At 58.7% G+C, this 56,580-nt stretch carries 53 protein-coding genes (2 of these 53 running past the window's edge); 20 read left to right on the top strand and 33 right to left on the bottom strand.

Annotated elements, in window-relative coordinates:
- The 4 genes from EK369_RS11680 to EK369_RS11665 all read left to right on the top strand — a co-directional run.
- Positions 1 to 540, top strand: the 3' portion of a protein-coding gene (locus tag EK369_RS11680) for a CobW family GTP-binding protein (RefSeq protein WP_127114413.1). Its footprint begins 390 nt before the window's first position; 540 of the gene's 930 nt are visible here — the last part of the coding sequence; the start codon falls outside the window, past its left edge; its stop codon occupies positions 538 to 540.
- A 199-nt stretch (positions 541 to 739) separates the two neighbouring features.
- Positions 740 to 1,444: an ABC transporter permease gene (locus EK369_RS11675; protein WP_127114412.1), complete on the top strand. Its 705-nt coding sequence runs from the start codon at positions 740 to 742 to the stop codon at positions 1,442 to 1,444.
- 5 nt (positions 1,445 to 1,449) lie between these two features.
- Complete coding sequence (locus tag EK369_RS11670) at positions 1,450 to 2,154, top strand: ATP-binding cassette domain-containing protein (protein WP_127114503.1); 705 nt, start codon at positions 1,450 to 1,452, stop codon at positions 2,152 to 2,154.
- Entirely contained in the window at positions 2,151 to 2,951 is an 801-nt protein-coding gene (locus EK369_RS11665) for an ABC transporter substrate-binding protein (RefSeq protein ID WP_127114411.1), read from the top strand. The genes EK369_RS11670 and EK369_RS11665 overlap by 4 nt, the downstream gene beginning before the upstream one ends.
- A 113-nt stretch (positions 2,952 to 3,064) precedes the next feature.
- Here EK369_RS11665 and dmdD read toward each other — a convergent pair whose 3' ends face one another.
- The 6 genes from dmdD to EK369_RS11635 form a co-directional block, all read right to left on the bottom strand.
- Positions 3,065 to 3,871 (bottom strand): methylthioacryloyl-CoA hydratase, encoded by an 807-nt coding sequence (gene dmdD / locus EK369_RS11660; protein ID WP_127114410.1) that lies wholly within the window; start codon positions 3,869 to 3,871, stop codon positions 3,065 to 3,067.
- 304 nt (positions 3,872 to 4,175) lie between these two features.
- Positions 4,176 to 4,994, bottom strand: a complete 819-nt coding sequence (locus EK369_RS11655; RefSeq protein WP_127114409.1) for a universal stress protein — start codon at positions 4,992 to 4,994, stop codon at positions 4,176 to 4,178.
- Between the two features lie 159 nt (positions 4,995 to 5,153).
- A complete protein-coding gene (locus EK369_RS11650; protein ID WP_127114408.1) occupies positions 5,154 to 6,101 on the bottom strand; it encodes a Gfo/Idh/MocA family oxidoreductase in 948 nt (315 codons plus the stop codon).
- A gap of 11 nt (positions 6,102 to 6,112) precedes the next feature.
- Entirely contained in the window at positions 6,113 to 6,964 is an 852-nt protein-coding gene (locus tag EK369_RS11645; protein WP_127114407.1) for a class III extradiol dioxygenase subunit beta, read from the bottom strand.
- On the bottom strand, positions 6,964 to 7,356 hold the full coding sequence (gene ligA, locus EK369_RS11640) for a protocatechuate 4,5-dioxygenase subunit alpha (RefSeq protein ID WP_127114406.1): 393 nt from the start codon (positions 7,354 to 7,356) through the stop codon (positions 6,964 to 6,966). Before ligA ends, EK369_RS11645 begins: the two co-directional genes overlap by 1 nt.
- A gap of 154 nt (positions 7,357 to 7,510) precedes the next feature.
- Positions 7,511 to 8,731: a LysR family transcriptional regulator gene (locus EK369_RS11635; RefSeq protein WP_127114405.1), complete on the bottom strand. Its 1,221-nt coding sequence runs from the start codon at positions 8,729 to 8,731 to the stop codon at positions 7,511 to 7,513.
- 163 nt (positions 8,732 to 8,894) lie between these two features.
- On the opposite strand from EK369_RS11635, the gene EK369_RS11630 reads away from it, so the two are divergent.
- The 6 genes from EK369_RS11630 to EK369_RS11605 all read left to right on the top strand — a co-directional run bounded on the left by EK369_RS11630 (position 8,895) and on the right by EK369_RS11605 (position 13,581).
- Positions 8,895 to 9,629, top strand: a complete 735-nt coding sequence (locus EK369_RS11630; protein WP_127114404.1) for a PIG-L deacetylase family protein — start codon at positions 8,895 to 8,897, stop codon at positions 9,627 to 9,629.
- The gene (locus EK369_RS11625) at positions 9,626 to 10,318 is read left to right on the top strand and encodes a 4-carboxy-4-hydroxy-2-oxoadipate aldolase/oxaloacetate decarboxylase (protein ID WP_127114403.1); all 693 of its coding nucleotides are present in this window, start codon (positions 9,626 to 9,628) and stop codon (positions 10,316 to 10,318) included. Before EK369_RS11630 ends, EK369_RS11625 begins: the two co-directional genes overlap by 4 nt.
- 96 nt (positions 10,319 to 10,414) lie before the next feature.
- Positions 10,415 to 11,461: a 4-oxalomesaconate tautomerase gene (locus tag EK369_RS11620; RefSeq protein ID WP_127114402.1), complete on the top strand. Its 1,047-nt coding sequence runs from the start codon at positions 10,415 to 10,417 to the stop codon at positions 11,459 to 11,461.
- The gene (locus EK369_RS11615) at positions 11,458 to 12,348 is read left to right on the top strand and encodes an amidohydrolase family protein (protein WP_206198079.1); all 891 of its coding nucleotides are present in this window, start codon (positions 11,458 to 11,460) and stop codon (positions 12,346 to 12,348) included. The genes EK369_RS11620 and EK369_RS11615 overlap by 4 nt, the downstream gene beginning before the upstream one ends.
- A gap of 15 nt (positions 12,349 to 12,363) precedes the next feature.
- A complete protein-coding gene (locus tag EK369_RS11610) occupies positions 12,364 to 12,723 on the top strand; it encodes a protocatechuate 4,5-dioxygenase subunit alpha (RefSeq protein WP_127114401.1) in 360 nt (119 codons plus the stop codon).
- A 12-nt stretch (positions 12,724 to 12,735) separates the two neighbouring features.
- The gene (locus EK369_RS11605; protein ID WP_127114400.1) at positions 12,736 to 13,581 is read left to right on the top strand and encodes a class III extradiol dioxygenase family protein; all 846 of its coding nucleotides are present in this window, start codon (positions 12,736 to 12,738) and stop codon (positions 13,579 to 13,581) included.
- Between the two features lie 51 nt (positions 13,582 to 13,632).
- Here the strand turns inward: EK369_RS11605 and EK369_RS11600 are convergent, their stop codons facing one another.
- The gene (locus EK369_RS11600; protein WP_127114399.1) at positions 13,633 to 14,475 is read right to left on the bottom strand and encodes a helix-turn-helix domain-containing protein; all 843 of its coding nucleotides are present in this window, start codon (positions 14,473 to 14,475) and stop codon (positions 13,633 to 13,635) included.
- A gap of 95 nt (positions 14,476 to 14,570) precedes the next feature.
- On the opposite strand from EK369_RS11600, the gene pobA reads away from it, so the two are divergent.
- Entirely contained in the window at positions 14,571 to 15,743 is a 1,173-nt protein-coding gene (pobA, locus tag EK369_RS11595) for a 4-hydroxybenzoate 3-monooxygenase (RefSeq protein WP_127114501.1), read from the top strand.
- A 55-nt stretch (positions 15,744 to 15,798) separates the two neighbouring features.
- Here pobA and EK369_RS11590 read toward each other — a convergent pair whose 3' ends face one another.
- The 12 genes from EK369_RS11590 to EK369_RS11535 form a co-directional block, all read right to left on the bottom strand.
- Complete coding sequence (locus EK369_RS11590; protein WP_127114398.1) at positions 15,799 to 16,788, bottom strand: aldo/keto reductase; 990 nt, start codon at positions 16,786 to 16,788, stop codon at positions 15,799 to 15,801.
- Between the two features lie 96 nt (positions 16,789 to 16,884).
- On the bottom strand, positions 16,885 to 17,892 hold the full coding sequence (gene pta, locus EK369_RS11585; protein ID WP_127114397.1) for a phosphate acetyltransferase: 1,008 nt from the start codon (positions 17,890 to 17,892) through the stop codon (positions 16,885 to 16,887).
- A gap of 286 nt (positions 17,893 to 18,178) precedes the next feature.
- Positions 18,179 to 19,549: a tryptophanase gene (locus tag EK369_RS11580; RefSeq protein WP_127114396.1), complete on the bottom strand. Its 1,371-nt coding sequence runs from the start codon at positions 19,547 to 19,549 to the stop codon at positions 18,179 to 18,181.
- 293 nt (positions 19,550 to 19,842) lie between these two features.
- Entirely contained in the window at positions 19,843 to 20,085 is a 243-nt protein-coding gene (locus tag EK369_RS11575) for a hypothetical protein (RefSeq protein WP_127114395.1), read from the bottom strand.
- A 190-nt stretch (positions 20,086 to 20,275) separates the two neighbouring features.
- A complete protein-coding gene (locus tag EK369_RS11570) occupies positions 20,276 to 21,049 on the bottom strand; it encodes a cyclase family protein (RefSeq protein ID WP_127114394.1) in 774 nt (257 codons plus the stop codon).
- Entirely contained in the window at positions 21,046 to 22,299 is a 1,254-nt protein-coding gene (locus EK369_RS11565) for an SDR family NAD(P)-dependent oxidoreductase (protein ID WP_127114393.1), read from the bottom strand. The genes EK369_RS11570 and EK369_RS11565 overlap by 4 nt, the downstream gene beginning before the upstream one ends.
- Positions 22,296 to 23,441, bottom strand: coding sequence for a thiolase family protein (locus EK369_RS11560; RefSeq protein WP_235871410.1), 1,146 nt, complete (start codon positions 23,439 to 23,441; stop codon positions 22,296 to 22,298). The genes EK369_RS11565 and EK369_RS11560 overlap by 4 nt, the downstream gene beginning before the upstream one ends.
- A 26-nt stretch (positions 23,442 to 23,467) precedes the next feature.
- Positions 23,468 to 25,093: an AMP-binding protein gene (locus EK369_RS11555; RefSeq protein WP_127114391.1), complete on the bottom strand. Its 1,626-nt coding sequence runs from the start codon at positions 25,091 to 25,093 to the stop codon at positions 23,468 to 23,470.
- Complete coding sequence (locus tag EK369_RS11550) at positions 25,090 to 25,569, bottom strand: aromatic-ring-hydroxylating dioxygenase subunit beta (RefSeq protein WP_127114390.1); 480 nt, start codon at positions 25,567 to 25,569, stop codon at positions 25,090 to 25,092. Before EK369_RS11550 ends, EK369_RS11555 begins: the two co-directional genes overlap by 4 nt.
- Positions 25,566 to 26,909, bottom strand: a complete 1,344-nt coding sequence (locus EK369_RS11545; RefSeq protein WP_127114389.1) for an aromatic ring-hydroxylating dioxygenase subunit alpha — start codon at positions 26,907 to 26,909, stop codon at positions 25,566 to 25,568. Before EK369_RS11545 ends, EK369_RS11550 begins: the two co-directional genes overlap by 4 nt.
- A gap of 10 nt (positions 26,910 to 26,919) precedes the next feature.
- Positions 26,920 to 27,867 (bottom strand): PDR/VanB family oxidoreductase, encoded by a 948-nt coding sequence (locus EK369_RS11540; protein WP_206198078.1) that lies wholly within the window; start codon positions 27,865 to 27,867, stop codon positions 26,920 to 26,922.
- Between the two features lie 156 nt (positions 27,868 to 28,023).
- Positions 28,024 to 28,491: a MarR family winged helix-turn-helix transcriptional regulator gene (locus EK369_RS11535; RefSeq protein ID WP_127114388.1), complete on the bottom strand. Its 468-nt coding sequence runs from the start codon at positions 28,489 to 28,491 to the stop codon at positions 28,024 to 28,026.
- Between the two features lie 190 nt (positions 28,492 to 28,681).
- On the opposite strand from EK369_RS11535, the gene EK369_RS11530 reads away from it, so the two are divergent.
- Both EK369_RS11530 and EK369_RS11525 read left to right on the top strand, forming a co-directional pair.
- Positions 28,682 to 29,185: a MarR family winged helix-turn-helix transcriptional regulator gene (locus EK369_RS11530; RefSeq protein WP_127114387.1), complete on the top strand. Its 504-nt coding sequence runs from the start codon at positions 28,682 to 28,684 to the stop codon at positions 29,183 to 29,185.
- A gap of 76 nt (positions 29,186 to 29,261) precedes the next feature.
- Positions 29,262 to 29,999 (top strand): SDR family NAD(P)-dependent oxidoreductase, encoded by a 738-nt coding sequence (locus EK369_RS11525; RefSeq protein WP_127114386.1) that lies wholly within the window; start codon positions 29,262 to 29,264, stop codon positions 29,997 to 29,999.
- Between the two features lie 41 nt (positions 30,000 to 30,040).
- Here the strand turns inward: EK369_RS11525 and EK369_RS11520 are convergent, their stop codons facing one another.
- The 5 genes from EK369_RS11520 to EK369_RS11500 all read right to left on the bottom strand — a co-directional run bounded on the left by EK369_RS11520 (position 30,041) and on the right by EK369_RS11500 (position 37,071).
- Entirely contained in the window at positions 30,041 to 31,534 is a 1,494-nt protein-coding gene (locus EK369_RS11520) for a sulfatase family protein (protein WP_127114385.1), read from the bottom strand.
- A gap of 131 nt (positions 31,535 to 31,665) precedes the next feature.
- On the bottom strand, positions 31,666 to 32,499 hold the full coding sequence (locus EK369_RS11515; RefSeq protein ID WP_127114384.1) for a 3-oxoadipate:acetyl-CoA acetyltransferase: 834 nt from the start codon (positions 32,497 to 32,499) through the stop codon (positions 31,666 to 31,668).
- Positions 32,500 to 32,639: 140 nt separating this feature from the next.
- Positions 32,640 to 33,674 carry an ACP S-malonyltransferase gene (locus tag EK369_RS11510; RefSeq protein WP_127114383.1) on the bottom strand — a complete coding sequence of 345 codons (1,035 nt, stop codon included), beginning with the start codon at positions 33,672 to 33,674 and terminating at the stop codon, positions 32,640 to 32,642.
- Entirely contained in the window at positions 33,671 to 35,854 is a 2,184-nt protein-coding gene (locus tag EK369_RS11505; RefSeq protein ID WP_127114382.1) for a dehydrogenase E1 component subunit alpha/beta, read from the bottom strand. Before EK369_RS11505 ends, EK369_RS11510 begins: the two co-directional genes overlap by 4 nt.
- Before the next feature lie 14 nt (positions 35,855 to 35,868).
- Positions 35,869 to 37,071 carry a pyridoxal phosphate-dependent aminotransferase gene (locus tag EK369_RS11500; protein ID WP_127114381.1) on the bottom strand — a complete coding sequence of 401 codons (1,203 nt, stop codon included), beginning with the start codon at positions 37,069 to 37,071 and terminating at the stop codon, positions 35,869 to 35,871.
- A gap of 135 nt (positions 37,072 to 37,206) precedes the next feature.
- On the opposite strand from EK369_RS11500, the gene EK369_RS11495 reads away from it, so the two are divergent.
- Positions 37,207 to 38,067: a LysR family transcriptional regulator gene (locus EK369_RS11495; protein WP_306461212.1), complete on the top strand. Its 861-nt coding sequence runs from the start codon at positions 37,207 to 37,209 to the stop codon at positions 38,065 to 38,067.
- Here the strand turns inward: EK369_RS11495 and EK369_RS11490 are convergent.
- On the bottom strand, positions 38,064 to 38,972 hold the full coding sequence (locus tag EK369_RS11490) for a LysR substrate-binding domain-containing protein (protein WP_127114380.1): 909 nt from the start codon (positions 38,970 to 38,972) through the stop codon (positions 38,064 to 38,066). The two genes, EK369_RS11495 and EK369_RS11490, sit on opposite strands and share 4 nt — an antisense overlap.
- A gap of 171 nt (positions 38,973 to 39,143) precedes the next feature.
- Between EK369_RS11490 and katG the strand changes: the two genes are divergently transcribed.
- Positions 39,144 to 41,348 carry a catalase/peroxidase HPI gene (katG, locus tag EK369_RS11485; RefSeq protein ID WP_127114379.1) on the top strand — a complete coding sequence of 735 codons (2,205 nt, stop codon included), beginning with the start codon at positions 39,144 to 39,146 and terminating at the stop codon, positions 41,346 to 41,348.
- 71 nt (positions 41,349 to 41,419) lie between these two features.
- On the opposite strand, the gene EK369_RS11480 is transcribed toward katG, so the two are convergent.
- The 3 genes from EK369_RS11480 to xylF form a co-directional block, all read right to left on the bottom strand.
- Entirely contained in the window at positions 41,420 to 42,181 is a 762-nt protein-coding gene (locus EK369_RS11480; protein ID WP_127114378.1) for an ATP-binding cassette domain-containing protein, read from the bottom strand.
- Between the two features lie 15 nt (positions 42,182 to 42,196).
- Positions 42,197 to 43,402, bottom strand: coding sequence for a sugar ABC transporter permease (locus EK369_RS11475; RefSeq protein ID WP_235871409.1), 1,206 nt, complete (start codon positions 43,400 to 43,402; stop codon positions 42,197 to 42,199).
- Between the two features lie 202 nt (positions 43,403 to 43,604).
- A complete protein-coding gene (xylF, locus tag EK369_RS11470) occupies positions 43,605 to 44,627 on the bottom strand; it encodes a D-xylose ABC transporter substrate-binding protein (RefSeq protein WP_127114376.1) in 1,023 nt (340 codons plus the stop codon).
- A gap of 201 nt (positions 44,628 to 44,828) precedes the next feature.
- Here xylF and EK369_RS11465 point away from each other — a divergent pair, with 201 nt between their 5' ends.
- Together EK369_RS11465 and EK369_RS11460 are read left to right on the top strand one after the other, a co-directional pair.
- Positions 44,829 to 46,022 carry an ROK family transcriptional regulator gene (locus EK369_RS11465; protein WP_127114375.1) on the top strand — a complete coding sequence of 398 codons (1,194 nt, stop codon included), beginning with the start codon at positions 44,829 to 44,831 and terminating at the stop codon, positions 46,020 to 46,022.
- A gap of 16 nt (positions 46,023 to 46,038) precedes the next feature.
- Positions 46,039 to 47,550, top strand: a complete 1,512-nt coding sequence (locus EK369_RS11460) for a CRTAC1 family protein (protein ID WP_235871408.1) — start codon at positions 46,039 to 46,041, stop codon at positions 47,548 to 47,550.
- Here the strand turns inward: EK369_RS11460 and EK369_RS11455 are convergent.
- The 5 genes from EK369_RS11455 to EK369_RS11435 form a co-directional block, all read right to left on the bottom strand.
- Complete coding sequence (locus EK369_RS11455) at positions 47,544 to 48,848, bottom strand: cytochrome-c peroxidase (protein ID WP_127114373.1); 1,305 nt, start codon at positions 48,846 to 48,848, stop codon at positions 47,544 to 47,546. The genes EK369_RS11460 and EK369_RS11455 overlap by 7 nt on opposite strands.
- Entirely contained in the window at positions 48,845 to 49,840 is a 996-nt protein-coding gene (locus tag EK369_RS11450) for an aldose epimerase family protein (RefSeq protein ID WP_164726969.1), read from the bottom strand. Before EK369_RS11450 ends, EK369_RS11455 begins: the two co-directional genes overlap by 4 nt.
- Complete coding sequence (gene xylA, locus EK369_RS11445) at positions 49,833 to 51,137, bottom strand: xylose isomerase (RefSeq protein ID WP_164726968.1); 1,305 nt, start codon at positions 51,135 to 51,137, stop codon at positions 49,833 to 49,835. The genes EK369_RS11450 and xylA overlap by 8 nt, the downstream gene beginning before the upstream one ends.
- Entirely contained in the window at positions 51,134 to 52,588 is a 1,455-nt protein-coding gene (xylB, locus tag EK369_RS11440; RefSeq protein ID WP_127114370.1) for a xylulokinase, read from the bottom strand. Before xylB ends, xylA begins: the two co-directional genes overlap by 4 nt.
- 190 nt (positions 52,589 to 52,778) lie before the next feature.
- Entirely contained in the window at positions 52,779 to 53,771 is a 993-nt protein-coding gene (locus EK369_RS11435; RefSeq protein ID WP_127114369.1) for a LacI family DNA-binding transcriptional regulator, read from the bottom strand.
- Positions 53,772 to 53,928: 157 nt separating this feature from the next.
- Between EK369_RS11435 and gap the strand changes: the two genes are divergently transcribed.
- The 3 genes in view from gap to edd are tightly spaced (at most 41 nt apart) and all read left to right on the top strand, a layout consistent with a single transcriptional unit that may run on beyond the window.
- Positions 53,929 to 54,960 carry a type I glyceraldehyde-3-phosphate dehydrogenase gene (gap, locus tag EK369_RS11430; protein ID WP_127114368.1) on the top strand — a complete coding sequence of 344 codons (1,032 nt, stop codon included), beginning with the start codon at positions 53,929 to 53,931 and terminating at the stop codon, positions 54,958 to 54,960.
- Between the two features lie 3 nt (positions 54,961 to 54,963).
- On the top strand, positions 54,964 to 56,415 hold the full coding sequence (zwf, locus tag EK369_RS11425) for a glucose-6-phosphate dehydrogenase (RefSeq protein ID WP_127114367.1): 1,452 nt from the start codon (positions 54,964 to 54,966) through the stop codon (positions 56,413 to 56,415).
- A gap of 41 nt (positions 56,416 to 56,456) precedes the next feature.
- A protein-coding gene (gene edd, locus EK369_RS11420; RefSeq protein ID WP_127114366.1) for a phosphogluconate dehydratase crosses the window boundary here: on the top strand, positions 56,457 to 56,580 show its start. 1,679 nt of this gene lie beyond the right edge of the window; the window shows 124 of its 1,803 coding nt (coding positions 1-124); the start codon lies at positions 56,457 to 56,459; its stop codon lies off the right edge, out of view.

The raw sequence follows: 56,580 nt of genomic DNA, 5'->3' as shown, positions 1-56,580 counted from the left end.
GCGCTGGCTGAAAACAGTGCGGATCTGGTGCAGAGCCAGATCGAGGCCGCGGACCTTATCGTGTTGACCAAGACCGATCTGGCGGATGCGGCAGAGGTTGCCAAGGTGCGCCGCGAGTGGCTTTTGCCGGATCAGCCGGTGTTCGAGGCCATCGACGGCAAGGTGCCGGCAGAGATATTGCTGGATGTGAACCGCGCAAACGAGGCGCGCGCCGTGATGCCCGCGCGCAATCCCGGCCTGAGGTTTACCAGTACAAACTGGTCCTCGGACACGGCGCGGCCCTATGCCCAATACAAGGCGTTGCTCAAGTCCTTGCCCACCTCGGTTTACCGGGCCAAGGGCGTGTTGTTTTGCAGCGATTACCCGGACGAGCGTATCGGCTTTCAAAAGGTTGGTGCGCGCATTGCCTTTGAAAAGCTGGGGCCGTGGCCCGGCCCGCAGCGCACGCAGATTGTCGGGATTGGCGAGGACGCGGGGTTTGATGCGGCGGGGTTTTGTGCCCTGCTGGAGGATGCCTCGCAGATGGGTGTCGAGGCTTGACGGGGGAAGCCGCTTGTAAGCGGCTTGCAAGCGATTTCGAAATCGCTTGGCCCCCTGTGGCGAGGGGCGGGTGCGTCTGAAAACGGCTGTCTTTGCCGCAAATCCCCGCAATCGTCCCGGCGAATGTCGTTTTTCTAACGGTATGGCGTGGTATGCCGTGTAGTCTGCGCCTTCGAACAACCAAGAAGGACGCGGCCGGATGGGAGATTTGTGGGACGGGTTGTCCCAGGCTTTTTTCCTGCTTGTGACGCTGGACGGCGATCTGGTGGAGATCACGCTGCGGTCGCTGCAGGTGACGCTGTCGGCGTTGGTGATCGCCTCGGTGATTGCGCTGCCTCTGGGCGCGCTTCTGGCGGTGCGGCGGTTCCGGCTGCGGCGGGTGACCATCGCGGTGCTGAACGCGCTGATGGGGTTGCCGCCGGTGGTTGTGGGGTTGATCGTTTACATCCTGCTCAGCCGCTCGGGGCCGTTCGGGGTGATGGGATTGCTGTTCACGCCCACCGCCATGATCATCGCGCAGGTGATCATCATCGTGCCGCTGATCGCGTCAATCGCGCATCAGGCGTTGCGCGAGTTGTGGACGGAGTATCATGACCTGCTGATCTCGATGAACACCACCCATGTGCAGCGCATGAAGGCACTGCTGTGGGATGGGCGGCGGGCGCTTTTGACGGCGTCATTGGCCGGGTTTGGGCGGGCGATTGGCGAGGTTGGCGCGATCATGATCGTGGGCGGCAATATCGACCATGCGACGCGGGTGCTGACCACGGCGATTGCGCTGGAGACCTCGAAGGGTGATTTTGCATTGGCTTTGGCGCTGGGGTTCATCCTGATCGGGCTGGCGATTGCGGTGAACTTTGCCATCCACTGGCTGACCCAGACAGAACGGGAGGGGCGCTGGTGAGCAGGATGTTTCCCCTGATCGTCGAAGGTGCCGTGACGCGGCGGCGTGGCAAGGTGCTGGTGGGGCCGGTGGATCTGCGGCTGGAAGCGCGCGGCGTTACGGTGGTGATCGGGCCAAACGGGGCGGGCAAGACCTCGCTCTTGCGGATGCTGCACGGGATTGCGCGGCTGAACGAGGGCAGGGTGCAATGGGCCTGTGACGAGGCCGAGGCGCGCGAGCGGCAGGCGTTTGTGTTCCAGACGCCGGTGATGCTGCGCCGGTCGGTGCGCGAAAATCTGACCTATCCGTTGCGGATCAGCGGTGTCGGGCGCAAGGCGGCAGAGGTTGCGGCCGAGGGCATGGCCGACAAGATCGGTCTGAGCGGGGCTTTGGGCCGCTCGGCGCTGGCGCTGTCGGGGGGCGAGCGGCAGAAACTGGCGTTGGGGCGAGCGCTGATCCGCGAGCCGGAGGTGTTGTTCCTGGATGAGCCCTGTGCGGCGCTGGACGGGCGGGCGATGCGCGAGGTCGAGGCCATTTTGCTGGCCGCCGCCGAGGGCGGCACGCGGCTGATCATGTCGACGCACAACATGGGACAGGCGCGGCGATTGGCCAGCGAGGTGGTGTTCCTGCTGGGTGGTCGTATTCACGAGCGCGGGGCCGCCGAGACGTTTTTTGACAACCCTGAAACCCCGCAGGCGCGTGCGTTTCTTCGAGGAGATATAGTGGAATGAAAACCCTGTGGGTGGCGTTTGCCGCGGTGATGTGGACCGTTCAGGTTCAGGCCGAAGAGATGAAGATGGCGGTGACGACGTCGTTTCACAACTCGGGGCTGTCGGATGTCCTGTTGCCCGCGATCAGGGACGATCTGGGGCTGGAGGTGCAGCTGTTGGTGGTCGGCACGGGTCAGGCGCTGCGGCTGGGCGCGGCGGGTGATGTGGACGCCATTCTGGTGCATTCGAAGACCGCCGAGGAAAAATTCCTGGCCGAGGGCAACGGCACCCATCGGCGCGAGATCATGTACAACGACTTTGTCTTTATCGGGCCAAAGTCTGACATCGCGGCCGTGGGCATTGCCACAAGTGCCAGCGATGCCTTGCAAAAGATTGCGGCCAGCGAGCAGACCTTTGTCAGCCGCGGGGATGACAGTGGCACACACAAGAAAGAGCTGAGCCTGTGGCGGGGTGCCGGGCTGAACGCCGAGACGTTTGGTGATTGGTACCGGGCGGTGGGCGCTGGCATGGGTGCGGCGCTGAACACGGCGGCGGGGATGAATGCCTATGTAATGTCCGACCGCGCAAGCTGGCTGAACTTTGGCAACAAAGGCGATCTGGCGCTGCTTTATGCGGGCGATCCGGTGCTGTTCAATCAATATGCCTATATCCCGGTGAACCCCGAGAAACACGGGCATGTACAGCACGATCTGGCGATGCAGCTGGAAGGCTGGCTGGTGTCTGACCGGGCGAAAGAGTTGATTGACGGCTATCAGATCAACGGCGAGACGCTGTTTGTGTTCAACGCGGTGCAGTGAGGGGTAAGCCGCTTTGAAGCGGCTTACTTAAGCGCCTTCGAAGGCGCTTGGTCCAAGCAAATTCGAATTTGCTTGTTTCAAAGGGTTTCGAAACCCTTTGATCGCTCTGAGCCTTACTCGTTCGGGCGCACGCGGGCGGCGGTCTTGTTGGCAAAGGCTTCCAGTCGCGCGCGGGCCTCGGGTTGGGTGTTGACGATGCCGCCGACAAAGGCCTCGGCATAGGCCGCGTCCATGCCGGACATGTTGTTCATGTGGCTGACGGCGGAGCAGATGGCAAAGTTGGTCAGCGGCAGGTTCTGCGCCACCTTGGCGGCCAGTTCCATCGCCTTGTCCATGCTGGAGCCTTCGACCCGGTATTGTGCGAGGCCGAGATCAACCGCCTCTTGCCCCTGATAGACACGGCCCGTGAGCACCATGTCGATCATGCGGTACTTGCCGATCATGTCAGAGACCCGAATGGTGGCGCCGCCGCCGGTGAAGATGCCACGCTGGCCTTCGGGCAGGGCGAAATAGGTGGTGTCGTCCATCACCCGGACATGGGCCGCGCTGGCGAGTTCCAGACCACCGCCCACCACGGCACCCTTGAGGGCTGCGATGATCGGCACCCCGCCATATTCCATCTTGTTGAACGCTTCGTGCCAGCGCAGGCAGACATGCATGAAGTCATCCGCGCTGCGGTCGGCTTTCCAGTGCTCGACCAGATCGAGGCCGGCGCAGAAGTGGTCGCCTTCTCCAGCCAGCACCACGGCCTTGACCCCGGCCAGACGCGCGCCGCTGAAAAAGCGGATCAGCTCTTCGATGGTGACGACGTCCAGCGCGTTACGCTTTTCCGGACGGTTCAGGGTCACGACATAGAGGCCGTTGTCATGCGCCGTCAGCGCGAGGCGGTCATAGGTGTCAGGGTTCACAACGTCGTTCATGGCCGGATCCTTTGGGCTGTCAACTTTTGGGGCGTTTCGGGGGGGCCGGGTGTTTTCACCGGGCAGAGGCGTCTTTTGTTCGCGGGCACACTGGCAGGATGCCGGGGCAAAGAAAAGCACGACGGGGCGTCGTTTTGGGCCATCGCGGCGCAGGATCGGGACAACCAGCCGAAATGAGGTGTCCTTCAGGGTGGTGCGGGGCAACCATTGCCTGAATTTCCAGCGACTGGCCGCGACGCGGGCCCAGGCGACCGGCCTTTGCCGGGTGAGGCGAAAGCCGGTCGTGTGTTTGTTGGTTTGCCTGTCAGTGCGACATGAACACGGGAACGGGCGAGTCCTTCATCACGTCGGTGGTGACGCCGCCGAACAGGTCATGGCTGAACTTGCTATGTTCGTATGCCCCCATCACGATCAGCTCGCCATTCAGCTCTTTCACGGTTTCCAGAACCGTGTGTCCCACGGATTTCTTGCGTGGGCGCACGGCAAGCTCGGCTGTGATGCCGTGCCGTTCGAGGTTCACCAACAGCCGGTCAATTCCTTCCGGGGCTCTGGAGCCAATCGACAGGATCGTGACCTTGGCCTTGTTTTCAAGGATCGACATGGCGTCGCCCAGGGCGCGCGCGGCCGAGCGTTTGCCGTCCCAGGCCACAACCGCGTGTTTGGCGAGGCCTTCGGTCTTGTAGGCGTTGGGCACGATCAGAACCGGACGCCCGCTGCGCAGGGCCAGTGTGTCAGGGTTGGCGGCGAGGTGGATGTCGCCTGCATCCGAGGTTTGCACCCCGGTCACGATCAGGTCATAGGCGCGCGCGAATTCGCTGAGCACGAGGTGGTTTTCATCTTCCAGTTCGACAAAATCCGACCGGTCGCGGAAGCCTTCGCGCTCGACCTCGAGATAGAAGCGTTCTTCCATCTTTTTGACCCGTTCGGCGTCAGCCTTTCTGATCTGGTCAAGCACGTCATAGGGGAGTTGGCCGCCAAATCGGGTTTGCAGGGTTGGCGCGGCGTGGGGGATCACTCCGGTGAGAAATCCGTCATGATACTTGGCGATCTTGATGGCGTAGCGCAGGCCGCTGAGGCGGGCCTCTTCACCACTGTAAGCGCAGAGGATGTTGCGGGTGGTCATGGGCGTCTCCGATGAGTCGAATGGTTAATTTGTTTCCTATCTACCGGATTGTGTTACAGAGTAAATTGATCTTGGACAAGTTTTGTAACATGAGGGGCCGCCCTGTCCGCATATGAAGGGCAATGCGCCCCGGATCAGCCCCGGGGCGCATTGCGGTGATCAGCTGCGGAAAGAGCGCTCGATCTTGTCCAGTGTCTCCATCGCGCCCAGCACGTCCGCCACGGCGCCATTGGGCTGGCGACCCTCCTGAATGGCCGAGATGAACTCGCGGTCGATCAGTTCGATGCCGTTGTTCGAGACGGCGACATCCGAGAGGTCGATCTGGTTCTCATTGCCGTCGTAGAGGTCATCGTAGCGGGCGATGTAGGTGCCATTGTCGCAGATGTAGCGGAAGAAGGTGCCCAAGGGACCGTCGTTGTTAAAGCTGAGCGACAGGGTGCAGATCGCGCCCGAAGGGACCTTCATGCCGATGGACATGTCCATGGCGATGCCGAGGTCCGGGTGATGCGGCCCTTGCAGGCCAAAGGCTTCGGAACAGGTTTCGCCGGTCTGGTACTGGAACAGGTCCACGGTGTGGCAGGCGTGGTGCCACAACAGGTGATCCGTCCACGAGCGCGGCTCGCCTTTGGCGTTCATGTTGGAGCGGCGGAAGAAGTAGGTCTGCACATCCATTTGCTGGACCTTCAGCTCACCGGCGGCGATCTTGTTGTGGATCCACTGGTGGCTGGGGTTAAAGCGGCGGACCTGACCGGCCATGGCGACCAGACCGGTTTCCTGCTGAACGCGGACGATTTCCTGGCTGTCGGCCAGCGTGTCGGCCATGGGAATTTCGACCAGCACGTGTTTGCCCGCCTTCATGCAGGCAATGGCCTGTTCGGCGTGCAATTGGGTGGGGGTCGACAGGATCACCGCGTCGACATCGTCGCGGGCAATACACTCGTCCAGCGTTGTGCCCGCATGACCCACGCCACGCTCGGCGGCGAAAGCTTCGATCTTGGCCTTGGTGGGGCCCATGACCGAGGTGACGGTGACGCCTTCGATCTGGGCGAGCGCGTCCATGTGTTTCATGCCAAAGGCGCCATAAGCACCCGCTACGCAAATCCGCATGATCTGTCCTCTTACTCGTGATTTTCCAAAATGAGATGTCCCACAGCCGTGTTGGAGGCCGGGACGTGATAGTGGCGGTGAACTTCGGTCACCTTTTCATCAAGCGCGCCGCGCATCACCAGCCACATGACCATTTCGATGCCTTCCGAACCGGTTTCGCGCAGGTATTCAAGATGCGTGATCTGGCTGGCGGCAACGGGGTTTTGCGAGACGTCGTCAAGGAATTGTTTGTCCCATTCGGCATTGATCAGACCGGCGCGTTCAGCCTGGAGCTGGTGGCTCATGCCGCCGGTGCCGAACACCATAACGTTAAGGTCTTCGGGATAGCTGTCGATGGCGCGGCGGATGGCTTTGCCCAGCTGATAGCAGCGATTGCCAGTGGGCGCGGGGTATTGCACCACGTTCACGGCCAGCGGGATCACCAGACAGGGCCATTCGTCGTCCTTGTCAACCTCGCCGAACATCACCGAAAGCGGCACTGTCAGCCCGTGGTCCACATCCATCTGGTTCATGATGGTGAGGTCGAATTCGTCCAGAATGACCGATTGCGCGATGTGGCTGGCAAGCTTCTGGTGACCTTTGACCACGGGCACGGGGCGTGGGCCCCAGCCTTCGTCAGCAGGGGTGAACTCGGCAGCACAGCCGAGTGCAAAAGTCGGAATGCAAGAGGCATCGAACGCCGTGCAGTGGTCGTTGTAGACGAGAAAGATCACGTCGGGTTTGTTGTCTTTCATCCATTGGCGGCTGAACTCAAAACCCTTGAACACGGGCTGCCAATAGGGCTGATCGGTGATCCCGGTGTCCATCGCCACGCCAATGGCGGGCACGTGAGAGACGGCGACGCCTGCGGTTACCTTGGCCATCACTTGTCCTCCCATTCGGATTTGGATCGGTTGCCCTCGATCGAGCGTCCGCCGTGCAGCATCATATCGCGGTATTCTTCGCGGCTGACGCCGGTCATCATTGCCGCGAGGTTCTGAAAGTTGATCCCATCAAAAGCGGCCAGCTTTGACGTGTAGTAGATGTTCCCACCCAGCTCGAGCAGGCGGTTCCAGGCGCGGTCGCGCACCGCCTGTTTCTGGTCTTCGGTCATGGCGAACTTGGCCATGTGGGCCTCGGGGTCGTCCTTCATCGCCTGACGGGACTCGGCCGAGCGCAGCGAAATGCAGAACTGGTTCAGCCAGTATCCCTGTCGCGACCGGTCCGCGTCGAAGACGAAGGTGCCGGGAATGTCTTCATAGTCTTTGTCAGTCATGTCTCTCTCTCCGGGGACCCAAGGACGCGCCGCCCTGCGGGCCGCTGTCTTTGAGGTCGCATCATTTGATGCCGGTCCAGTTCGCTAACTCTGGTGCAAGGCTATCGCGCCTGCGCGGCGAAAGGAAATTGAATGCAGGGGGTGCGTATAAGTTTTACGTATAGGGGGTGGTGCCTGATGTGCGGACAAGGTCCAGGAAGCGGGCCTGTGTGGGGGTGGGTATCCATCCCAGACGCGTGGTGATGCCAATGCTGCGCGCACTGTCCGGGAGGTCGATGTTCAGCGGTACCATCAGCCCCTGTTCCCGCTCGACGGCCATCTGGTGGCGCGACATGATGGTCACATATTCCCCGCGCGCCATCAGGCCCCGGATCAACACCAGCGACGAGGACACTACCCGCACCGGGGTGCTGTCACGCTCGCCTATGCGGACGGTTCGATAGAGGTAAGAGCCAGATGGCGTGGTCTTGGGCGGGGCGATCCAGGGGTATTGCAAGGCGTCGTCAAGGGTTGGGTTGGGCTGGCCAAGCAGCGGGTGACCCGGACCGACGACGATGGCGAGCGGGTCGTCAAACAGCACCTCTTGGACGACATCTTCGGTCGGGGCGGGGTCGCGCAGGGCGCCGATGAGAAAATCCAGTTCGCCATAGCGCAGGCTTTTCAGGAGTTCGAGGTAGGGGCCTTCGACGGTGTGCACCTGAACGCCGCTGTTGTCCTGCATGAGTCGGTGGATCGCGTGGGGCAGGAGAGAGGTGCGAGAGAGCGGCATGGAGCCGACCGAGATGCGGGTGCTGTCCTGCCCGCGCGACAGGGTGATCTCGTCATAGCCCTGTTGCAGTTCGGCGGCAGCGAGCTTGATGCCGCGGGCAAAGGTCTCGGCGGCCTGGGTCAGTTCAATGCCACGGCTGGAGTTGGAAAAGAACGCCACCCCGGCGAGCTTTTCCAGATCGCGGGCGGCCCGGTGTACGGAGGGTTGTGAAATGCCGACGCTGCGGGCGGCGAGGCTGAAGCTGCCGGTTTCCCAGACCGCGATCAGGGCGCGGAGCTGGCTGGCGGATACCCTGTGCACAAGGCCCGCCCCTTGGGCGCGGGACTTGCGCCCGCTGCTGCTGGACGCCAGTTTCGCCCCGGCGTCGAGATGGTCGAACATGCGGCGGACGCGGGTCAGGAAAGCCTGACCCGCAGAGGTGACGAACATGCCTTCGGGGCGGCGGTCAAACAGCGCGAGGTCCAGTTTGCGTTCAAGGCCGCTGATGGCTTGGGTCACGGCCGGCTGGCTCAGGTGTACCTCGGCTGCGGCGGCGCTGACGCTTTGGCGTTCGGCAACCTCCCTGAATGCCCTCAGGTGACGTAAATTGGGAAAATCCACTGTCATTTCAGTAGCTATACCATCGTGTTGTTCGGCATGATCTGCACCATCTATAGCGATATTTTATACGAAATCACAGCGTTTGAAATAGGAGACTCGGGGGGCGTGGGGCTAGACCCTTGAGCGAACAATAATTGCATGACCCCGATCCAACCGATGGAGTTTCTGAATGTCCGACAATAAATCCGCCCTAGTGATCAGCGCCCATGCGGCCGACTTTGTCTGGCGCTGTGGTGGAGCCATCGCGCTGCATCAGGAGCTGGGCTACAACGTCACCGTGGCCTGTCTGTCCTTTGGGGAACGCGGCGAAAGTGCCCGGCTGTGGAAAGAGGGCAAAAGCCTGCAGGAGGTCAAGGACATCCGTCGCGGCGAGGCTGAGAATGCGGCCAAGGCGCTGGGCGTGCACGACATCAAGTTCCTCGACATGGGGGATTATCCGCTGCGCTTCACGGAAGAGTACGAGACCCAGGTGGTGGATATCATCCGCGATGTGCAACCAAAGTTCATGTTCTCGCATTCGAAATGGGACCCCTATAACACCGACCACATGAAGACGACCGAGTTTGCCCTGACCTGTCGCATGATTGCGCAGGCCTGGGGACACAATCCGGGGCAAAAGGTGTTGGGCGCGCCGCAGATGTACCTGTTCGAGCCGCATCAGACCGAGCAGATGGGGTGGAAGCCGAATGTCTTTCTGGACATCACGCCGGTCTGGGAGAAGAAACGCGCGGCGATGGAGTGTAACGAGGGGCAGATCCACCTGTGGGATTTCTATACCCGCGTGGCCCAGCAGCGGGCGAACCACTTCAAGCGGAACTCGGGCGGCATGGCCGGGGGGCGTGATTGCAAATACGCCGAAGGCTTTGAGAGCATCTTTCCGTTCTGCATGGATGAGCTGGTATGACCTATCCGGCGGGAACCACGGGCGTCGTTGTCCAGACCATCGAGCGTGCTGACAGGGCGGTGATCGACGGCTTGGCGGAGTGTGGCGTGGCCACGGTGCACGAGGCGCAGGGGCGTAAGGGGTTGCTCGCGGATTACATGCGGCCGATCTATCCTGGAGCGCGGATCGCCGGATCGGCTGTGACGATCCTCGCGCCGCCCTGCGACAACTGGATGATCCATGTGGCGATCGAGCAGTTGCAGGCGGGGGATGTGTTGCTGTTGGGCACGATCACACCGTCGAATGCCGGGTATTTTGGCGATTTGCTGGCGACCTCGGCCATGGCACGGGGCTGTCGGGGGCTGATCATTGATGGCGGTGTGCGGGACATTCGCGATCTGCAGGACATGGGCTTTCCGGTTTGGTCCAAGGCGGTGTTTGCGCAAGGGACGATCAAGGAAACGCTGGGCTCGGTGAATGTGCCGGTGGTGTGTGCTGAAGAATTGGTGAACCCCGGTGATGTTATCGTGGCGGATGATGACGGTGTTTGCGTGGTACGCCGGGAAGAGGCCGCCGAAGTGTTGGAAAAGGCACGGGCGCGCGAGGCCAATGAGGCCGCCAAACGCGCGCGGTTTGAGGCCGGGGAACTGGGCCTGGATATCTACGGCATGCGGGAACGTCTGGCCGAGAAGGGGTTGAAATACGTCTAAAGGGGTTTCGGATCGCTTTGGCGATCCGACCAAGTTGGGGGCGCTGCCCCCAAACCCCCGGGATATTTTTGGCCAAAAGAAGAAGGGATGTCGGGAATGAGTGACGGGGTGCGTTGCATGTGGATGCGCGGGGGGACGTCGAAGGGCGGGTACTTCCTGGCGGATGATCTGCCCGCGGACCGGGATGCGTTCCTGTTGCGGGTGATGGGATCGCCCGATCTGCGCCAGATTGACGGCATGGGTGGGGCGGATCCTTTGACCTCGAAAGTGGCGGTGGTGACGCGGTCCGAGCGCGAAGGCGTGGATGTGGATTACCTGTTTTTACAGGTGTTCGTGGATCAGCCGATTGTCACGGATGCGCAGAACTGCGGGAATATCCTGGCGGGCGTCGGCCCATTCGCGATTGAGCGCGGGCTGGTTGCGGCGGAGGGCGATGAGACGCCGGTGGCGATTTTCATGGAAAACACCGGGCAGGTGGCTGTGGCGCGCGTGGCGACGCCGGGAGGCGCGGTGCGCTATGACGGCGAGGCGCAGATTGATGGCGTGCCGGGCAGCGCGGCGGCGGTGCCGATTGCGTTCAAGGAGACGGCGGGGTCGTCCTGTGGCGCCCTGTTGCCAACCGGGAATGTGGTGGATGAGGTAGAAGGTGTTGCGGTGACGATGATCGACAACGGCATGCCTTGTGTGGTGATACGCGCCGCTGATCTGGGGCTCGTTGGGGATGAGGCACCAGAGGATTTGGAAGGCAATGTCGCCTTGCGCGAGACATTGGAGGCGATCCGATTGGCCTGTGGGCCGCTGATGAACCTTGGCGATGTCGCCGAGACATCGGTGCCGAAGATGACCATGGTAAGTGCGCCGCGCGACGGTGGGGCAATTGCGACGCGGACGTTTATTCCGCATCGCTGTCACAAGACCATCGGTGTTCTGGGGGCGGTGAGCGTGGCGACGGCCTGTCTGATCGAGGGATCGGTGGCCTATGATTTGGCCGCGCGTGGGCAGGGGGCAGAGCGCAGCCTGTCGATTGAACATCCCACCGGGGAAATGACCGTGGTGGCGACATTGGATGAGGAAGGCACTGTCAGCGAGGCGGCTTTGTTAAGGACCGCGCGTAAGCTGATGGATGGAGAGGTTTTTGCATGAGCGATGATGTGCAGGTGATGGATGCAGACTGGCTGGCGTTTCACCCCAACCCGAAAAAGCCGGAGTTTGTGCTGCCCGAGGGGGCGGTGGATGCCCATTGCCACGTGTTTGGGCCGTCGCCTGAATTTCCCTATGCGCCCGAGCGCAAGTACACGCCGTGCAATGCGGGCAAGGACAAGCTGTTTGAGCTGCGCGATCACCTCGGGTTTTCGCGCAACGTGATCGTGCAGGCGACCTGTCATGGCAAGGACAACCGCGCGATGATGGATGCCTGCCGGGCGGCGGGGGACCTCGCGCGGGGGGTGGCGAGCGTCGGCGCGGAGATCACCCGCGAGGAGCTGGCCGAGATGCATGCGGCCGGGGTGCGGGGGGTCCGGTTCAACTTTGTCAAACGGCTGGTCGATGCGACTCCGCGCGAGGTGTTCATTGAGATTGCCGAGAAGATCCAAGCGTTTGGCTGGTCCATCGTGGTCTATTTCGAGGCGGCGGATCTGGAAGAGTTGAAGCCGTTTCTGAAGCAGCTGCCGGGGATCATCGTGGTTGACCACATGGGACGACCGGATGTCTCGAAAGGCGTGGATCACCCGGATTTTTCCCACTTCATCAAGCTGATGGAGGAAAATGAAAACATCTGGACCAAGGTCACCTGTCCTGAGCGGCTGACCGTTGCGGGAGAACCCTATGACGACGTGATCCCGTTTTACAGGGCCATTGTCGACCGGTTTGAAGACCGCGTCCTGTGGGGCACCGACTGGCCGCATCCGAATATGAAATCGCACATGCCCGACGACGGGGCCTTGGTCGATTACATTCTGAAAATCGCGCGAACGCCCGAGCAGCGCCAGAAGCTGCTCGTGGACAATCCAATGCGTCTTTATTGGGCGTAAGAGAGGAGCAAGCCGATGCATGACATGCCCGGTCACGACTATCATATCGACATACCCGGCACGACGATCTTTGACGGCAAGATGGCCATGAAGGGCTATGCGCTGAACAAGATGTGCTATTCGTTCAACAAGGCGGTGAACCGTGACGCGTTCAAGGAAGATCCCGAGGCCTATATGGCTGAGTACGGGCTGACCGAGGCGCAGAAAGACGCGATCCGGTCGAGCAATATCCTCGCCATGATCGCCGAGGGCGGCAATATCTATTACCTCGCCAAGCTGGCCGGGATTTTCAAGTTGAGCGTTCAGGATGTGGGCGGCTTGCAGACCGGTCGCACCACCGAAGAGTTCAAAGAATACCTGTTGAGCCAGGCGTAAGGAGATCAGGACATGGCAAAGATTCTTGGAGGGATCACAACGTCCCACATTCCCGCCGTTGGCAATGCGATTCAGCAGGAACTTTATGACGATCCCTATTGGAAGCCGTTTTTTGACGGTTACCCAAAGGTGCATCAATGGATCAAGGACAACAAACCCGATTACGTGGTGAATATCTACAACGACCACGGGCTGGGGTTCTTTCTGGACCAGATGCCGACCTTTGCCATTGGGGCGGCGCATGAGTATCGCAATGAAGATGAGGGTTGGGGCCTGCCCGAACTGCCGCCGTTTCCCGGCGCGCCGGAGCTGAGCTGGCATATCATCGAGAGCATGGTGGCGGATGAGTTCGACATTACCTCTTGTCAGGAGCTGCCGGTGGATCATGGGTTTGTGGTGCCGATGCAGCTGTTCTGGCCCGGTGCGCCGAACAATCCGGACATGCCGCGGGCGGTGCCGATTTCGGCCAATACGGTGCAACACCCGATCCCGACGCTGAAACGGGCGCTGAACTTTGGCAAGGCGCTGCGCAAGGCGATTGAGAGTTTCCCCGAGGATGCCAAGGTTGTGGTTCTGGGCACCGGAGGGCTGTCGCACCAGCTGGACGGGGAACGGGCCGGGTTCATCAACAAGGAGTTTGATGAATACTGTCTGAACAACATCGCCCATAACCCGGAAGAGCTGACCAAGATCAGCCGGATGGAGTTGGTTGAAAAGGCGGGTGCGCAAGGCACTGAGTTCCTGATGTGGATGATGATGCGCGGGGCGCTGGGCGACAATGTCACCGAGCTGACGCGGAACTATCACATACCAATCTCGAACACCGGGGCCGGCACGTTGCTGCTGGAATGTGCCTGAGGTTTGCCGGGCATGGTCTGAACGCGCGTAGGTCGGACAAGATTGTCCGACCTACCTTTCCAACGCGTGACGAAAATCGCGGGGCGACTGGTTGGTCGCCCTTCGAAAGACCCGGCTGAAATAGGCGGGATCGGAAAATCCCAGCTGATAGGCGATCTCTGAGATCGTCAGGTTCGAAAAGGCCAAGTGTCGGCGAGCCTCTCGAATAAGCCGGGCTTCAATCGCGGCTGAGGCGGATTGGCCTGTGGATTGCCGCATGACCCGGCTGAGATGGGTTGGCGTGACCGCAAGCAGATTGGCGTAGTCAGCCACGCCCAGATGTTCCAGATGATGGGTTTCAAGCAAGGCTTCAAATCGGCGTTGCAGGCCGTGATCTGCGCGGGTTTGCGAAGGCTCGCGCGCGGCCAGTGCGCGGGCAACCAGCCCGGCCAGAGCACCGGACAGGGCGCGCAGGACATGGGCGCGGGCAAAGCTGCGGGTGGGGTATTCGTCAAAGATGGCCAGCACCATTTGCCTGATATTAGGTGTAAATCGCACGATTTCCGGAGTGTTGAGCAAGGGGCGCAGCCCTTCTCCGTCGCGCAGGTTTTCTTGCAGGAGTTCTGACGCGAGGGTCACCACCCAGCCTTGGGTGCCGGGCTCGAACGTAAAGCCGTGCACCACACCCATGGGCATGTTGACCATGTCTCCGGCGGTGAGGGCGTGGCGCTTGTCTTCTATCAGCGCGCTGCCATTGCCCTTGTCCATCACGAGGAACTGGTGCAGCCGCGCATGGCGGTGGGCCGAGAACTCCCAGTCATGGACAAGGGACCGCGCCTCGATGGTTTCGCAGTGCACCACATCCGGCAGCTCGGCGCTTTCACCGAAGAGGTTAAAGTTCTCAATGTGTGTCATGTTCGATTTGTACCAGTATCAGCGGGAAAAATCCATTCACTTGTTAGCTTTTGACCGACACACTGGGCGCAACTTAGGAGGATTGCGCCATGAATATGAAAACCAAGGTTGGTATTGTCGGGGGTGGACCTTCGGGGCTGATGTTGAGCCAGCTCCTGGACCTGAAAGGTATCGACAATATCGTGTTGGAGAAACACAGCCGCGAGTATGTGCTGGGGCGTATCCGGGCGGGGGTTCTGGAGCATGGTTTTGCCGAGCTGATGCGCGAGGCGCAGTGTGGCGAGCGCATGGATGCCGAGGGGGAAATTCACCACGGGTTCTACATTGCCGAAGGTGGCAAGAAACGCCGGGTTGATCTGGCGGGGCACACGGGGGGCAACTCGGTCGTGGTTTACGGTCAGACGGAACTGACCCGCGATCTCTATGATGCGCGCGAGAAGATGAACGGCAACGTCATTCACAACGTCGATGACGTGAAGCTGTTCGATCTGAAATCGGACGCGCCCTATATCACCTATCGCAGTGGCGACGACATTATCCGCATCGATTGTGACTATGTCATCGGGGCGGACGGGTTCCATGGGGTCAGCCGCAAGTCGATCCCGTCGGATGTGTTGCGCGAATACGAAAAGGTCTATCCCTTTGGTTGGCTGGGCGTGTTGAGCCGCACCAAACCTGTGTCGCCCGAGCTGATCTATGCCAAGAGTGAACGGGGCTTTGCGCTGTGCTCGCTGCGCAGTCAGGTGCTAAGCCGCTATTACATTCAGGTGCCGCTGACGGATCGTCCCGAGGACTGGTCGGACGAGGATTTCTGGGCTGAGCTAAAGGCGCGTTTGCCCGAGGATGTGGCAGCCGGGTTGGAAACGGGCCCGTCGATCGAGAAAAGCATCGCGCCCTTGCGCAGCTTTGTCGCCGAACCGATGCGCTATGGCAATCTGTTCCTGGCTGGGGACGCCGCGCATATCGTGCCCCCCACCGGGGCGCGAGGGCTGAATTCGGCCGCGAGTGATATCTATTACCTTTATCACGCGATGGTGGATCATTATCACAACGGCGATGATACGGGGCTGGAGAATTACAGCGAAAAGGCGCTGGCACGGATCTGGAAAGCGCAGCGGTTCAGCTGGTGGATGACCACGCTGCTGCACAGTTTCCCGGACAACATTGCCTATGACGACAAGCTGCAGCAGACCGATCTGGAGTATCTGTTTTCAAGTGAGGCGGCGCTGACGTCGCTGGCGGAGAACTATGTGGGGCTGCCTTTCTGACACTCACGGAACACACACAAGTGAACAGGGGGGGTATCTACCCCCCTGTTTGCGTTCAGCAATACCGTTCCGGTCCCTTCCATTGACCTTCGGAATAGCGGTCCCCATGCGCCCAGCCGATGGGCAGGACGGCGTCGATGCGAGCGAGATCTTCTGCGGTGAGGTCGAGGGTGCCGCCCAAGGCCACTTCACGCAGGTGGTCGACGTTGCGGGTGCCGGGGATGGGCAGGACATGGTCGCCCTGATGGGTGAGCCAGGCGATGGCAAGCGCGGCGGCGGGCACGCCCATGTCAGCGGCCAGCGCCCGGAAGCGGGCGTTGTAGGCAAGGTTGGCGCTGATGTTGGGTTCCTGGAAACGCGGGTTGCCTTTCATCCAGTCGAAGGTCTGTGCGGCCTCGGCGCTGTGCGGGCGGTCGGTCAGAAGGGCGCGGCCCACGGGCGAGAAGGCAACGAGGGACGCGCCAAGCTCTTTGCAGGTTTGCACCAGGCCCATTTCGGGGGACCGGGTGGAGAGAGAGTATTCCGACTGCACAGCGGCGATCGGGTGCACGGCATGCGCACGGCGCAATGAGGACGGGGCGATTTCGGAAAAGCCGATGGCTTTGACCTTGCCGGCCTTGACGAAGCCCGCGAGGGTCTCGGTTACCTCTTCGATCTCGAACCGCGTGTCGCGACGGTGGACGTAGTAGAGGTCGATGGCCTCGACCCCGAGGCGCGTGAGGCTTGCGTCCAAAGCCTCTTGCAGGTGGGCGGGATCGTTGTTCAGGCGCTGATCGGGGTCGCGGGTGATGGCGCCCTTGGTGGCGATGGTAAAGGGTGGCGGTCCGCCGCGTTTCTTCAGCCAGTCGCCGATGACGGTTTCAGAGCGGCCCATGCCATAGGCGTTGGCGGTGTCCACGTGGGTGATGCCAAGATCGACACAGGCGTCGAGGATATTCATCGAGCCTTGGTCGGTGGCGGGACCGTAAAAATTGGTGAAGGACATTGCGCCGTAGCCGACGACGCTGACCGTGGGGCCGTTCTGGCCCAGGTGTCTTTGTTTCATGCGCGCTTTCCAAATTCAGATGCTCGAATGCCCCTTGTGCCCCGGGGCGTCCGGTGCATCATTTCAGGAAAGCAGGGGGCTGAAAAGGTGGATTTCTCAGGTGTCGTTGTGTTCGGCTTGAGCTGCCGTGACCGCGATCATATGAACGACGTCTTCTGCGGTGCATCCTCTGGACAGGTCATTCGCAGGCTTGGCGAGGCCCTGCAGAACCGGGCCTATGGCTGTGGCGCCACCGATGCGTTGCGCAATCTTATAGGCAATATTGCCGGACTCGAGGCTGGGGAAAACAAAGATGTTGGCGTCCCCCTCGAGCGGTGAGGTGCTGGCTTTGGACGCCGCCACGTCGGGCACAAAGGCCGCGTCGAACTGCAATTCGCCGTCAATCAGCAGATCCGGGTCAAGCGACTTGGCGATGTCTGTGGCCTGGACCACTTTCGAGACCGAGTCGTGGCTGGCGCTGCCGTGGGTCGAGAACGACAGCATGGCAACGCGGGGTTTTTCTGCAGTGAGGGTTTCAAAGGATTTGGCCGAAGCCAGTGCGATCTGTGCCATTTCTTCGGCATTGGGATCCACGACAAGACCGGAGTCCGCGAAGATATGGACCCCCTTTTTCACGTGGTGCTCTTCGCAAAACAGCATCAGGAAAAAGCTGGAAACCAGGGACGATCCGGGTGCGGGGCCAATCACCTGAATGGCGGTGCGCACGATGTCTGCGGTGGTGGCAACCGCGCCCCCCACCGTGCCGTCGGCGAGGCCCTTTTTAACGAGCAGAGCCGCGTAGATATGCGGCTGGGTCACCGCACGCAGGGCTTTTTCCAGCGTGACCCCTTTGTGTTTGCGCAGTTCGTAGTACAGCAGGGCCAGTTCATCGTGATGTGGTGAGGTTGCCGGGTCATGGATTTCGATGCCGTCACCCGGTTCGGCCTTGAGCAGGGAAAACTGCAGTTTGACCGTAAGCTCGTCGCCCACCAGAATGATCCGGGCGATACCCTGCGCGCGCACCTGAAGCGCGGCTTCGACGATGCGGGGGTCGGTGCCTTCGCTCAGAACAATGGTCTTTTGCGAGCGGGCAGCATTTTTCAGCAGAGTTTCCAGCGGTTTCATTCCGGAAATCCTTGTCCTGGGATGACGATTGTTCCGCAGACGTTAGCGTATGGACTCGTTGCGGTTAGGGCCAAGGAAGGCGAAAAGGTAGGCCAGTCGCCGCTACGGGCAGGGCATGAGGCCCGAGGCCGCGCGGTTTGCGTCCGGCGCTCTGCGCTCAAAAGCCGAGCCACAGGCGCGCGAAATCATGAGGCTGCAGCAGATGTGTCTTTTGCCGCGGTGTGCCCGTGCCAGTTTCGGTTGGGCACGGGCGGTTGGCGTTGATCTGTCGGATCAGAAGCGCAATCTATGCTGCAATCGGGTCGAACCGGCAGGTGAAATGGCGCATGAGTTCGGGCTGTTGCACGATGCGATAGCCTGTCAGAGTTTCGCGGATGTTCGACAGCTCTTCGAACACCTCGACGATGTAATCCGCATGGGACTGAGTATAGGTGCGGCGGGGAATGGCCAGCCTGACAAGGTCCATGGCAGCGGGGGTCTCTGTGCCATCCGGGTGGCGCCCGAACATCACGGTGCCGATTTCACACGAGCGGATGCCCCCAAGCTCGTACAGCGCGACCGCGAGGGATTGTCCGGGGTAGGCCAGCGGCGGGATATGAGACAGCCATTTGCGGGCGTCGACAAAGACCGCGTGGCCCCCGGCAGGTTTGACAACGGGCACACCGAGAGCATCAAGCCGGTCGATGATGTAGCTGTTGGTGCGGATGCGGTAGCGCAGGTAATCCTCGTCCACGATTTCCGTGAGGCCCTGAGCGAGGGCTTCGAGGTCACGGCCCGAGAGGCCGCCATAGGTCGGAAAGCCTTCGGTGCGGATCAGGTGGTTGCGGGCGGTTTCGGCGAGAGTGTCATCGTTCAGCGCCAACCAGCCGCCGATATTGCCGAATGCGTCTTTTTTGGCGCTCATGGTCATGCCGTCGGCCTCGGCAAAGCAGTCGCGCACGATGTCGGTGATGGACCGGTCCTGTTGGCCCTCTTCGCGCTGTTTGATGAACCAAGCGTTCTCGGCAAAGCGGCAGCCGTCGATGAAAAACGGTTTGTTGAACTTGCGGGCAAGGGCGGCGGTTGCGCGGATGTTGGTGAGGCTGACGGGTTGGCCGCCACCTGCGTTGTTGGTGATGGTGAGCATCACGCAAGGCACGCTTTCGCCGTGCTCAGTCAGGTAAGCCTCGAGCCGGGCGAGGTCCATGTTGCCCTTGAAAGGGTGCAGGTTGGCGGGGTCGTGCCCCTCTTCGATCACAAGGTCATGGCCTGCCGCGCCCGAGGCTTCGATATTGCCACGGGTGGTGTCGAAATGGGTGTTGTTGGGGATGTTGCGCCCCGCACCGCCGAACATCGAGAACAGGATCGCCTCGGCTGCGCGGCCCTGATGGGTGGGGATGATATGGGTAAACGGCATGAGGTTTTGGACTGCTGCCTCGAAGCGATAGAACGAGGGCGATCCGGCGTAGCTCTCATCGCCGCGCATCACGGCGGACCATTGCGCAGCGCTCATCGCGCCGGTGCCGCTGTCGGTCAGAAGGTCGATCAACACGTCGTCGGACCGCAGGCCGAAGAGGTTGTAGTGGGTATCGCGGATCAGTTTTGCGCGTTCTTCGCGCGTGGTCATGCGGATCGGCTCAACGGTTTTGATGCGAAAGGGTTCGATGATGGTTTTCATCATAGGGCTCCTGAGTGTCGGCCCCATGGGATTCGTGGCAACGTTTACACGAAGGAGCCGATGCGCTGCGGTTGTCCCAAGCGGACCGCGCTCAGCGCCCATTCGTTGCGGGTGTAACTTTTCAGGAAGTGAGGATCGCGTCAAAGGACAAGTTGTCGCTGGGATGCGTGGTGAGGTGCGCAGCGAGTGCGCACCCTACGGCGGTGATAGTGGGGCCTCGGGTTGGGGACTCTGTGATTTGGTGGGATTTAGGTCCGGTGGGCGGACTTTGCTGCCGTCAGCATAGAAGAAAGCTAGATGCCATCGCCGTCGTTGTAGAGGTAGAGAGTCACCTTTCCCGGAACACTTTCAGCCCAAACAATCGCTTCGTGAAGTAGGACACCCTTCTTCTCATCGTACAAAGGGGCGTTTGGATTCTCTTCATCAAAAACGTCGGTGTCATTCACGGAGTTATCGTGTTCGATGTTCTCGATTACGGCGTTTATCTTGCGCCATCGGTATTTCCGTTTCCGACTATCAACAATGTTCCAAATCATGTTGGATCCCAAAATTTCGACATTTGTCAACGCCTAGCACATCATGCACAAGAGCGAATAGTAGTTTGCGGCATTCGCCGCCCGTTCGATCAATGGCGGCTTTGGCGTTGTTGGGCTGGGATGCGCGAACCGCATGGAGTTTGTTCCCCTGAGGGCGTAGGGGTGGTGGGTTGGAAACCCACCCTACGGATTATTTCTCGACCAGAGCCAGAACGCGCAGCGGGCTGCCGGTGCCGTTGCGGATTTTCAGGGGGGGCGCGATGAGGACCGCGCCGGTGGGGGGCAGCTTGTCGAGGTTGGCAAGGCATTGCAGGCCCAGTTTGCCCGCGCCGTGCAGGATGTAGTGAGCCGGGTAGGGCGGCGTGTAATGCGCGCCCTGACCGGCGTCTGTGCCGACGGTTTCGGTGCCAAAACCCCGAATGTCACGCTCCTCGACCAAGAGACGCATGGCTTCGGGTGTAGGGCCGGGAGAGTGGGGGCCGTCTTCGCGCATGTTGAGGTATGCGGCACCTCGGCGTTTGGACCAGTCGGTGCGCATGAGGACCCACGAGTTTGCGGGGATGCGTCCGTGCTCGGCCTCCCAGGCTTCGATCAGGGCTGGGGTGAGTTCGAAGTCTTCATCTTCGGTGGTGCCTTCGGAGCAGTCGATCACCACCACGGGGCCGATCAGTTGTTCGGTGGGGATTTCGTCAACGGCGCCGTTCGGCACATCACGGCCTGAGATCCAGTGCGAGGGGGCATCAAAGTGGGTGCCGGTGTGTTCGGACATGGAGATGTTGTGCCATTTCCATGCGGGGCCGCGGTGGTCATAGGCGCTGATCTCTTCCATGCGGAAGCGGGCACATTGGCCAAACTCGGGCGGCAGGATGATGACCGGGAAGTCGGGGTCGAGGGTGTGTGTGAGATCGACAACTTCGACCTCGCCAGAGGCCATGCGCAGTGTCAGGTCGGTAAGCGTGCTCATCCCTGGCCTCCTGTGGTCATTTCGCGTTCGAGGATTTTGGGACCGGCGCGGAAGCGTTCGATCATGTCCTTGGCGACATCACCGCAATAGACGTCTTCCAACCCGTGGCGCAGCCCTTGCACGACAGAGCGGGCGAGGGTGGGGGGCAGGACCTTGGGCGGGGGCAGTTCCTGATGCCAGTCGTCCTCGGTCGGGCCGACAAAGACGTTCATGACGCGCAGGCCAGCGGCTCGGAAGTCGTTGCGCAGGTTCTGGCTGAGAGAGAAGGCGGCGGCGTTGGAGGCGGAGAAGCAGCCGTAGTCGGCGGAATTGACCAGCGCATAGGCCGAGAGGATGTTGATCCAGGCGACGGCAGAGTTCACGCCGTCGGCGGTGCGGGCGCACATGCCGGGGCCAAAGGCTTGGGCCAGACGCATGAGGCCGAAATAGTTCACGTCCATCTCGTTCTGGGCAAAGGCAACGTCGCCGCGCGCCATCGCGCCGCCGGGGCGGACGAAGCGGGCGTTGTTGATGAGGATATCGACCTTGCCGCCGATTTCACCGGCGAGTTCCTTGACCGAGGTGGTGTTGGTCACGTCGAGCGCCATGATCTCGACGCCGGGGATGGCGCTGAGGGCGTCACGTTGGGGATTGGGGAGCCATGTTTCAGACTCGCCCACAAAGATCATGGTGGCGCCTGCGTCGTGCAGGGCGCGGGCCAGTGTTGGCGCGTTGGGGTTGCGGGCGTCGGTGATGAGGACGCGGCGGTGTTTGGGATCAGAGGACATGGCGCGCAGTTCGGGGTCGTCTTCCATATCGGGTGTCCTTTGTTCGGGCAGGGCGATCATGACGCCTTGGCCGGAGCGGTCCAGCCGGTTCGACAGGATCACGCGGGATTTGGGGGCGACGTCGCCGTGGACGTGGCAGATGATGGTCGGTCCGGCGTCGAGGTGCACGGAACCCAGCCGCCAGGGGGCGCGTTCGCGAAAATAGAGGTTGGTGGAGGTGCGGACGGTGGATTCTGCCAAGAGGGTGCCTGTGGGGGAGATGTCATTCCATGGCAGATCGACCGACAGGCATTCGCAGCAGGCGTCGCGGGGCGGGTACTGCACGGTGCTGCACTCGGCGCAGGTTTGCAGCATGAAGCGGCCCTCGGCGGCAGCGGCGGTAAGGCCGAGCGTGGCGCGCGAGCGCACACCGGGGGGCGAAGTGGGCGTGAGGCTGCGTTTGAGCGGGTTCTTCTTGGGGGGCGGTGTGAGGGGCGTGGTCATGCGGCACCACCTTTCAGGATGGCGGCGCTGGAACAGACGCCCCGGTCGTAGTTGATCATGCCAAAGCCGGAGACCATGGCGCGGTTGGCGTTTGCGACCTGCGTTGAGCCGGCTTGATTGGTGACCTGTCGGATGGCCTCGACAAGGCCGATAAAGCCGCCTGCGGCCCCGGCCTGTCCGGCGCTAAGCTGGCCGCCCGAGGTGTTGTGGGGGAAGTCGCCGGAGATGGTGAGGTCGTGGGTGCGGACGAATTCGGCGGCCTCGCCCTTGGGGCAGAAGCCGAGGTCTTCGATCTGCATCATCGAGATGACGGGGTAGTCATCGTAGGTTTGAAGGAGGTCGATGTCGGTGGGCGCGCATTGGGCTTGCTCGTAAAGCTCGTCAATGTCGACGGTCCAGCCGCCGCGCAGTTGGATGAGGTCGCTGGCGTGGGCGTTGTGGCGTTCGATGGCGCCTTCAATGGTGGCGTAAGGCAGGCCGCGTTTTTGGGCTTCTTCCACGGTCATGACAAGGAACGCCTCGGACCCGGCGCAGGGCATGACGCAGTCAAACAGCGCAATGGGGTCGGCGATGGGGCGGGCGCTGATGTATTGTTCAAGCGTCAGGGGTTTCTTCATCAACGCATTGGGGTTCTTCAGGGCGTTTTCGCGCTGGGCGACGGCGATGCGGCCGAAATCTTCGCGGGTTGCGCCGTATTCATGCATGTAACGGTCTGTCAGCAAGGCGAAATTCGCGTTGGGACCGCCAAAGCCGTAGGGGTAAGAGGCGTCCATGGCGAAGCGTGAGAAGGATGAGAGCAGCGCGCGAAAGCTGTCGATGTGGTTGGTGTCACCCGAGACGCAGGCGACGATGTCGGCATCGCCGGATTGCACCGCGCGGGCGGCTTTGCGCAGGGCGATCACGCCGGAGGCGCCGCCCATGGGGATGTGATCAAGCCAGCGCGGGGATAGCCCGAGGTGTTGGGTCAGGCCCACGGCGGTGTCGGGGAATAGCGTGAAGCTGGCCACGGAAAACCCGTCGAGATCGGCGGGCTTGAGACCAGCGGCATCCAGCGAGCCCTTTAGGGCCTTGGCGATCCACCAATGGGCGGTCTCGATCGAATAACGTTGGTAAGGGGTCGACACTGGCGTAACCAGTGCCACGCCCTCGTATGATTGCCGGGGTCTGTTCACGCAACTTGCCTTTTCTTCAGGTGGAGTGTGTTGACCGTGGCGGGATCGGTCAAGAGGGTGGCGGCAAGGGATTTGAGGTCCGCGCGTTGGATTTTCTGGGTTGAGGTCAGCGGCAGGGCATCAACAAAGGCGACATAGCCGGGGACCTTGTAATAGGCCATCTGGTCGAGCGCCCATGTTACGATTTCCTCGGCTTTGGCAGGGGATGGTTCGGTGACGGTGAGGCAGGCAAAGACCTCGTCTCCGCGCACAGGGTCCGGCACAGGGGCGACGGCAGCTGCGGTGATCTCGGGGTGGCGCATGAGGATGGATTCCACCTCGACCGCGGCGATGTTTTCGCCGGAGCGTCGGATCACGTTTTTCTTGCGGTCAACAAAGAAGAGGAAGCCGTCTGCATCGGCGCGGACGACGTCGCCGGTGTGGAACCAGCCGTTTTCCCATGTCTCGTCCGTGGCTGCTGGGTTCTTGTAGTATTCGCTGAAGAAGCCGAGGCGAGGGCTGTCGCCCTTGCGGCGGACGAGGAGTTCGCCAGGGTCTCCAGCGGTCACTTCTTGGCCTGCATCGTCGATGATCGAGACGTCGAGCCAGTCGGGGACCTGCCCAAGGGCGGATTGGCCGATGAGGCGGTCGTGGGTGTGGTTGGAGATCACCGCGCCTGCGCCGGTTTCGGTCATGGCCCAGGCCTCCATCAGGGGGAAGCCGTAGCGGTCCTCAAAGGCGGCGTGGAGTTTGGGATCGACGCCTGCGCCAAAGCCGAAGCGGACGGTGTGGGCGGTGTCGAGGGGGGAGGCGTCGAGGCCCATCAGCATTGAGGGCATGACGCCGAGATAGTGCAGGCAGGTGGCGCGGCTGTCTTTCACGTCTTGCCACCAGCTGCGGGGGTGGAAGCGGTCGAGGGCGGTGAGGCAGCCGCCGACGGTGACCATGGCCATGAAGGAATAGGCCATGGCGTTCATGTGGAAGATCGGCAGCGGGGTAATCATGCGTTCGCCATCGAGGGCGAGCGAGACGATGCCGCCGAGGGTGGAATACCAGCGGCCGACTTCGAGAAAGTAGGCGTTGGCCAGCACGCAGCCCTTGGGCTTGCCCGTGGTGCCGGAGGTATAGAGGACAGCGGTTTCGCGGTGGAAATCATCCGTCTCATCTGCGGCCACCACGGCATTTGCACGGGGAGAAGGAAGAGGTGTGTCAGGTGTGATGGCCGCGAGACGGATGCCCGCGGCGTCGGCTGCGGCTTGCAGTTCGGCCTGTCGGGACGGGATAGAGATGATGAGGGCGGGCTCGGAATGGCCGATCAGATATTCCAGCTCGGCCGCGCGCAGGTCGGGGTTGATCGGCACGACCGAGGCGCCGAGTTTGTTGAGCGCGAGCCAGATCAGGAAGAATTCGGGGCGGTTTTCAAGAAGGAGCGCGACGCGCATGCCGGGGCCATAGCCTGCCTCGGTCAAACGGGCAGCCCATTGGTTGGCCGTGTCCAGCGCGTCGGCAAAGGTGATTTCGCCCGGTTGGATGTCGTAGACCTGCGCTGTGGCAGGCAGGACATTCAGCAAGGGACGCGCTCCATAAGTGGCGCACGAGGTCTGGAAGACCTCGTAAACCGTTTTGGTGTCAGATGGGATCATGGCAGCAGCTGGATATTCCCAAAGGCAGCATCCGAGTTCAGCAGGTCCACACGCTTGTTCGCGATGCGGAGTTTGCCGTCGACGAGCCGCAGTTCGTGGGTGGCGGTGATGGCGAGCAGGAATTGTTCGTCCAGCCGGGTCTCGATGTAGTGCATCGAGGTGTTGGTGACGAAATGGCCTGCGTCGAGGTCGAATTCATCCACAAAGGGGCGCTGGATCACGTGGTGGCAGCGGCTTTTGGGCTTTTGGCTGAAGGTGCGCTCACCGTTCAAACGTTCCACGCGCAAACGGCGCATGAAGTCGTCTTCGTACAAGAGCGAGGTCACCAGATCCGGGTCTGTCTGCTTGTAATCAAGCGGCATCCAGTAATGGCCCTCGGGGATCCAGAGGTCGAGCCATTCCGAGAAACGGCCTTCGTCCAGCATGCGGGCTTCGTCATAGATGAAGTCGATGATGTCGTCGCGGGTCAGGGTCATTCTGCGGCCTCCACCTTGTCAGACATGGTCATGGTCATGAACTTGACCCAGGCGTTCATCTGGTTGCGCATCTGGCGTTCGGTGGTGCCGTTCTCAACCGCGATTTCGTCGTAGTTTTCTTCTTCGGTGTGCAGGCGCTGAATGTTGATCCATTCGGTGCTCTGGGCGTGCAGGCCCTCTTGCGCGCGTTCGTACATTTCGAGGTCATCGTGGCCTACCATCGAGGTGGGGGCGTTGATGAGGCGGTTGTACATGGCGGTGCGTTGCAACAGGTAGTCCGGCGCGCCGACGAGGCGGTAGATGTAGCTTTCCACCAGCGTCTTGTTGGGGCCAAGCGGGATGAAATTGCGCAGTTGTTGCACGGGGCCCTTGATCATGATGTTGGGCCAGTAAACCGTGTTGTGACGGATTTCCGAAAGGATCTCTTCGGTGCGCTCCTCGCCGTGGCCCGCGACCATGGCGTCCCAGTATTCCGGCTCTTGCGTATAGTCGGAGTGGATCGAGTGGTGGACGCCGGTGTGGCCGTGACCGTTGGGCCAGGTGCGGATGCCCATTTCTTCGAAGAACTCATAAGGCGACATGAAAGGTGCGATGATTTCCATCGCCATGGGTTTGGGCTTGTCCTCGGGCCAGTTGGCTTCTTCGAAGAGTTTCACAGCCGTGCCGGCGCTGGATTCATGGGCGACCATCGGGTGGCAGGTGTCGGTTTGGTTGTCGACCAGCATTTTCCAGTTGCACTGGTGCATGTACCGCAACGGGGGACCTGCAACCTCGAGACGGCCTTCGGGTGCGCGGTCAACCATGTTGTCAAAGGACGACATCGCCTCGCCGAAGTAGTCCTCAAAGCTGATGCCCTGTTTGGCGAGGCGGGCAAAGACGAAGCCACGATAGTTTTTGACGTCGCCCACCGGTTCCAGGCCATGGTTGGCTTCGCTATCCTTAAAGGCTGTGTCCGCGTAGCCCTTTTTCAATGGGATCGCGAGCAGGCAGCCGTTGGTCTTGAAGCTCCACGCGTGATAGGGGCAGCGGAAGAATTTTCCGGTATTGCCCGCGCGGTCGATGGCGATCTTGGTGCCCTTGTGGGGGCAGCGATTGTAGAGAACGTAAATCTCGTTGTCCGAGTGACGCACCATGATGACCGGCTGGTTGCCGATCTGGGTGGTGATGTAGTCGCCCTTGGTCGGCGTCTGGCTGTCGTGACCGACAAAGACCCAGGTGTTGGAGAAGAGATGTTTCATCTCCAGCTCGTAGATTTCCTGGTCGATGTAGGTGTCGCGGTGGACCTGATGCTGTTCCACCAGTGCGGCAACCGCAGCGGGGTTATCGGTATACTTTCCCATGGTTCCTCCCTCAGATGTCCAGAACAAGACGTGCCGATTTGGCGCGGCTCACACAAATCTGGATGACGTCGCCAGCAGCGCGTTCAGACTCGGACAACACAACGTCTCGGTGATCGGGTTCACCGCTGATGACGTCGCACTGGCAGATGCCACAGTCGCCACGCTGGCAATCATACATGATGTCGACGCCTGCCTCCTCAAGCACGTCGACGATGGAATTGTCGGAGGGAATCGTGAACACCCTTCCGTCGTTGATCTCTACTTCAAATGGCGTGTCGCCGTCGTGGCCCGCAGGCGAGGCGAACAGTTCAAAATGGATGTGGCTCTTGTCATAGCCATTGGTCTCGGCAATTTCCCGAACTGCTTCGATCATGCCTTTGGGGCCGCAGCAGTAGATATGCGCGTCGTCGGGGGCGTTGGCGATGATTTGGGTCAGGTCGATCTGATTGATGTCATCAAACCAGAGGGTCAGAGCCTCTTTGAACCGGGTCTCCAACGTCTCTTCGAATGTGCAATGGCCTTGGCTGCGGGTGGCATAGTGAAACTGGAACTTTGCTGCGCGTGACGTGAGGTCTGTCGCAAAGGAGATGATCGGGGTGACACCGATACCGCCCGCAATCAGGATTGCCGGTGCGTCGTCCTCATGCAGGGCAAAGTCATTCTTGGGCCTGCTGGTGTTGAGGATCACGCCCGGTTCCAATGCATGCATCGCCCTGGAACCGCCGTCTCCGTCTTCTTCGCATTGAACCGCAATTTGATAGGTTGAAGGGGCGTTCGCGGCTGGCAAAGAGAAATTGATCAGGGAATAGGAACGTGTGCCTGTTTCGCCCAAATCAAAGTCGACGTGAGCACCGGCCGAGTAGGCGGGCAGTGTGTCGCCATTGGCGTCTTCAAAGGTAAAGAGGGCAACTCTGCCCAGAACCGTTTCCTTATCGGTCAGCTTTAGCGTCAATGTCACCTTGGTTCCTCCGTAGGGTGCCTCGTGCCATTTACAGATCCCGGACCTGTTGGTGCTTTCAACAGAAACTATGGGCCGTCGAATCGAAGTATAGCAAGTATATTTGCAAATACATATTAAATTTCATATAAACTGTCAAAGCGTATCGGTGACAGGTCACTTCCGATCAAGGTTCTCGAAAATCTTCGCAAGGGTGCGCATGGTAATGTCGCGATCCCGGTCGGTAATGCCCTGCATCATTTTTGTGTTCATCTGCAGAATGACCGGCCAGACCTGGTCTGCCTGAGCGCACCCACTGTCGGTCAGAAATACCTGCCGGATACGGCTGTCATCCTTGTGGACCTGACGAAAGATCAGTCCGTTCTTTTCCAGCCGATCCAGCGCGTGGCTCATTGTTGGTTGTTCGGAAATGGTATGATTGCACAGCTCATTGACCGTCAAACCCGGCAATACCCGCAGTGCGGCGACGACCCGAGCCGAGCTGGTGTTCAGGTTCATCCCTTTCAACTCTTTGCGCACGGCTTGCGTATAGCGGTGGCTGATGCGGGTCAAAAGATAGGACGGCAACCCGCGCAGGTCATCGGGTTGTCGGGTAGTTTGCTGCTGCGCATCTGGGTCGGCCATGGCGGGCTCCGAATGGGGCTGATGCCTTAGAGTAGAGTGCGAACCCGAAGATTTCTACCCGAACTTATACCAGCCATCAGCGGGATTGATTGAGCATGCATGTAGTTTTGTGTTGTCGTTTGCATGTCTCAATGTGATGCTGGGCGCACCGAACTCACTATCGAGACACTTGCCCGAGGTGCCCTGGGACATGGCAGCCACTCCTGAAATTACCAACCCGGACACTGGCCAGAGCGATCAGCCGTCTTTGGGTGAGATCGGGTTGTCGAGTTTCGTGCCGTACCTTTTGAACCGGATAGCTTCGAGCTGGAACATGGAGATCCAGGACACGCTGCGAAAGCAGAACCTGAACACGGTTCGGATGCGGGCGCTGGCGGTGCTGACCGTCAAAAACGGGCTTTCGATCAAAGAGTTGATTCACTTGACGGTGATTGAGCAATCGACCTTAAGCCGCGCTTTGGACGCGCTGGAAAAGCTTGAGATGATTGAGCGGATTGCTTCAAAAGATGATCGGCGCGTGCGTACGATTTACATCACGGACAAGGGCCGTGACGCTTTTTCAAACGTGTGGCCGGACATGTTTTTTGAGTACAATGACATGTTTGCCGGGATTGATGATACCGAGCGGGCGAGGCTCGTGCAGACCCTGCATAAGATCCTGAACAACCTTGGGGTAAAAGACCCAGGGAGTTGAGGTCACCGGGTCACTTGAAAAGAATGAAAAATCATATAAATTAACCGAGCCAGAAGACACAGAGTGAGGGCCGGCAATGGGACGATTCGACGGAAAAACAGCATTGGTGACCGGTGCAAGTGTCGGAATCGGAAGGGAAATTGCCCAAAACCTTCTTAGCGAAGGAGCCCGGGTCATATCCGTTTCCCGGCGCCCTTTGGACATCGACTCGGACCGGGTTCGGTCAATCTGCCTCGATCTGGGTGACGTTGATGCCATCAGACAGTGTGCTGAAGACCTGCGTCATTCAGAAAAGGTAGACATCCTGATCAACAATGCCGGGATCGTTCGTAACACGCCCTTAGGAGAGATCACGGATGACGAATTTGATTTGATGCACAACCTGCATGTGCGCGCGGCGATCAAGCTGGCCGAGGCGGTCATTCCGAACATGAAGGAACAGGGGTTCGGACGGATCATTAATATGTCTTCGCGCGCGGTGGTTGGGCTGCAGCAACGGACGGTCTATGCGGCCACCAAGGCCGCGATGATTTCTATGACACGTACCTGGGCTCTTGAACTTGGGCCCTACGGCATCACCGTGAACGCAATCGCTCCGGGACCGGTCCTGACCGACATGCTGACCGCGGACATCCCCGAGGAAAGTGAAAAGGCCCGCAATCTTGCCGCGTCTCTGCCGATGCGCCGATTGGGAGAGGCAGCCGATATCGCGCGCGCCACATTGTTTTTTGCGGATCCGGACAACAGCTGGGTGACGGGCCAGACCTTGTTCGTGTGCGGTGGTGGTAGTCTTGGGTCGCTGACGGCCCTTTGATCCGGGCCGGGAAAAAGATCACATTGCTTGTAAATGCATGGTTATTCCTGCCTGCTGGCGTACTTGTACGTCGGACGCCAGTCTTGCCCCCAGACACTGCGCCAGAATTCTCCACGCTCCGTGTTCTGTATGGGGGTTCCACCGGACCAAAGATCGGCTTCGGGGCGCGCATGTCGGTGGAAAAACTCTGAGAGCCGGTGGTCCAGTTCAGCCAGAACGTCCGCATACCCAGGGGTATCGGCAAGGTTTACTGTTTCGCCCGGGTCATTCTCGACGTCATAAAGCGCGTTCGGAAAGCGCTCGCCAGAAGAGGGGCTGTACCGTTTGAAGTAGGCCCATTTCCGAGTTCGCAGTACGCGGGTTTCTTCCTGTTCGGAAAAGACTTCGTCTCGGTCCCAAGAGGCAGGGTCACCGGCAAGCAACGATCGTAAGGAACGGCTGGTCGTTGGCGCACTATCCGGCAAATCCTGCACGCCGGCGTAGTCGAGAATGGTAGAGAAAATGTCCATGTTGGAGATCATGGCCTGGCGCCTCTGGCCGGGTCTGACGGTCGGTGGGTGGCTCAGGATAAGCGGCACAGAGTGCGCGGCGCGGTGAAGGTTCGAGGGGTAAGTTGCCGCGCCGTGTCCCCAGAAGCCGTGGTGACCGAGGGACAATCCGTGGTCAGACGTAAAGATCACCAGGGTATCGTCGGTCAGGTTCATCTGGTCCAGCGTGCGCAGTATCTGACCCACTCCATCATCCACCATCGAGATCTGAGAATAGTAGTTTCTAAGCGTTGCGAGATCATTGGGTGCCCGCAGCGGCATTGAATAGTCCAGGCCACCGCCGGAATACTTTTCGCGGAGCAAGTATGCGTCGATCGCCGCTTTGCTCAGGCCTTGCCGTGGTACGCTTTGCATGGGGCATTCGTCGTAGAGTTCAGAAAAGCGATTGGGTTGCGGATCTTTGGTGGCAGGCCAGTGCCCATAGGGTGCAGGGTAGGGCACATAAAGAAAAAAGGGCCGGGTGTCAGTGTCCTGTTCTTTCAGAAAGCCAATGGCTTTTTCCGTAAAGAAATCAACTGAGTGCCCATGGTGTTCGTAGGTTTTGTCATTCTCGGTGATGCGGTTCTTGTGGAAGCTGCGCACATGCCCGTCCGCCATCGTGCACCAATAGTCGAATCCCGGCATGGGCGTTGAGGGATCCCCCAGATGGTACTTGCCACATAGTGCCGTGCGGTATCCCATCTGTTTCAAGGCGGCGGGTAGCGTGCGTAGCCCATCCAGCGCATGCCAGTTCCGAGGCCAGTCGTCGCTGTCACGATCATCGATCCAGCTGTGGACACCATGTTGCGACGGAAGAAGCCCAGTCAGCACCGATGCCCGGCAGGGCGAACAGAAGCCATTTGGACAGTAGGCATTTTCAAAGGTTGTGCCCTGCGCGGACAAGGCATCCAAATGGGGCGTATGAACTTCTGAATTGCCATAACAACCAAGGGTTTCTGCCTGTTGGTTGTCGGTGAAGAACAGGACGATATTTGGAGGGCGGGCCATGGAGAGTTTTCCTCGATGGTGGGTATCAAAGGTGCCAGACTTGGCCCGAGCCTAGGTGAGTGATGGGGATGCGGCAACAAAAACAGCCTGAGCCCATGCCCCGTGATCCGTCGAAAGTGAGGATTTCTGCGTCATGCAAAGGGGCGCAACTCGAGTATCTCACGAGCCTCTTTCCAGGTCGCGACAGGGCGTTCGTATCTCTCGCAAAGCTCGACCGCTTTTTGAACCAATGCGGCATTTGATGGGGCCAAGGTGTTCTTATCCAAGCGCATGTTGTCTTCGAGGCCTGTTCGCGTGTGCCCCCCTGCGGCGATGCACCATTCGTTTACTTCGATCTGGCCGCGTCCCACACCGGCGGCACACCACTGCGCCTCGGGCGCCAGCCGTTCCATCGTGCGGATGTAGTAGTCAAAAACGTCCCGATCTACGGGCATGGCGTTCTTTACGCCCATGACGAATTGCACATAAAGTTTGCCCGGAATGCGCCCGTCTCGATTCATGGCGACGGCCTGATGAATGTGGCTGAGGTCAAAGGCTTCTATTTCCGGCTTGACGTCGTAGGTTCGCATTTCAGCGGCAAGCCAATCGACGAGATCCGGCGGGTTTTCATACACGCGGGTTGGGAAATTGTTGGAGCCAACGGACAGAGAGGCCATGTCAGGTGACAGTGGCAACATCCCTCCGCGCGCCGAACCGGCGCCTGAACGGCCTCCGGTGGACAGTTGAATGATCATGCCCGGACAGTGCGTTTCGATGCCTTCCTTGAGACGGGCAAACTTCTCTGGGTCCGAGCTTGGCGTGCCATCATCGTTGCGCACATGACAATGAGCGATGGAGGCACCGGCCTCAAAGGACTGATGCACGCTCTCGACTTGTTCGCTCACGGTGATGGGGACAGCGGGGTTGTTGTCCTTGGTCGCAACCGAGCCGGTGATTGCGACGCAGATGATGCAGGGTTTGGCCATGGTGTCTTTCCGATCTGAAATAGGTCTGCCGCCTTTTCCCTGAGGATAAGAGGGCGGCCCAAACAGGGCAAGGCAAACACCGAGTGGCTGGTCGCAAACGGGCCACTGTTTGGGGGGCCATGACCCTGGCGGCGATCTGGCTAGGTGACAAAATCGCGCTGGTCAGGGTTGCCCATCGACACGAGCCGCATGTTTTGGGATTGCTCTTGTTGAAACGCATTCTTGGTGTCCCACCCGCGCCAGTTCGAAAGAACCAGAGATTGCGCGACGGCACCGCCCAGCGTTGTGCCTGGTCCTAGAACGATAAACAGGTCCGGCATGAATTCGCGCGCGGCTGTGCGGATGGCGGCGGTGAAGTCATAAGATTTCACAACCTGATGATTGAGCGTGTAATCCCAGAGTGCCGGGAGATGGCTGGAGTGTGGCCACCAAACTCCACCACGACCGTCAACAAGGGGCAAAGAGGGTTGCCGAAACAGGTCCTCCGAAAGGGCCTGACGTCCGAGCGCTGCAACCGGTTCTTGCAGGGCGGTGTGGAACCCAGCGTGATTAGGCAAGCGCATCGGAAACCGGTCCTGAACACGCGGCATTTCGCGCTCAAAGGCCGCCAAACCTAGGTCGTTGCCTGCCAGAACCAGCATGCCGCCGAGGTCAATAGATAGGTCCAATACGTGGTCTGGCAGGGCATTGATCCGGGCAACGGTGGCTAAGATATCTTGTTGCTGAGCCGGGACAGGCTGCCAATTGTCGTTGACAAAGGGGTAAATGAGCTGCTCGCCGATCAGGTGATCTTGCATCAAGGTGCCCATTGTATTCACGACCTGAAGGCCACCCAAATCGTTCAGCGCACCGGCGCAGGCGAGAGCGATGTACCAGCCCATCGAATTGCCGGTCACGGCGACGATGTCTATGCGATCGCGGTCAATTGCCAAAAAGTCCGAGTAGGCGCAGGAATAGATCAGCGGCGAGGCGTTGTCGCCGCGCGTATGTTTCGAGCCAATAAACCGTGGTGCTTCGTCCAGTTCTGATATGGTTTCCTGGCCCTGAGACCGTCGAAAATCATCAAACGTATCAAATAGGGCCCGACGTTTGGCGTGATGACGGAGCAGGTAGCCCAGTTCGGTTTTATTGTATGTGCCGCGACCCGGAGCGACGACAACTGCGGTAAGAGTCATTTTGTGCTCCAGAGTGTTTTGGCCGCGTCAACGATACTGTCGCATGAGGGCATTGTCGCAGCATAGGCCGGGCCCGTTGCTATGAAACTGTCTTGGGCAGCAAGGCGCGCGGTCGGCAGGTCGCAATTCTCTGCCAGCATTGCCATAAGGGCCTCGGATTGGCTGCCGGTGGTGCGGCATTCGTCAACAATCAGGACTTTCTCTGCGCCTTGCAGCGCGTCCAGAATGCCCTGAGTGGGCAAGGGCGCGAGCCAGCGCATGTCGATGACACGGGTTTCAATGCCCTGATCAGAGAGCATCCTTGTCGCCTGGTGGCTAAGGTAGGTTCCGTTGCCATAGGTCACGATGGCAAGTGGGCCGTCGCCGGAAACACCCACTTCGCCCAAAGGAATAGTCTGATCGGGCGAGGGGTAGGTGCGCATCCAACCGCCGTCTTTTTCCTCGTGCAGATCACGCATGGGGTAGAGCGCTATCGGCTCGATGAAAACGACTACACGTTGCTCTTCGCGCGCCAGACGCATGCATTCACGCAGCATTCGGGCACCATCCGCACCGTTTGAGGGGCAGGCCAGAATAACGCCCGGGATGTCGCGCAGCACCGCAAGCGAGTTGTCGTTGTGGAAATGCCCGCCAAAGCCTTTTTGGTAGCCCAGCCCTGCGATGCGCAGCACCATGGGGTTGGTGAACTGACCGTTGGAGAAGAAGCTGAGCGTTGCCGCTTCGCCCCGTATTTGGTCTTCGGCGTTGTGGAGATAGGCGAGGAACTGAATTTCCGGCATCGGGACAAAGCCGTTATGCGCCATGCCAATGGCAAGCCCCAGGATGGACTGCTCGTCGAGCAGCGTGTCGATCATGCGGTCTGGTCCAAAGCGATTGGTCAGTTTCTGAGTGACGCCGTAAACTCCGCCCTTAAGGCCGACATCCTCGCCCATCATGACGAGTTCTTCATGTGTCAGCATGAGGTCAGTCAATGCCCAATTCAAAAGCCGCGACATGGGTTGGGGCGTGTCGAGTTGTTTGGCGTCGGAGCCAAAGGCGCTTAGGCGAGCTCCATCAGAGGGGCCGTTTGACGGGGCGCAGGCGCGAACCGGTGGGATCAGGCTCGCCATGACGTCCTCAGCGGTTTTCAGGCGGGGTCGCGTTGCCACTTCTTCGGCCAGACGGGCGCAGCGGGCGTCTGCCTCGTCGTAGATTTCAAGCACTTGTTGCTCTGTCAGAATGCCGGCGTCCGTCAAAAGGCGGGCAGAATGCATGAGGGGGTCATCAGCCTCCCAACCCTCGAAGATCGTCTTAGGTAGATAGGCTTGCTGCAGATCAGATCCGGCATGTCCGTAAAGCCTGACCAGGGACAGGTGGAGAAATGCGGGCTTTCTGCGGGTGCGGACGTAGTCCTCTGCCTCCCGCGCCGCGCGATAGGTATCAAACATGTCGAGACCATTGGCGTGGAAGTACTTGAGACCCGGCCGGTTCGAGAAGTTTTCGCCGACCCAGCCCTTGGGGGTGCGCGTTGATATGCCGATGCCGTTGTCTTCGCAGACAAACAGCAATGGCATCGGGACCGATTGAAAAGACGTCCAGCAGGCCGTGTTGATCGCACCTTGCGCGGTTGAGTGGTTTGAGGACGCGTCGCCAAAAGAGCACATGACAATGCTGTCGTCCGTGAGCACCTTGTGCTCGGGCGCGTGGCGTTTGGCCAGACCGATGGAATAGGCCGCACCGACGGCCTTTGGCAGGTGGCTGGCGATTGTCGAGGTTTGGGGCGGGATCATCAACGCCTTGGACCCCAGAACCTTGTGACGTCCACCGGATATCGGGTCTTCTGTGGATGTGGCAAAACTGAGCAGCATGTCCCACGTTGGCGTGGTGCCCGGAACTTGCGAGGAGCGCATGGTTTGAAATGCGCCGTCCCGGTAGTGCAAAAACGCCATGTCGTCCGGGCGAAGTGCAGCGGCGACGGCTGCCATGCCTTCATGTCCCGACGAGCCAATGGTGTAGTAACCTTGACCCATCGCCTGCATTTTTCGCGAGCGCCGGTCAAGATTGCGACTAAGGCATTGCGCGCGAAACACCGCGACGGCGTCAGGTGCCGTGAGGGGGCCGGACGCGGCAGGGCCTTGGGGCAGTGTTCCAGCCGAGAGTTTTTCTCGAAAGGTCTGATCAACGATGTCGGCACGATCCATGGGGCGCTCTTTGTTCAGGATTTTAGAAGGTTGATGGCACGGGCCATTCGGGAGAGGCCCTCGGCCAGATCGTCTTCGCCATAGGCGTAACTCATCCGGAAGTGGCCCGGCAGGCCAAAGGCTCTGCCTGGGACAAGCGCCACCAAGGCGTGGTTGAGGAGATAGCTGCATACGTCAGCGTCGTTTGTGATCGAGCTGCCGTTTGGTGTTTCGCAACCAAAGAGGGACGTGCAATCCGGAAAGACATAGAATGCGCCCCCCGGCACGTCACACGCAATGCCTGGCATCGCGTTCAATGCGTCAACAACCATATCGCGCCGTTTGAGAAACGCGGCACATCGTTCGGCTAACAAGTCCTGCGGCCCTGTCAAAGCGGCCACAGCCGCCGCCTGACTGACAGAACAGGCACCGGACGTGGACTGTCCCTGAATTGCGACCATGGCATCTATCAAGGGCGCTGGGCCGATCCCCCAACCTATGCGCCATCCGGTCATGGCATAAGACTTGGAAACGCCGTTGACGATCAGGGTACGCTCGGCAAGATCGGGAGCAGCCTCGCGGAACGACGTAAAGGGCGCGTAGCTAATGTGCTGGTAGATCTCATCTGCCAGGATCCAGACATGAGGGTATTTGCGCAGAACTTCGGCGAGGGCATTGAGATCCTCACGCCCATATATGGCACCAGACGGGTTGCCAGGTGAGTTGAGCATCACCCATCGCGTTTTGTCTGTAATGGCAGACTCCAATTGCTCGGGCCGCAAGCGGAACTGGTGTTGCTGCGCGCAGGGGATGGGCACCATTGTTGCCTCGCAGAACTGGATGATGTCGCTGTAGCTGGTCCAGTAAGGCGCGGGCACGATCACCTCGTCGCCGGGATCGAGGGTTGCCTGAAATGCGTTGGAAATCACCTGTTTTGCGCCGGTGCTGACAATCACCTCATCTGACGCGGCCTCAAAATCCGTTGCCTTCAAAATCGCGCCCCGGAGTGCGGGCGTTCCGCGCGTGGGCGGATACGTGGTTTCGCCGTTCCGGGCCGCTTGCATGGCGGCGTCTATGACGTGCGCTGGTGTCGGAAAGTCTGGCTCTCCGGTCCCGAAGGTCAGCACATCCCTGCCAGAAGCTTTCAAGGCGCGGGCGGCCTCGGAGATTTGAACGATTTCGGAGAGCTCAAGAGATGCGGCGCGCTGGGATCGGCGGAAGGGTGTTTGACGTGTCATTGATTACTGCCGGAAATGTAATTCAGTGTGTGGATCGCAGGTTATATTTGTTTTTCGGAAAATACAGCGATACATCGGCATGTGAACATTTCGAAATGGAATGATATGCATATACCTCGACGCTTTCTGCCACCCTTGTCTTGGCTGTCGGCATTTGAATCGGTAGCCAGGCTTGGGTCAGTCACGGACGCTGCTGCGGAACTTGATTTGACACAAGGCGCGGTCAGTCGGCAAATCCAGAAGCTGGAGCAGCAGTTGCAGGTCTCATTGTTTGTCCGCGAAAGGCGTCGCCTTGCGGTAACACCGGCGGGGCGAGCCTATGCAACGGAAGTTCAAAAGTCCCTGACCAACCTTGCCAATGCGACTGTGGCGCTCAAATCCAATCCGGAGGGTGGTGTACTGGAGCTCGCGATTTTGCCTGCGTTTGGTACGCATTGGCTGGCACCGCGGCTTCCTGCGTTTCTATCCCGCAATCCCGGTGTCACGATCAATCTGGCCACGCGTACCGTCCCATTTGAGTTTGCCTTGGAAAAATTTCATGCCGCAATTCATTTTGGGCAAGATGATTGGTTCGGCACAGGATCTCTGAAGCTCATGGAAGAAGAGGTGGTGCCTGTGGCGTCGCCGCTGGTGTGCGAAGGGCGTCTGACATTGGACAAGCTCAAGAACTTGCCATTGTTGCAGCTGGAAACGCGATCCGGGGCTTGGTCTCAGTGGTTCGAGCAGCAGGGTTCCGGACAACCCCAGACGAGTGGCATTGAATTCGACCAGTTCGCAACAATGCTCAAGGCAACCGTTTTTGGCACTGGCGCTGCCTTGATGCCACGGTATCTGGTTGAAGCAGAGCTTGCGGAAGGAACCTTGGTCACGGATGAAACCGCACAGCGCACGTCGATGGGGGCCTACTATCTTGTATGGCCCGAAGCACTGGCGGACCATCCACCGGTGGCGGCGTTTCGTAGGTGGATCGCTGCGGAGGTTTCGGAACAGCGCTAGGCTGACGACATTCTTCGCTCGTGAGCTGCCGTGCTGACAAGGTCGGCAATTTGCCTGAAACGTTGTTTTAGCGGACTGGACTTGCGCCATATCATGCCCACGCTTCGAAATGGCTGAGGTGTGCCAAAGTGGTCAATCGCCACATGAGCGGAACGCGTTTCAACGCGGACAGCCATATCGGGGATCAGGGTGACCCCAATTCCGGCGCTGACCATCTGCACCAAGGTGGACAGAGAGCTGCCATCCAGGTTTTCGCGTGGCAACGCAGATTGGATATTGCAAAACGCAAGCGCCTGATCGCGAAAGCAGTGCCCCTCTTCGAGCAACAATAGCCGCATTTCCCGGAGTTTTTCCGGGCTAGGCACTGGCTTGCCCGTCTCGCTTTCAGGTCGAACCAGAACAAAGCTCTCGCGAAACAATTCGATTTCTTCAAAGGCCGGATCTGAAACCGGGAGGGCCAGTATGGCTGTATCCAAACGGCCTGCGGCCAGTTCTTGCAGCAACTTTGAGGTCTGCGTTTCACGGACATGAATTTCCAACAATGGATATGAATGAGACAGGTGTCCGATCACAGTTGGCAGAAGATAGGGCGCAATCGTTGGGATCACTCCAAGACGCAAACGCCCCGAAAAGTCCTCGCGTGATGCGCGCGCGAGATCGCCCAAATCATCCACGCCACGCAGGATTGAATCCGCCCGCTCTGCAAACACCTCTCCGAACCCGGTCAGGCGCACGTGGCGGGCGGAGCGTTCAAATAGCCGCACACCCAGTGTTTCTTCCAGTTCTTTGATTTGTACGGACATGGCGGGTTGGGACACGGCGCAGGCCTCGGCGGCGCGGCCAAAGTGCGCGTGAAGGGACAGAGCCTGAAAGTACCGCAGCTGACGGAGGGTGAGATTTACCATAAAGAAAAGTTATCAATACAATGAGAAAATGCAACTTCTAATAATTCTAAACTAGCCCTAGCTTCAGACTTAGCGATGTCGACACGGGAGGCGTGGATCTGTTGGTCTGCGACGGCTTTTTCAAGGCGCGCTCATTGGATCGATAGCAAATCAGAATTAACGGAGAGCAAAATGGACGGAAATGATATTGGTAAATGCCCAGTGATGCACGGCGCCGCAAGGGTGAACGTGCGGTCGAACCGTGATTGGTGGCCAAACCAGCTGAACCTGAGAATTCTACACCAGAATTCGAACCTTTCTGATCCGATGGGTGAGGGGTTTGACTATGCCGAGGAGTTCAAGAAACTTGATCTGGCTGCCCTCAAAAAAGACCTGACAGCGCTGATGACAGACAGTCAGGATTGGTGGCCTGCGGACTATGGCCATTATGGCGGGCTGTTTATCCGCATGGCCTGGCATAGCGCGGGAACCTATCGAACTGCCGATGGTCGCGGTGGCGGTTCAACCGGCACACAGCGGTTCGCGCCGCTCAACAGTTGGCCGGACAATGGCAATCTTGATAAAGCGCGCCGTCTTCTGTGGCCCATCAAGAAGAAATACGGCAACCAGATTTCCTGGGCGGACCTGATGATCCTTGCCGGGAACGTCGCCATCGAGTCCATGGGCGGCACGACTTTTGGCTTTGCCGGAGGACGGGCTGATGTCTGGGAGCCGGAGGAAGACATCTACTGGGGCGCCGAAGGTGAATGGCTGGCGACCAGCGACAAGGAGAACAGCCGGTACTCTGGAGATCGTGAACTGGACAACCCGTTGGCAGCGGTTCAGATGGGCCTGATTTACGTGAACCCAGAAGGGCCGGACGGCAACCCCGATCCGGTATTGTCCGGTAATGATGTGATCGACACCTTTGGCCGGATGGCGATGGACCCGGCAGAGACCGTGGCGCTGGTTGCAGGTGGCCATACCTTTGGCAAGGCCCATGGCGCGGGCAACCCTGATTTGGTGGGGCCTGAGCCGGAAGCCGCCGCAATGGAAGACATGGGGCTGGGCTGGATCAACGCACATGGGTCTGGCAAGGGCGGAGATACGACGACCTCGGGCATTGAGGGCGCGTGGAAGCCGAATCCGACCCAGTGGGACCACGGTTATTTCGAAGTGTTGTTTGGCTATGAGTGGGAGCTTGTGAAAAGCCCCGCAGGCGCCAATCAGTGGGTCGCAAAAGATGTGGCGCCGGAACACATGGTGGTGGATGCGCATGACCCATCGAAGAAGCACGCGCCGATGATGACGACCGCGGACCTGTCGCTGCGCATGCACCCGACGCTCGAGCCGATTTCGCGTCACTTCCTCGAGAACCCGGACGCGTTCCAGGATGCCTTTGCGCGGGCCTGGTTCAAGCTGACGCACCGCGATATGGGGCCACGATCGCTGTATCTGGGTGACGAAGTGCCAGCGGAAGAGCTGATTTGGCAGGACAATGTGCCCGCCGTGGATCATGCACTTGTCGGGGATGCAGAAGTTTCTGAGCTAAAGGACAAGATTGCCGGCTCGGAACTAACAGTCTCGGAAATGGTGTCGACAGCATGGGCCTCGGCTTCGACGTTCCGTGGGTCTGACAAACGTGGCGGTGCCAATGGCGCGCGCATTCGTCTGGCGCCACAGAAGGATTGGGAGGTCAACCATCCCGCACAGCTCGCACGTGTTCTGGAAGTGCTGCGGGGCATTCAGGCGGACTTCAACGGCAAATCTGGCGACACGAAGGTGTCGATGGCGGACTTGATCGTTCTGGCTGGTGGCGTGGGCGTCGAAAAGGCGGCTGAGAACGCAGGACACAGCGTCTTGGTTCCGTTCGCTCCGGGCCGGACAGATGCGACTCAGGAACAGACGGATGAAGAGAGCTTTGCCGTTCTTGAGCCGGTGGCTGACGGGTTCAGAAACTACCAGAAGGGGTCTTTTTCTGCCTCTCCCGAAGAGTTGCTGGTGGACCGTGCACAGCTGATGAACCTGACGGCGCCCGAGATGACGGTTCTGGTTGGCGGCCTGCGTATGATGGGGGCAAACCATGATGGGTCCAGCCACGGTGTCCTGACAGAGAAAGAAGAAACTCTTTCGACTGATTTCTTTGTAAATCTGACCGACATGTCCGTGGCGTGGTCTCCGACGTCGGAGGATGCGGTTGCGTTCGAGGGGCGGGATCGCAGTTCCGGTGCTGCCAAATGGACGGCAACGCGCGTGGATTTGGTTTTTGGAGCCAACTCACAGCTGCGCGCATTGGCTGAGGTCTATGCGCAGGATGATGCGGGTGGCAAGTTCGTTCAGGACTTTGTCTCGGCCTGGACCAAGGTGATGAATGCGGATCGGTTTGATCTGACCTGACCCAGCGCTGCCAAGGAAAAGGCCCGGGACGTCAAAGCGCGCCCCGGGCCTGTTTTGTTTCCTTTTGTGTCTTAGGAAACGGTTACCCCCTCAGGCTTTTTGCCGAGGATAATCATACTGAGAAGGTCGTCATCGGTGACATCCTTGACATCCACAGTGCCGACCAACTGGCCGTTTTTCATCACGCTGGCACGATCACACAGCTCCATCACATCGTGGATGTCATGGCTGATGAGGAAGATGCCGATACCTTCGGATTTCAGCTGCTGGATCAGTTCCGAAACCATCTGGGTCTCGTGTGGACCCAGCGCGGCGGTAGGTTCATCCATGATCAGGATCTTGGCGTTGAAATAGACCGCACGGGCGATGGCGACCGATTGGCGTTGACCGCCTGACAGCGCCGATACCGGATCGTTGAACTTTTGAAAGTTCGGGTTCAGGCGCCCCATGATCTTGCGGCACTCTGCCTCCATGGCGTCGTCGTCGACAAAACCTGCGGCGGTGACAAGTTCACGACCCAGAAACAGGTTCGAGGCTGCATCGAGGTTATCGGCCAGTGCCAGCGTCTGGTAAATCGTCTCGATATTGTATTTGCGGGCGTCGCGTGGATTGTTGATATCAGCCTTTTGGCCATTGACATAAATCTCGCCGCCATCGGCGGCATAGGCCCCCGACAGGATCTTGATCAGGGTCGATTTTCCGGCGCCGTTGTGGCCGAGTAGCCCCACAACTTCGCCGGGGTAGAGGTCGACCGAGACGTGATCCACAGCTTTGATCCCGCCAAAGGAGATATGGATGTCGCGCATGTCGACGAGAGGGGTTTGAGCGTTCATGTGTCTGATCCTCTCTTAAGCGCCAGTGCGGCGGCGATAGACGATGTCGATATAGACGGCGAGCACAAGCACCATGCCGACGACAACGGATTGCAGCGGCGCGTCGACGCCAACCATGGCCATGCCTGACTGAAGTGACTGCATGATTAGGGCCCCAATGACGGCGCCATAAATCGTCCCTGCACCACCTGACAGTGCAGTCCCGCCAATCACGGCCGCTGCAATGACACGAAGCTCGTCGAGCGTTCCAAGGTCATTGCCGACAGCTCCCAGTCGGGCGGATGCGATGACCGAGGCAATTGCGGTAAGCCCTCCCATCAGGGCAAATATCTTTACGGTCAGCAGGCGTGTGTTGATGCCGGAAAGCTCTGCCGCTTCGGGGTTGCCTCCGGTGGCATAGACGTATCGTCCAAAACGGGTACGGCGAGATACGATGGTCATGACGATGGCAACTGCCAGCAGGATCACCACGGGAATAGCGATGCCGTGATACATCGTGAAGTCCTCTGGGACGTCCCAGCCACGCGCCTTGGCAATCCGTGCGGCGGCCCGGTCCGGAACCTTGTAAGAGTTCATCAGCCAGGCAAAGCCGACGGTGAGCGCGACGACAAGCCCCATCAGGGTGCCTTCGGCCCAAATCGGTTTGACCTGAATACCATGGCGTTCCTTGGTGCGACGGCTGATCAGCATGACCGCCACAGCCGCAAGGGCCGCGATTACGCCGAGGACCCAGCTGAGGGTCTCTCCCAGCGTGCCTTCGGCCCCACCGCCGAGAAGTTTGTAGGTGGGGTCAAGCGGGGCGACGGTCTGGCCTGAGGTCACCCACCAGGCCGCACCGCGATAGACGAGAAAACCGCCAAGCGTGACGATGAAAGCCGGGACAGTCAGGTAGCCAATGATCCAGCCCTGAAAGGCGCCGATGGCGACACCGGCGCTGATGCCGATGAAAACCGTGATGATCCAGATGGACCAGTGTCCGAGGCCGACAATGTCGGGAAGGATGTTCAGTTGCAGAGTGCCCATGATCATGCCGAGAAGGCCAAGCAGGGACCCGACTGAGAGGTCGATGTGGCGGGTCACGATTACAAACACCATGCCCGTGGCCATCACCGCAACCGAAGCGGTTTGTACAGACAGGTTGAACAGGTTCCGGGGTGTCAGAAACCGCCCGTCCGTCGCAAAGTGAAACATGAGCCAAATAAAGACCAGAGCGCCAATCATGCCTAAGAGGCGGACGTCCAGTCCCAGACTGGTCAAAAAATGTCTTGCAGGTTTTTGCATATCCTCGCCTCCCAATCGTGGCGTTATGTGTGCGCAAGACTGAGCGCGCCCGAGTCGCAATGACCCTCGCAGTCAACCATAGTGCATTTTCAGGGAAAAGGGTGGGGGTGTCCCTCCGGGCGCGCCGGAGGGACAGGGTATGTTACTTGCAGAGGTCGATCGTAGCGCCTGCGCAAAGTGCTTCTTTGGTGATCCACTTGGCGTCCACAACGACATTCAGATTGTCCTGAGTGATCGGAACCGGCGCCAGAAAGCGGGCATTCATCTTGGTGCCGCCGGGCGATGTCCAGATGTGTGACGAGTCGATCTGCGACAGGTTTTTACCTTCGGCCATCTGAACAGCGATTTTCGCAGCCGCGCTACCCAGATCACGGGCGTCTTTCCAGACAGACACGGTTTGCGTGCCAAGCGCAACACGGTTCAGAGCGGCATGATCGCCGTCCTGACCGGAAACCGGAATACCTTCCATGCCCTGCGCAGTCAGTGCCGCAACAACACCCCCGGCCGTACCGTCGTTGGAGGCCACAACAGCGTCAACTTTGTTGTCGTTCGCCGTCAGAATTTGCTCCATGTTGCGCTGTGCGTTTGCGGGGACCCAGCCGTCTGTATAGGCTTCGCCTACGATTGTGATGTCACCTTTATCGATGGCTTTTTGCAGGACTTCCTGCTGGCCGCCACGCAGGAAGTCTGCGTTCGGATCAGTTGGCGAGCCTTTGATCATGACATAGTTGCCTTTGGGCATCGCATCCAGCACAGCCCGAGCCTGCATGCGGCCGACTTCGACATTGTCAAAGGTCAGGTAAAAGGCGCGGCTGTCTTCGATCAGACGATCATATGCGACCACTCCGATGCCTTCGTCTGTGGCAGCCTGTACCGCGGGGCCGACTGCGGACGCGTCCTGGGCCAGAATGATCAAGGCATCGGCGCCTTGGGCAATCAGGCTTTCAATGTCTGAAAGCTGCTTGGCCGAAGAGCTTTGTGCATCAGCGGAGATATACTTTGCCCCGGCTGCGTCCAATGCGGCCTTCATTGCGGCCTCATCGGTTTTCCAGCGTTCCTCTTGGAAATTCGACCAACTGACGCCGATGATCATGTCGTCGGCAATAGCGGCTGTGCCAATGACTGCGCCAGCCAACAGAGTCGCCACCTTGGAAACTAGTTTCATTTTATTCCTCCCAAATTCGGTGCCCGGAATCACGAGGTTTCTCGCCAGGGCTGGGTACATGTTAGTCAATTAAATTTGTAAATCAAATTAAATCAGCTAAGCTCGAAAAACTTGCTCCTGTTCAGCATTGTTCAAAGGCGTTAGAAATAGATCGGCGAGCGGGTGTTGATGAAAAAGCGAATGCAACAAAGAAAACGGTAAATGTCTGTTCAGCAACGGGAAATCGGGCGCAGAGCGCTCCTGGAAGAAATTCGGAGCAGTGGTCGGATACCGCGTATCGACCTGTCTGTTAAAACTGGAATCAGCCGGGCAACAGTCACCACGATAACCGCCGACCTTTTGCGCGAGGGCTTGATTGAAGAGGTCAGCGACGACTCACCCAACAAGGATGCACGCCGTGGGCGCCCGCGTGTGGACCTTCAGATTCGCGGGGCTGCGCACCTGATTGTCGGTGCCAAAATCTCCAACAGATCCTTGTCGATGGTTTTGCTTGATTTCAGCGGTGCCCAGATTGCGGATCTCGAATTCGAGCTCGAGAAATCGGTCTTTAGCGCCCCGGATTTGTCACATGTATTGGCTAAGGCCACGGACCAATTGGCCCAGGAAGCCGGGTATCATTTAGGCGACATTTCGGGGCTGGGTGTCGGCATTGCAGGGATTGTTGATGCCCCTCGGGGATTTGTTCACTGGTCACCCTCATTGGACGCTCGCAATGTCGAGTTTAGTGACGTGTTGCACGCGGAACTTGGTGTTCCGGTGTTTGTCGACAACGATGCGAACCTTGTTGCTGTGGCTGAAAAGTACTTTGGGCTGGGCAAGACACATTCTGATTTCATCGTTGTCACGATTGAAAGCGGCGTGGGTATGGGCATCGTGATCGGCGATGAGATCTACCGTGGAACTCGGGGATGCGGGGCGGAGTTCGGCCATACCAAGGTGCATTTGGATGGGGCGATGTGCCGGTGCGGGCAGCGCGGATGTCTGGAAGCTTATGTTGCAGATTATGCGCTCCTGCGCGAAGCGACGTTTGCTGGTGGCGAGAACGTCGAAGGCGACGTCGAGGAATTGCTGAGCGCGGCTCGGGACGGCGACACAATGGCGCGTAGTATCGTGGAGCGGGCTGGTCGAATGTTCGCGATGGGATTGGCCAATATCGTCAACATCTTTGATCCGGAACTCATCATCCTCTCTGGTGAACAAATGCGTTTCGACCATCTCTACGCCGAGGAAGTCATTCAGGCGATGCGACGCTCTATCGTGCAAGTGGACAAGGCGCCGCCAGAGGTGAAAATTCACAAATGGGGCGACAGCATGTGGGCAATGGGCGCGGCAGCCTATGCGCTGGACATGATCGCTGAACAAGCTGCGATTGGGTCTCAACCCCATGCGGAGTGAGATGTTATTGGCCTTGATGCTTTGGCCAGTCTCTTTGTCGGCGGGGCCAGTTTTTGAACGTGTCGATGCTCCAAATCATATCTACGCTGGTGGGTGGGAACACTTTGTTGGTGGCGGCGTTGCCGTTTTTGATTGTGACGGGGATCATCTGCCGGAATTGTTTGTTGCTGGCGGAACAAATCCAGCACGTTTGTTACGGAACCGAACGGACGAGGCTGGTACGCTGGCGTTTTCCGAGAATACGCCCGAGACCCTTGCCCTGAAGGGGGTCACAGGCGCGTATCCAGTGGACCTTGATGGCGACGGTATCCTGGATCTTGTGACGCTGCGTGTGGGGGAAAATGCGATTTTTCGCGGGGGCGCGGATTGTACTTTTGAGAGTTGGAGACTTCCCGGGCTTGTTCAAACGGATGCGTGGACCACGGCATTTTCGGCCACTTGGGAGGCCGGGCGTGATTGGCCGACTTTGGCGTTTGGGAATTACGTTGATCGAACGGATCCGGATGGCCCCTTTGAGGCCTGTGACAGCAACGTTCTGTTTCGCCATGACGGTCAAAGGTATGGTGCGACCAGCTTGGAGCCGGGATTTTGCCCGCTGTCGGCCTTGTTCAGTGATTGGGATCGCGATGGTCGCGCGGACCTGCGCCTGAGCAATGATCGCCACTACTATGTTCGGGGGGGCGCCGAACAAATGTGGGTCATGGGTTCAGAACCAAGACTACTTAGCGAGGACGATGGTTGGATCGACCATGAACTCTGGGGGATGGGCATTGCCTCGCGTGACTTGGATTTTGATGGGCTGCCCGAGGTGTTTCTGACTTCAATGGGAGATCAGCGGTTGCAAAGGCTCGTGTCACGTGACGTTCCACGTTGGGAGGACGTTCCATATGAAATGGGCACGACAGCGCATCGACCACATGTGGGAGGGGACGGGCGACCTTCGACCGGGTGGCATGTTGCCTTTGGCGATGTGCAAAACGACGGCCTGGATGATGTGTTTATCGCCAAAGGCAATGTTGATCAGATGCCGGGTAGTGCCATGGACGATCCGAATTCGTTGTTGATCCAGGAAATAGAAGGCAAATTTGTTGAAATGGCAGAGGGCGCGGGTATTGCCACAATGGACAGGTCCCGAGGAGCAGCGATGGTTGATCTGGACATGGACGGGCTATTGGACCTCGTCGTTGTGAACCGCCGCGCGCCTTTGGAGGTCTATCGCAATGCAACCTCTGAGGCCGGAAATTGGCTTTCCATCGAACTGCGACAGGATTTGCCAAACACACGTGCCGTCGGTGGATTTTTGGAAATCGACACGGGCGACAAGGTTTTTGTCAGAGAGATCACAGTTGGCGGCGGGCATGCCGGCGGCAGCGCTGGTCCTGAGCATTTTGGTTTAGGATCTGTCGAGACGGTGCGCTTACGCGTTGTTTGGCCAGATGGAATTGCTTCGGACTGGATTCAGGTACCGGCTAACCAAAACCTGACCGCATCTCGCGATGGTTCACACGTGATTGTCCGTGCCTATTGATCCACCGTCAAACCACTTGGGACAGTTTGGGGGATGCCCAGACGACCATTTAGCGCCTCCCTGTCCTCCAGCGTTGTGAGAAAGGCGATGAGGTCGGCAATTTGCCGGTTCGACAACTCGGTTGGCGCCAGCTCATTTGCCCCGGCTATTGCCGCGAGTTCTTTGAGGTTCGCATAGAGGCGGAAATCGTCCGGAAATCGGTCCCCTGGCAATATTGCTTGTTCGGCGTCATAGCGCATCAGGGATTTGACCGGGTCGGAATGGTGCCAGATAACGGCTTCAAGTGTGGCGTAGCTTCCTGCATGACCATAGGGCCCTGTGCGTGTGATGTTGCGCAACGAAGGTGTGCGGAATTTGTACGCGTCCTCGGGGTTTCCCGTGACACGCATGCGACCGGTATCCCGGCTATGGCTCTCGAACCGCGCGGATTTGCCTGGGCCGATCTGAGGCATCGCGATCGCGTGGAAACCGTGGTCGGTCTGGAACAACCCCGAATGACAAGATGCACAGCCTGCCGAGCCGTAAAAGAGATCCATGCCGCGCATGGCAGGTTCCGGCAATGGGGTGCCATCGCGCAAATACCTGTCAAAGACGCTGTTGTCCGCACGCCACTCGAAAGCGATGAAACTCGCAATGACATTGGCAATATCAGTAAAGGCAACAGGCGTGCCCTTGCCAATTACAGGATTAAACATTGCGCGATAGGTGGGGATTGCTTCGACCCTTTTGGCGAGAAGATCCCAAGCACCCCCTTCTCCGGTCAAAACGCCCTGGCGAACGGCTTGCGCCACCTCATTTTCCGAGTAATGGCCTGCCATTTCGTCTCCGGAAAGGACGGGGAACATCGCCTGTGCGGCCAGTGCCGAAGCAAATCCCTGCTCCATTTCTCGTCCCAGGGGGGTGCGAATACCGCCTGGGCGAGAGCTGTCTGCTTCCAAGCGTCCATCGTGAAAGAACACCGTAAACTCGCGCGCGCCCAAGTTAAACAACGCGGGCGCATTTCGGGGAATTCGTTTTTCTGGCGGATTCTCGGGGTTGTGCTGACGGTTGGGACCGAGGCCCATTCCACCATCACCAAGACCAAGGGAGACGCCGTCAGAGGTCGCGAAGCGCGGATGGTGACAGGTTGCACAGGACACGGTTTTTGAGCCACTCAGGATTGGGTCGTAGAACAGCAACTGACCCAGCAACACTTCTTCCATGACTGGGGCTGGAAACTCGGCGCCTGGCAAAGGCAAAGGCCCGGCTGTCGCAATCGACGCAAACAATCCCATTGCCACCAGTGCGCTTCGGATCATGGCGACGTACCTCCAGAAACATGGACCGACAACACTTGGCGATAAGGTGTGTCAGGTGTCACAATCGTATCACCAAACCCTGACGTATTGATCGCGTTGGGCAGTTTTTGCGGTTCCAGGCACAATCCAGAAAACGGACCGTGATTTTGGTTTCTTATTGGTGGATGGCTCTGTTCAAGCTGAGATGCTGAATAGAATTGCAGACCCGGCTGGTCCGTGTGCAGCTCAAGACCCATGCCGTTTGGTGCCCTGAGTTGTGCAGCGGGTTCGCCATATAGTACAAAGTTCACGTCATGACCGGACCCATCTGCATCCGTATGGCTCAGGGTCCGAAGTTCTCTAAAATCAAAGCGCGTTCCATCGACGTCCTTGATTTCTCCAGTCGGGATCATCTCGTCGTCGCTGGGGGTGTATTGTTGGGCGGCAATCTTGAGCGCGTGAGATCGCACATCTCCGTTGCCCAAAAGGTTGTAGTAGTTGTGTTGGGCGAGGTTAATTGGGGTCGGACGATCAACGATCGCCGTCATATCGTATGTCAGGATATGGGCGCTGAGCGAGATTCTTACGCAGAAATCTACCTTACCCGGAAACCCCTGATCGCCATCCGGTGAGGTCAGGCGCAGTTCGACCGATGAGAGATCTCCTTCCATGCTCCAGATGCGCGAACTGATGCCCTTGGGCCCACCGTGTAGAGTGTGCGGCCCTTCGTTTGCCTGCAACTTGTAGGTCGTATCGCCCAGCCTAAACCGTGATCCGGCAACGCGGTTGGCAACCCTGCCAACAATCGCCCCAAGATAGGCGGGGTTATGTCGGTAGTCGTTTGGATTGGCATAGCCCAAGACCACAGGAACAAGCTTGCCTTCCAAGGGCACCCGCCAATCCTGCGTGATGCAGCCAAGGTTCAGGATAGAGACGCTGACGTCTCCATCCCGCAGTACGTGTTTTCGGATTTTGTGGTCTTGAACGATGGTGTTGTCCCTGCCTCTAAACAAATCGATTGACGTAGTTTTCGAGAACTTCCTGACGACCGGATTTTGGCTGAGGGTTTATTTTGCCCGAGATTACATCAGCAAAGATCGTATCAAAATCGCTGGCGAGCATAGATTTGGCTTCGGTAGTTTCCCAAGCTGCGTAGCGCGCTTGCAATTCAGCCTCAAGGCCTCCGTCCTCGAGCATGGCCGCCGCCGCTTTTAAGCCACGGGCACAAATATCCATGCCGCCGACGTGTGCTGCGATCAAGTCTTCAGCGTCCAGCGACTGTCTGCGCAGTTTTGCGTCAAAATTGGTCCCGCCGGTACCCAGGCCGCCCGCCTTGAGAATGTGGTAGTAACTCAAGGCCACTTCGGGAACGTTGTTGGGGAACTGATCCGTATCCCAGCCGGATTGGTAGTCATTTCGGTTCATATCAATGGACCCAAACACACCCAGCGCTGCAGCTGTTGCGATTTCGTGTTCAAACGAGTGGCCTGCCAAAATGGCATGCCCCTGCTCGAGGTTGAGCTTTACTTCGTTTTCCAAGCCATATTTTTGCAGGAAGCCGAAACATGTTGCCGCGTCAAAGTCATATTGGTGCTTTGAAGGTTCCTGGGGTTTCGGCTCAACCAGAATGGTGCCTTTGAACCCAATCTTATGTTTGTAATCGACCACCATGTTGAGAAAGCGCCCCATGTGGTCCAATTCGCGCCCCATGTCTGTGTTGAGAAGCGTCTCATACCCTTCGCGTCCGCCCCAGAGGACGTAGTTCTCACCGTTCAACCGATGGGTCGCATCCATGCAGGTTTTCACTGTCGCTGCGGAATACGCAAAGACATCCGGGTCAGGGTTGGTTGACGCACCCGACATCCAGCGACGGTGCGAAAACATGTTTGCCGTCCCCCACAAGAGCCTGACTTTGCGTGAAGCCATTTTTTCTTCAAAGTACTCGATGATTTCTTCGAAATTGCGCAGGCTTTCTGCAAAGCTGTCCCCTTCGGGTCGCACATCCGCATCGTGCCAACAGAAATAGGGCTGGCCCAGAACATCAAACATCTCGAAAGCCGCGTCTGCCTTGAGCTTTGCGGTTTCCATGCGGTTCTGCGGATGCCAAGGCCGGACCAAAGTTTGGCCGCCAAAGGGATCTCCGCCTTCCCACGCGAAAGAGTGCCAATAGGCAATTGCAAACCGCAGATGATCTTCCAACCGCTTCCCCAAGACCATTTCATTTGGGTTGTAATGCCGAAAAGCAAGGGGATTGCTGCTGCTGGGTCCCTCATATGCGATTGGGGCAATGTCGCGGAAGAACGTGGTCATGATGTCAGGGCCTTTATGCCAGGGTACAGGGTTTTGAAGGAGGCATAGGCCTCTTCGTATGCGTCATTAAGATCAGCGCGTGGATCGATGGTTTGGGCGATCGAAGGTTTTGTCATCACGGTTTCAGGTAGGGCACCAGTGTGTCCGCAAATCGCCAAGCGGGCCGCACCAAGTGCCGCGCCAAAATCGCCCTTTTCGGGCAAGTGAAGCGGCATGCCCAGGACCGTCGCAATCAGTTCAACCCAATACAGGGACCGCGCCCCTCCACCTATTGCAATCGCGCTTTCAAGCTCAGCGCCCGTTGAGCGCAGGGCGTCAAGGTTGTCTCGGAAAGCAAATGCAACGCCTTCCAAAACAGCTTGGGTCATTTCCTGGTGGCCCATAGAGACGTCTATGCCCAGCAAGGCCCCGCGAATTGCGCTGTCATTGTGAGGCGTCCTTTCTCCCGATACGTAAGGGAGGAATTGAGCCTTTCCTGGCCCGTGGATTCTGGGCCCGAGGTTTCCTGTTAAGGCGTCAGGTTTTTCACCAAGATTGCGAGATAACCAATTGAGGCTGTCTGTCGCCGCCAGGATCACGCCCATCTGGTACCACTTATCGGGGATGGCGTGGCAAAACGTGTGCACGGCACTTTCGGGTTTCGGAGCAAATTTGTCACGCGCTGCCAACAACACCCCAGATGTGCCAAGCGACACAAACCCATCGCCTTCGTTCAGGGCACCGATCCCACAAGCCGCAGCAGCGTTGTCCCCCCCGCCGGCAACGATCAAGACCTCGTGCCGAAAACCGAACTCTTCGGCCAGGGCAGGGCGCAGCGCCCCCACGAGCGCGGACCCTTCCAACAAAGCTGGCATTTGATCCGGGTGCATGCCGCCAGCCTTTAGCAAATCGTTTGACCAGGTGCGTCTGCCAACGTCCAACCAAGACGTGCCGGCGCTGTCGGACATATCGGAGACATAGTGGCCAGACAGCCAAAACGTCAGGTAATCCTTGGGCAGCAAGACCTTTGCAACTTGCGAGAAAATCGATGGTTCGTTGTTACTGACCCAACAGAGTTTCGGTGCAGTAAAGCCAGGAAAGACAATGTTGCCGCTGGCTTGCCGAACACCAGAATGGGCATCCAGACCAGCAGCCTCTGAAGCGCTGCGGGTGTCGTTCCAAAGGATTGAGGGCCGCAGAACGGTGCCGTTTTTGTCCAGCAGAGTAGCCCCGTGCATCTGACCCGCGGTGGCAATCGCCTTGAGATCCTGCATGGCAGCAGGAGACTGTTCGAGCAAAGCCTGAATGACCGTTGTGCACGCGTTTACCCAGTTGGCCGGGTCCTGCTCGCTCCAACCTGGGTGTGGTCGTTCCGTGGGGTAGGGCGCTTCTGCTTCGGCGATGATGCCCTGGTCTTCGGTGACAAGGATCCCTCGCATGCCGGATGTGCCGAGATCCAATCCAAGATACAAATCTTCGCCTCCCAAAAAACATTTCTCATTTAATTCTAAAGTCAAATTAAATGAGAAATCAAGCGTCTCTTTCCCAAATGCGAGGAGGGGTAGGAAACCCGGCGATGAAAGGCGTCTATTTCAAGTCTTTGGCCAATGTCGCTGGCTGAGGTTGCCTCCAGTTCCTTTCACGCGAAAAAGCGTCAAATATTTAGAGTGATTGTCCAACCGAAATCGTCGGAGCAAGCACGTCTCGGGTGCGTGGGCCGTCCATACCGCGAAGAATGATCTCGGCTGATCTCTGCCCGATCTCAAAACGATGCGCGTCCGTCGTCGCCAATCGTTGCGGAAGTCCGCGTAACATTGGCAGATTGTTGAACCCGGCAATTGCAAGATCGTTGGGGACCGACATCCCATTGGCAAGGCAATGCATGTAGCCGCCAACGGACATGACGTCGCTAGAATAGTAGATGCAGTCAATATTGGGCGACCTGGCAAGCATTCTTTCCGTCAAGTCTCTGCCCGTTTCCATTGAGGACTGGCCGGCATAAAGCTCACTGTCGGCCAAGTGCAGCCCCGCCTGTTGCAAGGCTTTTGTAAAGCCATCCAGCCTTTTACCCGCACGATAGTCTTGGGGCATCTTGGTGCCAATGAAGCCTATTTGCCGGTAACCCCGAGACAAGACCGCCTGTGCCATTTCCTGCCCCGCAGCGACATGCGAGATGCCAACGCAATGGGCGATGGCGTCCCCGTCAACGTCCATGACCTCGACCACAGGGCAATCCGCCGCCGCGAGCAGGGCGCAGGCAGCTTCGGTATGCTCCAATCCAGCCACAACAAGCCCGGAAGGGCGCCAGCTTAGCATTTCTCGGATAACGTCTTCTTCTTCATCCAGATCATAGCCCGTTACACCAATGACAGGCTTCAGAGGGCTTTCATCGAGCCCGCTTGAGAGCCCTGAAAGAACCTCGGGAAAAACGAAGCTGCTTAAGGATGGCACGACAACGCCCACCAGATTTACAGATTGAGACGCCAGTGCTCCTGCAATTCGGTTGGGAACGTATCCAATCTTGGCGGCGATTCCTTTGACTTTGTCGCGAGTTTCCTTGGACACATCCGGTGCATCCCTGAGCGCACGGCTTGCCGTCATCTCGCTAACTCCAGCGAGTTGCGCAACATCCTTTAAAACAAGTCTTTTTGCCATGGTGCAACAGTTGGACAGATTTTGACCTTCTGCAAGGGGAAACGCTCAGTCATCGACTTTGAAATTGGCCGTTGATTTTTGCTGCACGATATGTATGGTAGCGCTAACGGTAACGCCACCGGTTTCGCTAACGGAGCGAAGAGATTTGGAGGACGCGATGACGACGAAGATTGGAATAAACGGATTTGGCCGGATTGGCCGTGGTGTGTTGCGGGCGTTGATTGAGCGCGGCGAAAAAGATTTGCAGGTTGTTGCCATCAACGATCTCTCCAGCCCTGAAACCTTGGCGCATCTTCTGGAGTTTGACAGCGTACATGGTCGGCTGAAAGCTGACATTCACGTTGACGGAAGTCATCTTGTCGTCAATGGGCAAAGCATCCGGCTGACATCCCTTCGAAACCCAGAAGAGCTGCCGTGGAGCGACGTGGATGTTGCTTATGAATGCACCGGGTTGTTCACCCAGCGCGCAGATGCAGAACGCCATCTTGCGAACGGCTCAAAGCGGGTGTTGATCTCGGCGCCGGGTGTGGGCGTGGATCGTACGGTTGTTTTTGGTGTCAATCATCATGACCTGACGGCCGATGACGTGATTGTTTCGAATGCCTCCTGTACCACCAATTGCCTGGCTCCTGTGGCGATGATCCTGGACCGCGAATTTGGAATCAAAACCGGGTACATGACAACTGTGCACTCGTTTACCGGCGATCAGCCAAGCCATGACAGCAGCCACCGTGATCTCTATCGTGCGCGGGCTGCCTCGGTGTCGATGGTTCCCACGTCAACGGGAGCCGCGCGCGCGATCTCTTTGGTTCTACCGCGTCTTGAAGGCAAGCTCGAAGGCTCAGCAATTCGTGTTCCGACGCCCAATGTTTCTTTGGTTGACCTTAGCTTTGTTCCGGAAAAACCGGCAACGCGTGAAGAGATCAACGAAGCATTGCGCGCTGCGTCCACCAAGGAACTTGCCGGGATTTTGGCCTATGAAGATCGCCCCTTGGTGTCGATTGACTTCAATCACGATGCGCACTCTTCGGTGTTCGCCGCCGCCCAGACCAGTGTGACACGAGACGGCCTGGTGCGGCTCGTCAGTTGGTATGACAACGAGTGGGGGTTCTCAAACAGAATGATTGATACCGGCCGGAAAATCGCTGAGCGGATGAAGGCCGATGCTGACCTTCGGCTCGCGAGCTGACACATGGTTTCACGCGTTATTCCCGTTGCGCCCTTTGATCTGGTTGTGTTTGGCGCAACGGGAGATTTGGCGCGGCGCAAGATTATTCCGGGGCTTTTCCATCGCTTTGTTGTTGGGCAGATGCCCAAGGATGCCCGGCTCATTGGGGTTGCTCGTCGTGAGATGCAATCCAGTGAGTTTCGCGACTTTATCCGCGACAGCCTTTTGGAATTTGCACTGCGCGCGCCCGATGACAAAGAGCAACTGGATGCGTTTTTAGATGTCGTGACTTATGTCTGCGTTGACGCGGCAGGTGACACAGGGTGGACCGAGCTGCAGGCCAAGCTTCGCGATGATGCTGTCCGTGCCTTCTATTTATCAGTTGCGCCCGCCTTGTTTGGCGAAATTGCAGACCGCTTGAGCGCATATGGCATGGCGACGCCGCTGAGCCGGATTGTGGTTGAGAAACCGTTTGGGAAAGACCTGGAAACGGCGCAGGCCTTGAACCAAACACTTCGACGCAACTTTGCTGAAGAACAGATTTATCGGATCGACCACTATCTTGGCAAAGAGACCGTGCAGAACCTGATGGCACTGCGGTTTGCCAATTCACTGTGGGAACCTCTCTGGAACGCGACCCACATTGATCACGTGCAGATCACTGTTTCCGAAAGCCTTGGGGTCGAGGGGCGCGGAGAGTACTATGACCAGTCAGGTGCGATGCGGGATATGGTGCAAAACCACCTGATGCAATTGTTGTGCTTAACCGCAATGGAGCCGCCGTCGGACTACAACCCGGATGCGGTGCGCAATGAGAAGGTCAAGGTTATCAGCGCTTTGAAGCCGGCTCTGCCCGAAGACATCGTGCGGGGCCAGTACCGGGAAACCCCCGGCAACAAAGACAGCTACCGAGATCACGCCAAGGACCCTCATAGTCGCACCGAGAGTTTTGTCGCAATGAAAGTCAACGTTGGGAACTGGCGTTGGAGTGGAACGCCTTTTTACCTCAGAACGGGCAAGAAACTACGGGCCAGAAGCTCGGAAATTGCAGTCGTGTTCCGAGACCCACCGCATATGATTTTTCCAAAAATGGAAGGTCGGCGGGGAAATGCATTGATCATCCGTTTACAGCCGGACGAGGGGATTACGCTGCGAACGACAATCAAAGAGCCCGGGCCAGGTGGGCTGCGCCTTGCAGAAGTGACTTTGGATATGACCTTTGCAGATGCTCTTGCGGGCGGCGGCGATACACAGGATGCTTACGAACGGCTTATCATGGACGTCATTCGGGGCGATCAAACCCTGTTCATGCGCGGTGACGAAGTCGAAGCAGCGTGGAATTGGGTCGATCCCATCAATGCAGCCTGGGAGGCGTCGTCGAGAGAGCCTGAAAAATATGACGCGGGTGGATCTGGCCCAGAAGATGCACTTATGCTTTTGCATCGAGAAGGCCGCCGGTGGCGAGAAATTGGCTGAACGATACGGCCTGAAAACAATGCTGAATAGGACGTGAACCTATGACACTTAACTCCGTTGTTGCGCGCGTTACAGATCGGATCATCGAGCGTAGCGCGCCGTCCCGAGAGGCGTATTTGGATCGGATGCGATCCGCAAAATCCAAAGGGCCCACGCGAGGGCATT

This window comes from Shimia sediminis (genome assembly GCF_003990645.1).
Classification (GTDB): domain Bacteria; phylum Pseudomonadota; class Alphaproteobacteria; order Rhodobacterales; family Rhodobacteraceae; genus Shimia; species Shimia sediminis.
Note: the sequence above shows the minus strand (reverse complement) of the source record. Positions and strands in the feature narration are given on the sequence as shown.

What these genes read in the sequence shown, in the direction of transcription:
- EK369_RS11675 (WP_127114412.1), top strand. Translation starts at nt 740, where the DNA reads ATGGGAGATTTGTGGGACGGGTTGTCCCAGGCTTTTTTCCTGCTTGTG.
- EK369_RS11670 (WP_127114503.1), top strand. Translation starts at nt 1,450, where the DNA reads ATGTTTCCCCTGATCGTCGAAGGTGCCGTGACGCGGCGGCGTGGCAAG.
- EK369_RS11665 (WP_127114411.1), top strand. Translation starts at nt 2,151, where the DNA reads ATGAAAACCCTGTGGGTGGCGTTTGCCGCGGTGATGTGGACCGTTCAG.
- dmdD (WP_127114410.1), bottom strand. Translation starts at nt 3,871, where the DNA reads ATGAACGACGTTGTGAACCCTGACACCTATGACCGCCTCGCGCTGACG.
- EK369_RS11655 (WP_127114409.1), bottom strand. Translation starts at nt 4,994, where the DNA reads ATGACCACCCGCAACATCCTCTGCGCTTACAGTGGTGAAGAGGCCCGC.
- EK369_RS11650 (WP_127114408.1), bottom strand. Translation starts at nt 6,101, where the DNA reads ATGCGGATTTGCGTAGCGGGTGCTTATGGCGCCTTTGGCATGAAACAC.
- EK369_RS11645 (WP_127114407.1), bottom strand. Translation starts at nt 6,964, where the DNA reads ATGGCCAAGGTAACCGCAGGCGTCGCCGTCTCTCACGTGCCCGCCATT.
- ligA (WP_127114406.1), bottom strand. Translation starts at nt 7,356, where the DNA reads ATGACTGACAAAGACTATGAAGACATTCCCGGCACCTTCGTCTTCGAC.
- EK369_RS11635 (WP_127114405.1), bottom strand. Translation starts at nt 8,731, where the DNA reads ATGACAGTGGATTTTCCCAATTTACGTCACCTGAGGGCATTCAGGGAG.
- EK369_RS11630 (WP_127114404.1), top strand. Translation starts at nt 8,895, where the DNA reads ATGTCCGACAATAAATCCGCCCTAGTGATCAGCGCCCATGCGGCCGAC.
- EK369_RS11625 (WP_127114403.1), top strand. Translation starts at nt 9,626, where the DNA reads ATGACCTATCCGGCGGGAACCACGGGCGTCGTTGTCCAGACCATCGAG.
- EK369_RS11620 (WP_127114402.1), top strand. Translation starts at nt 10,415, where the DNA reads ATGAGTGACGGGGTGCGTTGCATGTGGATGCGCGGGGGGACGTCGAAG.
- EK369_RS11615 (WP_206198079.1), top strand. Translation starts at nt 11,458, where the DNA reads ATGAGCGATGATGTGCAGGTGATGGATGCAGACTGGCTGGCGTTTCAC.
- EK369_RS11610 (WP_127114401.1), top strand. Translation starts at nt 12,364, where the DNA reads ATGCATGACATGCCCGGTCACGACTATCATATCGACATACCCGGCACG.
- EK369_RS11605 (WP_127114400.1), top strand. Translation starts at nt 12,736, where the DNA reads ATGGCAAAGATTCTTGGAGGGATCACAACGTCCCACATTCCCGCCGTT.
- EK369_RS11600 (WP_127114399.1), bottom strand. Translation starts at nt 14,475, where the DNA reads ATGACACACATTGAGAACTTTAACCTCTTCGGTGAAAGCGCCGAGCTG.
- pobA (WP_127114501.1), top strand. Translation starts at nt 14,571, where the DNA reads ATGAAAACCAAGGTTGGTATTGTCGGGGGTGGACCTTCGGGGCTGATG.
- EK369_RS11590 (WP_127114398.1), bottom strand. Translation starts at nt 16,788, where the DNA reads ATGAAACAAAGACACCTGGGCCAGAACGGCCCCACGGTCAGCGTCGTC.
- pta (WP_127114397.1), bottom strand. Translation starts at nt 17,892, where the DNA reads ATGAAACCGCTGGAAACTCTGCTGAAAAATGCTGCCCGCTCGCAAAAG.
- EK369_RS11580 (WP_127114396.1), bottom strand. Translation starts at nt 19,549, where the DNA reads ATGAAAACCATCATCGAACCCTTTCGCATCAAAACCGTTGAGCCGATC.
- EK369_RS11575 (WP_127114395.1), bottom strand. Translation starts at nt 20,085, where the DNA reads ATGATTTGGAACATTGTTGATAGTCGGAAACGGAAATACCGATGGCGC.
- EK369_RS11570 (WP_127114394.1), bottom strand. Translation starts at nt 21,049, where the DNA reads ATGAGCACGCTTACCGACCTGACACTGCGCATGGCCTCTGGCGAGGTC.
- EK369_RS11565 (WP_127114393.1), bottom strand. Translation starts at nt 22,299, where the DNA reads ATGACCACGCCCCTCACACCGCCCCCCAAGAAGAACCCGCTCAAACGC.
- EK369_RS11555 (WP_127114391.1), bottom strand. Translation starts at nt 25,093, where the DNA reads ATGATCCCATCTGACACCAAAACGGTTTACGAGGTCTTCCAGACCTCG.
- EK369_RS11550 (WP_127114390.1), bottom strand. Translation starts at nt 25,569, where the DNA reads ATGACCCTGACCCGCGACGACATCATCGACTTCATCTATGACGAAGCC.
- EK369_RS11545 (WP_127114389.1), bottom strand. Translation starts at nt 26,909, where the DNA reads ATGGGAAAGTATACCGATAACCCCGCTGCGGTTGCCGCACTGGTGGAA.
- EK369_RS11535 (WP_127114388.1), bottom strand. Translation starts at nt 28,491, where the DNA reads ATGGCCGACCCAGATGCGCAGCAGCAAACTACCCGACAACCCGATGAC.
- EK369_RS11530 (WP_127114387.1), top strand. Translation starts at nt 28,682, where the DNA reads ATGGCAGCCACTCCTGAAATTACCAACCCGGACACTGGCCAGAGCGAT.
- EK369_RS11525 (WP_127114386.1), top strand. Translation starts at nt 29,262, where the DNA reads ATGGGACGATTCGACGGAAAAACAGCATTGGTGACCGGTGCAAGTGTC.
- EK369_RS11520 (WP_127114385.1), bottom strand. Translation starts at nt 31,534, where the DNA reads ATGGCCCGCCCTCCAAATATCGTCCTGTTCTTCACCGACAACCAACAG.
- EK369_RS11515 (WP_127114384.1), bottom strand. Translation starts at nt 32,499, where the DNA reads ATGGCCAAACCCTGCATCATCTGCGTCGCAATCACCGGCTCGGTTGCG.
- EK369_RS11510 (WP_127114383.1), bottom strand. Translation starts at nt 33,674, where the DNA reads ATGACTCTTACCGCAGTTGTCGTCGCTCCGGGTCGCGGCACATACAAT.
- EK369_RS11505 (WP_127114382.1), bottom strand. Translation starts at nt 35,854, where the DNA reads ATGGATCGTGCCGACATCGTTGATCAGACCTTTCGAGAAAAACTCTCG.
- EK369_RS11500 (WP_127114381.1), bottom strand. Translation starts at nt 37,071, where the DNA reads ATGACACGTCAAACACCCTTCCGCCGATCCCAGCGCGCCGCATCTCTT.
- EK369_RS11490 (WP_127114380.1), bottom strand. Translation starts at nt 38,972, where the DNA reads ATGGTAAATCTCACCCTCCGTCAGCTGCGGTACTTTCAGGCTCTGTCC.
- katG (WP_127114379.1), top strand. Translation starts at nt 39,144, where the DNA reads ATGGACGGAAATGATATTGGTAAATGCCCAGTGATGCACGGCGCCGCA.
- EK369_RS11480 (WP_127114378.1), bottom strand. Translation starts at nt 42,181, where the DNA reads ATGAACGCTCAAACCCCTCTCGTCGACATGCGCGACATCCATATCTCC.
- EK369_RS11475 (WP_235871409.1), bottom strand. Translation starts at nt 43,402, where the DNA reads ATGATTGGCGCTCTGGTCTTTATTTGGCTCATGTTTCACTTTGCGACG.
- xylF (WP_127114376.1), bottom strand. Translation starts at nt 44,627, where the DNA reads ATGAAACTAGTTTCCAAGGTGGCGACTCTGTTGGCTGGCGCAGTCATT.
- EK369_RS11465 (WP_127114375.1), top strand. Translation starts at nt 44,829, where the DNA reads ATGTCTGTTCAGCAACGGGAAATCGGGCGCAGAGCGCTCCTGGAAGAA.
- EK369_RS11460 (WP_235871408.1), top strand. Translation starts at nt 46,039, where the DNA reads ATGCTTTGGCCAGTCTCTTTGTCGGCGGGGCCAGTTTTTGAACGTGTC.
- EK369_RS11455 (WP_127114373.1), bottom strand. Translation starts at nt 48,848, where the DNA reads ATGATCCGAAGCGCACTGGTGGCAATGGGATTGTTTGCGTCGATTGCG.
- xylA (WP_164726968.1), bottom strand. Translation starts at nt 51,137, where the DNA reads ATGACCACGTTCTTCCGCGACATTGCCCCAATCGCATATGAGGGACCC.
- EK369_RS11435 (WP_127114369.1), bottom strand. Translation starts at nt 53,771, where the DNA reads ATGGCAAAAAGACTTGTTTTAAAGGATGTTGCGCAACTCGCTGGAGTT.
- gap (WP_127114368.1), top strand. Translation starts at nt 53,929, where the DNA reads ATGACGACGAAGATTGGAATAAACGGATTTGGCCGGATTGGCCGTGGT.
- zwf (WP_127114367.1), top strand. Translation starts at nt 54,964, where the DNA reads ATGGTTTCACGCGTTATTCCCGTTGCGCCCTTTGATCTGGTTGTGTTT.